Raw genomic sequence first — 47,087 nt, 5'->3', positions numbered from 1 at the left:
GCAAGTTGTAGCAGCATCTTTTATGGCTCCATAATAAATTGTTCCATTAACTAATGCTGTTGTCGGGTCTAATGATGTTCCACCTGCAGGCGCAAGATACCATACTACATTGGCCTCATTTGCCTGAAGATTAGCAACAGTTGGTACATTGCTCAAACAAAAATTCTGAGGATTACTATTAGAAGTTGGAGTCGCTGGATCATTAACTATTACAGTAGCTGCTTTAAGTTCTCCGTTTTTATTTTGACATGTATTGTCGCTTGTAACAGCTACATAATAAGTAAGAGGGCTCATCGCAGTTGTTAAACCTGATACAGTTAAAACTCCTGTAGTGCTAACCGCATAAGTAACACCACTCACAGTTCCATTTAAAATAGGCTGTGTTTTATTAGCATCTAAATACCAAAAGAAAACCGGACTGGCTAATGCTGTCGTTGGTGTTAAGACTGCAGGCATACCCAAACAAACAGAAGCGTTATTTACATCAATATCCGATTCAAGAGAACTTGGTAAGATTGTAAATGTCACTTGTTTTCTGTCCGCAGGTGCAGTTTCACAATATTCATCTGCACTCACACCTACATAATAAGTATAAGTTCCAGGAGCTAATCCATTTACTACTAATTTAGAAGTGGTTTCACCCGCTATTAACTGACTTGTCGTTCCATTGAAACTATACCAATAGTATATTGGGTTAGTAAGAGTTGGTACTCCATTTAAAACTGCATCTAAAGTTACTGTTCCTGTTTCAGAACAAATTATAGTACCAGGTCCTCCGTTTATTGTTACGTTTGCTATAGCAGTCGCAGGAGTAGTTGCTCTAACAACAACTGTTACCTCACCTCTTTCTAAAGCTGCACAACCGTAACGAATTGGCTGAATATAATATTTATAAGTACCCGCTGCCAAAGTAGCAGGAAGTGTGTACGTTTGACCAGTGGTTAAAGGAGTTCCTCCAATAGGAGTATCATACCAGGCGTAATCCGCACAAGATTTTGGCGGAACCGTGAGCGTAATTGCTGCTCCCGGACAAACTGTAATTTTATTATCCGGATCGCCTCCAATGACTTGAGTATTGGTTACACGATCAATAGTATGCACTCTAAGCTGATCTAAAACATTTGCTGCCCCGCCTAAAGTAATCACTACTCGATCATAAGGTTGTGTTTGAGGCGCAACAATTGTCATCGCCATAGTATCTCCTGCAAGCAATTTTAAGGTCAACAAACTTCCATTATCACCTTGTATTGGGGGACCAACAGCAATATTTCCTGAATAAAGCTGAATATTAAGTCCTGAAAGTACACCAAGACTTAAAAGAGTTCCGGGTTTAGAAATTGTAATTCGTAAACTATCTCCCACCATAGATGGTGTTCTAAAAGTTGCTGCTAACTCAGCATTGGCAAGTACTCCTACTCCATTAAACATTGTAGCATAAGTAGCAACATCTCCATCGGCTACATTCCAAGGGTTAGAAACTCCTACAGTAGCAGTTAACACCCCAAGTCCTGCCAATTCTTTTGCACCAGAGAAAATATCTTCGATATCGCCTTGACCACAAGCAATTTGTGTTACTTGTTTTTTATAGTAAGCATCATAAACATTAATGTTTTGTGCTACACTTAAAACAGATCCTAGCTGAACCCTGATACCATCATAATCCTGAACTCCTGAAGTATTAGAAGGAACAAATGTATATTCGAATGAATTTTGACCTGGCAATAAAGTTAATAATGATCCTGACACAGATTGTAAAGTTCCAATATCAACAGGATTGTTAGATCCATCACGTTTTGTTCCTATAACCGAAATACTTCCTCCTACCGCAAGTAAACTGTTTTGTAAACCTAGTTTAACTGTTACCGGAGTTCCTTTAGCTATAGTGGTTGGCCATTGCAGATTTTGCCATGTAGTTCCAATACCTAAAAGTCCTAAACCTGTAGTTATTGTTGAATAAGTACTTGGATCAATATCTACTGCCAAAGGTCCGTTTGTTACAGCTCCGGTAATAATTGATCCTGATAATTCACTATTAGCATATACTCTTTCTAATAATGTATCGCAAGTAGCGGGATCAATAACACTAATGGTTACTGTCTGGCTGGTAGTACAAGTTCCATTTGCATTAGTAGCGACTACTGTATAAGTAAAAATACCAACAGTATTAAGTGGCCCAACAGTATTTGAAGGCAATAAATTCCCTTGTTGATCATACCATGCAATTGTTCCGTTTGATGTTGCATTCAATGTAACTGAAGAATCTTTTATAACAGCTATTGAACTGGTTACACCTGTTAGTGTTGGTAACTGATTTATTGTTACCACTACCGGTAACTTCACAGATGGACAATCAATACCTGCTGTTTGAGCCTGAATAAAATAAGTCCCATCAGCAACAATATTTGCAGCCGCGTCATCTGTAATTGGATTATTTGAAGCATCAAAGAAAGTATAAATAGTATTTCCTGATGTATCAAAATTTGTAATAGCATCTCTTAAATTTACTTTAGCACAACCAGCAAATGGGGTTGCAACTGTTAAAGCTGAACCAGCAGGATAATTTACTACTACTTCTTTTAAAGTTCCGTTTACATTCTCGCAAGTTCCTCCGTTAAGAACAGATACATAATAAGTATAAGGTGAATTAGCGGCAGTAAGACCACTTATTGTAAATGCTCCCGTTGTAGGATCTTTTACATAAGTTACTCCCGCTGAAGTACCCGTAGTAATTTCTTGTGTTTTATTTTGATCCGTGTAATATTTAAATGTTGCTCCCACTAAAGCAGATGTTGGAGCTAATACAATTCCTCCCCCACAAGAAGCAGTTAAAGGACTTGCAATTGTAATATCTGCAGCTGTTGGTATAGATAATACATTAACCGTAACAGGCTGACGAACACTATTAATACAAGTTCCGCCTCGAGTTGCTTCTAAATAATAAATGGTAGTAGCAGTTAATGGAAGTGTTGGGCTGACAGCCACAATATTTCCTCCTGTTGGAGCATCGTACCATGTAAATGTTTGAGTTCCTGTAGACGAAGCAGCTAATGTTGCTGTTTGTCCAGCACAAATTGGCGCTGCTGCTCCGGTTATTGTAGCATTTGGAAATCTATAAGAAGCGCCATAAATGTTTACAGTAGTTAATAAACCAACTAATGCCCCTAATCTAATATCTACTCTATCGAATGCAGCAGTTGTTGGGTAACTCACTTTAAACTTGTTTCCTGACAATATTTGTAAATTTAATAAACTATTGTTTACTGCAAGTCTGCCTGGATTTTCCACTCCTCCTAAAGAAGTTCCTATACTTACAGATCCCAGCAATGCAATATCAGCAAGACCGCCTGGTAATTCTAATTCAACATCAATAATATCTCCCGCCTGACCAGGTGTTAGAAAATTTAATTGTTGTTCTATATATGAATTAAGTACTCCCGCAGTTATAGTCAAAGAAGAAAATGTATTTGGATTTCCGTCAACAGCATTAGGCCCGTTAACGCCATTACATAAAACACATAATAAACCAGGGTCAACCGTTATTGCTTGTGTGCTTGGCTGTAAACAAGTACTAACCGTATTGGTTACCATCACATTAATCACAGCTCTTGAAGTACTTTTACAATCCGATATATTTACAGCTTCAACATAAAACGTTTGATTTGCTGTCAAGATCGGAGTATTATATGTACTACTACCAGTACCTTGTAAGAGAGTTCCTCCTGTTGGAGCATCATACCAAAAATATGAAACCCCGGGGCTACTTACAACAGACAGCTGTACATTCTGGCCTGACTGAATAATAACATTCGAATTTACAGGAACAGGTGCCGAAGGTCTTGGATTTACATTAACATTGACAGGTGTACGAGTTGTACTTACACAACTTCCAATTACAGCTTCAACATGATAAGTAGTAGGAGCAGTTAAATTTGGTGTGGTGTAAGAAGTACCTGTAAATACAAGATTCCCTCCAGTAGCGGCATCATACCATCTATAAGTAGTACCTGCAACAGGTGATTGAATCGTTATTGTTGTTGACTCTTCACTACATAAATTTAAAGGAGAAGCCACAACTGTTGCTGGAGCTACAGGATTACTTACTGTAACAGCAACAGCGTTTCTTTCACTATTTACACAAGTACCACGAGTAACTTCTACATAATAAGTAGCATCAGCAGTCAAAGCTGGAGTTGTATAAGATGGCACACTGCTCAATAAATTTCCGCCTGTTAAAGCATCATACCATTTGATTGTTTCGTCCAAAGCTAAATTAGCTGTCAAAGTTGTAGTTTGTCCACCACAAATTGCAGTATTCCCTGTTATTGCAGGTGTTTTATATCTATACGTTGCCTGATAAATATCTAAACTAGTCAAAACTGTTACTACAGCCCCAAATCTAATTTCTACACGATCAAAATTTGCACCGGCAACAATACTTGCTTTAAATCTGTTTCCGGATAATAATTGCAAAGTAACCAATGGATTATTTATAAATTTTCTGTCTCCATTATAGGTCGCTCCATTATAGGTCGCTAAACTCACGCCTCCTAATAACGAAACGTCGGCAATACCTCCAGGTAATGCCAATTCTACATCTACTATGTCCCCAGTTTTTCCAGGGTTATTAAATTGAAGCGTCTGCTGAATCCATCCGTTGAGCAAACCTGCCGGAAGAGTTAATCGGGCTGATGTAGCACTATTTCCATCTACAGAATTGTTTGGCGTTGTAGAAAAACACAACAAACAAATTCCGTCTTGAGTAGTCTGCTGGCTGTTGGCTTCTAAACAACCACCTAATGCAGCAGGTATAACTGTTACAGGAACAGCAACTCTTGTTGTACTTACGCATTCTCCCGTAAGATTAACCGATTCAACATAATACGTTTTACTTGCTGTTAAAATTGGAGTTGTAAAAGTAGTAGAATTAGCTAGTAATTTTGTTCCCCCTGTTGGAGTATCATACCAATCTAAACCTCCACCTGGCTCAGTTGTCGAAGCACTTAAAGTTGCATTTTGTCCAGAAAGTATCGATACACTTTGTGTTAAAATCGTTGCAGGAGAGGGAACCGGAGTTGAAGTAACATTTACCTGAGTACGAGTCGATTTACATGTTCCAATTGACGCTTCTACATAGAAAGTAGAAATACCTGTAGGAACAGTTGGCGTATATGAACTTCCAGTACTTAGAAGTGTCCCTCCTGTCTGAGCATCATACCAGGAATAAGTTGTTCCCAATACCGGATTTATAACCGATAAATTAGTTGCCTGGGTTGCTCCAGAAGAACAAATAGTTGTGCCGGTAGCACTAATAACAGGTGCTAAAGGCTGAACGACATTAATAGTTACAGGTAATCGCTGATCACTTTCGCAAACACCGTTTCTTGAGGTACTTACATAATAAGTTGTGCTAGCCGTTAATGCTGGCGTAGTATAAGTTCCTACACTCGAAAGTGGTGCAATCGCTGTTGGCGTATCATACCAAGCAACTGTAGTACCAGCTGCAGCTGTGGCAGAGAGCGCTACTGATTGTCCAAAACATACTGATTGTGTTTCTCCGTTAGCAATAGTTGGGCTTGCAAATTGCAAGCGTACATCATAAATTCTTAAATTTGTCAACAAGCTAAGAAATCCTCCAACTTGTATTTTAATTTGATCTGCATCAGCCGTAAGTGTGTATTTAAAAGAACCTCTTGTGTCGCCGGCCAATAACGCCACATTCAACAGTGGATTATTTAATGCAATCACAGGCCCCTCAGTTACTGCAACTGAGTTTTTTGACTGAATACTAATGTTAGACAATAAGTTAACATTTAAAGTAGAATTGGAACCGTAATAAACAACTATTTGATCCCCGGCTTTTGCCATCTGACCAAGAACAAATGTTTCTTGTGCTATACAATTACCCACACCAACCGTATTGGTTAATGAGGAAAAAGTATCCAAACTTGCGTCAATAGCATTATCCGGATTAGTAACACTTGTTCCAATACACAATAAACCACCTCCGGCAGTATTTGTTTGTGAGGTTGGCCGACAAAATGTTTGAGCAAAGTTTTTATTACTCATAAGCAATAAAAACAATAAAAGCCATACGGCCAATAATCTCCTCTGAACGATGAGATCATAAAAAGTAAAAGTTTTTTTCATAATTTGGAAGATTAGAAAATGGACAATAAAATACCTCTTGCGATAAGCACGTATGCTTAGGCAATTTCAAAAAACGTTAAAAATCAACTAATTAAAATGAAATTTAAATTCGTAGTATACTAAGAATGTAAACTGCATTTTGGTAAAAAAATCATGTCATATTGCGTATACCGAAGTATACCAAAGAGCAGTTTTTATTCCTGTAGAATAAAAAATGTCCAGAAAACTTTAGGGAATATTGATCTGAATCAATCTTCCGGAAGGAGTGATTTGTTGCAGGATTAATTTTCATAAAAGAAAATTTAAGTTGAGTAGAACTGGGGGAATTCTTAATATATAGTATGATTCAATATCTATAGAAAGTTGATTAGGCAATCTGTAAATTTTGTTGATTTAGAATTAATTCTAAAAATTGAATCATTGTGTTTCTTAAGGAGCGCTTTCTGAATTTAAAAATATTTAAACACAAGAAAACACTTCACTAACAAAGTCGCCGATTGGGCTTTGAAAATAAAAACCGTGTGTAACTATAAAATTGTTGGAAAAAGTTTGCACACAATAGAAAATCGAATTTCAAAAAAAATCGAGTAATTCTAATACAGATAAAAAACAAAGTCAAAATAATAGGAATAATTAATGCAAACCTGATAAATAGAGTAAATGTCAATTCCATAAGCAAATTAATTAAGTTATTATTTAAATCTTTAGTTTTCGATGAAAGTTGTTTTTTCTATTTAAAATAACAGTACAAAAATCATTTGACTTTTTATGTATTTCAAAAAGTGCAAAACTACTTTGTTTAACTTTTGTATTCTAAAATTAGAAAAAACAAAAATGTAAAACAAGCATAAAATTCTTATTTTTTTAAATTTTAAAAAGACGAGAATCATAAAAAACAATCAAAACATCAGAAAAACCTACAGCTTTAACATAAAAACGACTGTTATAAATATCACAAAAAAAGCTAATCATTTTTTGTTAAATATACAAAAAGTAAGTTTAAGATTACTTTTAAGAATTAGAAATCGATTTAAACGCAACATAAAAAGTTAATTTGAAAAGCAAAACCTACAATTTATTTCAGAAGAAAGAATTCTTTACACTATTCAAAAAAAACAAGTATAAATACGGGGTAAAAAAAACAAAAAAGTTTAAACGAAAGTTAAAATAATAAAAAAAAGGCAAATAATTAAATATCAATCATTTACCTTTTTTTTATAATGTATAGCAACAAAAAATTACGATTCGATAATAGTATTAATTTGAGTAAATAACTGACCATCGCTTAAAAAAGCTCCTTGTTGAATCAATTCAAAAATAGAAGCATTCCTGTCTTCTGTAAATACTTTTTTACCTACCTTCATTTCTATGTTTTCTGTAAACATATTATCGCTTAACCACTGCAAACCATCTTTAGTAAGGAAATCAGTTTCAGGAACCAACGATTTTAAAACTATAGATTGTACATCTTTTTCAAAACACTTAAACAAGAAGATATGGCTTCTGGAGAAATGCTCTAAATACTCTGCTCTTGACAAGACGCCTTCCCAAATTAAATCAGAGAAAACATCCAGTTCTTGCTCAGCCACATCCGGCTTATTTATTTTAATAGAATCCCACTCTGCTTTATCAATGGTTTGTGTAGCTAAAAAATTAGCGAATTCTGCGTGCAATTCATCAAATTGCTCTTTTGTTAGTCTTGCGTATTTCATTTTCTTTTTTAGGCTTTTTATGCCTTACGCTATAAGCTTTAAGCAAGATGCTTTACGCAAATAACTTTAAGTCTGATTAATTATTATTTCCTTTAAACAAAAAAATCCCGATTTGCATCGGGATTTTTGTATAGTATATAAAACTATTACTTTTCAGCAACAATTTCGTATGGTAATTCAACGATTACATCTCTGTGTAAACGCACATTTGCAGTGTATTTACCAGTACGTTTAACAATACCGCTAGTGATGAATTTTCTATCGATTACTTGTCCACCTTTAGCTAAAGCTTCAGCGATATCAATATTCGTGATTGAACCGAATAATTTTTCACCACCTGCTTTTGCGAAAAGTTTAATTTCAATCGCTTTTAAAGTTTCAGCTAACGCTTTTGCATCAGCAACCACTTTAGCTTCTTTGTGAGCTCTTTGTTTTAGGTTTTCAGCCAATACTTTTTTAGCAGAAGGAGTTGCTAAAGAAGCAAAACCCTGAGGGATTAAAAAGTTACGCCCGTAACCAGCTTTTACAGTAACTACATCATCTTTAAATCCTAGATTCTGTACGTCTTGTTTTAAAATAAGTTCCATGTTGTTGTCCTTTATTTGAGAAGTTAGGTTCCATCTTACCGGAAACCAACAACTATTCTTTTAATATTATTTTAATAAATCGGCCACGTATGGCATTAAAGCTAAGTGACGAGCTCTTTTTACAGCTACAGAAACTTTTCTTTGGTATTTTAATGAAGTTCCAGTTAAACGACGAGGAAGAATTTTTCCTTGCTCATTAACGAATTTCAATAAGAAATCAGCATCTTTATAATCGATATATTTGATTCCTGATTTTTTGAAACGACAGTACTTTTTAGTTTTGTTAGTTTCAATGTTTAAAGGCGTTAAATATCTGATATCTCCGTCTTTTTTTCCTTTTGCAGATTGCTCTATTGTAGACATAATAATTAAGCTTTAGTAGATTTTAATTTGGCTCTTCTTCTTTCAGCCCATGAAATAGCATGTTTATCTAAACTTACAGTTAAGAAACGCATAACTCTTTCGTCACGTCTAAATTCAGTTTCAAAAGCAATTAGAACTTCTCCAGCTACTTTGAATTCGAATAGGTGGTAAAAACCACTTTTTTTGTTTTGGATTTCGTAAGCCATTTTTTTCAGACCCCAATCCTCTTTCGATACCATTTCAGCTCCTCTACTAGTAAGAAATTCTTCAAATTTCGTTACTGTTTCCTTCACCTGAACCTCAGATAAAACGGGATTTAAAATGAAAACAGTTTCATAATGATTCATAAATACAATATTTATTTGTTAAAATTGGGTGCAAAAGTAACCATTTAATTTATATATACAACACTTTTTTACTTTTATTCGTTGTAATGTAAAAAATGCAGGCTGTTTTTAGTTTTTTTTACAAAAAAATAATACATTTACTACTGCTATCCTGAATTTATTCTAAATTTTAATGTTATGAAACTAAACTGTGTTGTTGTAGATGATAGTTCTATACAAAGGACCATTATTGCAAAATTAGTTAATAATCACCCAGGTTTGCACTTAATCGGGGATTTTTCTAATGCAATAGAAGCAAAAAGCTGTATTTCTCTAAATAATATCGACTTAATATTTCTTGATATAGAAATGCCTGTTATTAATGGATTTGATTTTCTGGACGGTTTAAAATCTAAGCCGCAAATTATATTTATTACTTCTAAAGCAGAGTATGCTTTAAAAGCTTTCGATTATGACGCAACTGATTATTTGCAAAAACCTATCGCGGTAGATCGCTTTAATGCTTCTGTAAAGAGAGCAATAGATATGCATTTGCTAAAAAAAGATGTAAAAGAAGAAGAGGGCGAACATATATTCATCAAGAGTAACCTTAAAAAACTTAAAATTTTCACCGCAAAAATCAAATGGATTGAAGCTTTTGGAGATTATGTAAGAGTGGTTACCGAAGATGATAGCAATTTGGTACTGTCTACAATGAAATCTTTTGAAAACGATTTATCAAAAGACAAATTTATTCGCGTACACAAGTCTTATATTATCAACATTGATAAGGTAGAACGCTTTAATAGTAAATTTGCTGAAATTGGAATTACTAAAATTCCGCTGAGTCGAAACAAAAAAGAAGATTTAGTCAAAGCATTGTCAACGTCGTCATAATTTAATAAAAATCGACATTAGCAATCACCTTTATAGCTCTGTACTGAGCAACAGCTTCAAAACTATTCAACATTTTCTGGATAGTTTTTTTTGTTCCTATTAAAGGCATATTCTGCGGAATCTTAATCAGGATAGTTCTGATGTATTCATTTCTGATTCTACTGATTGCCGGTTCCTCTGGCCCTAAAACCGGAATTCCCAGGTTTTGACTCAAAACCTGATACAGCCACATAGAACCTTCTTTTAGCTTATCAAATTCACGGTGTTTCAATGTTAGCTTAATAATCCTGAAATAGGGCGGATATTTATAAATCTGACGATCATACAACTGTTCCTTATACATACCCATATAATTATGGTTTGTAACCTGCTGAATGGTATTATGATTTGGATTATAAGTCTGAATAACTACTTTTCCTTGTTTTTCTGACCTTCCTGCTCTTCCTGCCACTTGAGTCATCATTTGAAAGCTTCGTTCGAACGCTCTGAAATCAGGATGATGCAGCATATTATCAGCATTCATGATTCCAACCAAACTTACATTATCAAAATCCAGACCTTTGGCCAGCATTTGTGTTCCTACCAAAATATCAATCTCACGGTTTTTAAACGAATCAATAATTTTTTCGAAACCAAACTTTCCGCGAGTCGTATCCTGATCCATTCTTCCCGTTTTGGCTTTCGGAAAAAGTGATACTAACTCCTGCTCGATTTGCTCTGTACCAAAACCTTTGGTCGTTAAGTCAATACCCGAACAACTATGGCAATGCGTTGGTTTTGCAATTGAATAACCACAATAATGGCAACGCAATTGGTTTTTATGTTTATGAAAAGTCAGACTCACATCACATTGCTGACAATGCGGTACGTGTCCGCAAGTCATACATTCTATAATAGGTGAATATCCACGTCTGTTTTGAAACAAAATTACCTGCTCACCCAAACACAGCGCTTCTGCAATTTCTTCAATTAAAAGATCACTAAAATGCCCTGTCATTCGTTTTCTAAAATGTTTGTCTTTTAAATCGACCAAAACAATTTCAGGCATTCGAACATTATTATAACGTTCTGCAAGCGTAACCAGACCGTATTTATCTGTTTGCGTATTAAAGTAAGTCTCGATACTGGGAGTAGCGGATCCTAACAAAACTTTTGCATTATGAAAATTGGCCAGAACAATAGCCGCATCTCTAGCGTGATATCGCGGTGCAGGATCTGTTTGCTTAAACGTCTGCTCATGTTCTTCATCAACAATTAGCAAACCTAAATTATCAAACGGAAGAAACAAGGCCGACCTTGCTCCTATTACAATTTGAGCTTTTGATGAATTTTCCAGCGTTTGTTTCCAAACCTCAACTCGTTCGTTATTACTGTATTTAGAATGAAAAACAGCCACTTTATCTCCAAAATGAAGTCGTAAACGCGATACCAGTTGAGTAGTAAGTGCTATTTCAGGCAACAAATACAAGACTTGTTTTCCTGTCAATAAATACTCTTCAATTAACTTGATATAAATTTCTGTTTTCCCACTAGAGGTAACCCCATGAAGCAAACACACTTCTTTATCTAAAAAGCTATTTTTAATAGATTCAAAAGCAGTATTCTGAGCTTCACTTAGCAACAATTGCTTCTCAGTTGCCTGTCCTGTAAATAAAACACGATCTTGCTGCAAAAGATATTCTTCGAAAATTTCTTTATCAATTAAAGCTTTTACCGTAGCAGAAGTTGAATTCGAAATCTCAACGAGTTTTTTCACAGTAATAGGTTTCTTTTCAGAAGCCATAAGCTGAAAATAAGCCAGAACAATTTCCTTTTGTTTATTGGCACTTTTTAAAACTTCCAGCAATTCTCCGAGACCATGATCTGATTCGTATTTAGCATGCAGCTTTACGTACCGAACCAATTTTGGCTTATAACTTTCTTTTATTTCTTCCTCTAAAACAATAATATCTTTTGACATTAATTTTTGAAGAATCGGAAAAATATTCTTTTTGTTTAAAATAGAAGCAATTTCACCAACCTTAAGCGAGCTTTGATGATGCAAGGCTTCGTAAATTAAAAATTCATCATCAGAAAGCTCAGAATCATTTACTACTGTATCCGGCTTATGCGAAACTACAGTTTCACTTTCTAATAATAATCCTGTTGGAAAAGCCCCACGATACACGTCGCCAATTCCGCACATATAATAAGTTGCTACCCAAAGCCAGTGTTTGATCTGGATTTCGGTTGCAATAGGTTTTTCGTCTAATATTTGATGAATTTCTTTGGCATCATATAAGCTTGGTTCGTTTTGATGAATATCAATTACCAACGCTGTATATATTTTACTTTTACCAAAAGGTACCGCAACTCGCATTCCTTTTTTAATGAAATGAAATTCGGCCTCAGAAATACGATAAGTAAAGGTTTTAGCTAAGGAAAGCGGTAGAACAACTTCGACAAAAAACATGTGGATATTTTATTAAGATTTCAAGGATTATTTTTTATCAGAAGCTTTTGCAGCATTATATTCCTTAACTAATTTTAAAGTATGTTTTAAAGAATTTAGATCTTTCCAGCCATCATGACCGGTAATAATATATTTAGGATTTTTAAATTTTGTCTCTACTTTTTTAATCGACTTTTCCCATTCTTTTACATCGGCATCACCTAAATAACCCAAATCTTTTGCTTCGGTACTTTTAATAAAACAACCTCCGTAAAGTACTTTTTCTTTATTGAACCAAACCACAACGTTATCCTGAGCATGACCTTTACCCGGATAATAAACCTCAAAAGTGTGCTGCCCTACAGTAAAAGTCGTATCATTTGGGATTATAAATTGAGCTCTTTTTTCATTGTTTTTCTGCAGAATCTCGTCTGTCAATTTTATTGTATAGGTTTTTATTCCTTTTTGTCTGTAAAAATCCAAACCTCCTGCCCTGTCTTCATGAGAATGCGTTGCAAAATGCATCACAACCTCTTTATGATGCCTTGCCTTTATACTGTCTAACAAAGGCTGAAACTGCGTTTTGTCCCAAGGCGCGTCAAACAAGACAATACCTTTATTAGTAACAAGATACAATGCATTTGCAGAAATCAGAGTTCCTTTATAATCATGAAAGGTTTTATAAACATAAAAGTCACCTGTAAGATGACTTATTTGTAATGGCGAATTCTTAGATTGTCCGAAACTACTGGATAGTACTCCTAAGAATAAAAGTATTGATGCTAACTTTCGCATTTTATTGTAATGATATTAATTCTTCACTCTCGTCCAATATTGGGTTCTTCCCATAATAGAAATCCCAACATAACCTCGTAATTTAAGTTTATCAGCAGATTCAAGTGTTATATAACATTTGTATTTTTTGCCGCTTGTAGGATCAAAAATAGTTCCTCCGCTATATTCATCACCGTCTTTTTTAAGTCCATTAATGATGTTTAATCCTAAAATTGGTTTGTTTTTATCTGTCCCTTCACATTTTGTACAAACATCTTTTTTATGATCCGCACGAAGTATCTCTACCACCTTACCGTACACTTTTCCTGACTTTTCGTAAATCTCTACAACAGATTTTGCTTCTCCGGTTTCATCGTCAATTGTTTTCCATTTTCCAATAACACTTTGAGCCTGAATGCTCAATGCAAAGAAAAAAACACCAATCGTTAACATCCAATTTTTCATAATATTATTTGTTTTTTTTGTTTTAATTTTCTGATAGAAGCATTCAATTCGAATCCCAAAAGCAGAATCATACAGTTTATCCAAATATAAAACATTAGAATCAATAATGTACCAATTGAGCCGTAAAGTTCGTTGTATTTTGAGAATTTTATAACCCAAATCCCAAAAAAGAACGAAGATATAACAATTAATATGGTCGTAAAAACAGATCCGATGCTTATAAAAGGTACTTTATTATATTGCTTTGTACCATAACGCAATAATATTGAAGTTGTTATCAAAATCATTAAAACAACAAACAAATATCGGCCCAAAATAATCAGCGGAATACGATCACTCAGCACATCCTGAATAATTGTTTTTTGAATCAATACCTCAAAAACAACAATTGTAGCTACCGTTATAAACAATATAATGGTCATAACAAGCGAAATGGCCAGCGCTACTAAATATTGACTAAACCAACCTCGTTTATCAAAAACATGTTTCGAAGATTCAAAACCGCTTAAAATTCCGTTAATACCATTGGCCATCAAAAAAATAGAAAGCAAAAAACCTGATGATAACAATCCGGAATGACTATTGTTCAAAATATCACTAATGATTTTATTAATAGCGTCATATGTATTTGGCGGAACGCTTTGCTGCACAAACTGCAAAAAATCTCCCTGAAAATTATCTATAGGAATAAACGGAATCAAGTTCAGAATAAATAAGGCAAAAGGAAACAATGCCATAAAAAAACTAAACGAAACCGCACTCGCATGATACGAAAATGCCCCGTCGATAATACCAATCGTATACATTTCGAGCAAATCGTATAACGAGAAACCTTCCAGCCAAGGTAGTTTTATTCTCTTTAACAATCGGACAAGAGAACGCACTACAGGAATCTTTTCAATCCGATCTTCTATCTCTTGAGACATATTTTTTTTGATTTTAGATTGTTGAGTTCAGATTTTAGATTTAAAATCAAACTTAATAGTTTTTCTAACCTAACTCATAACTTATAACTCAAAACTTCACTTAAAAAGCCTTCAAACTCAAATCCATGTTGTAAACCGAATGTGTCAAAGCGCCTGATGAAATATAATTTACACCACACAGGCCATATTCGCGAATCGTTTTTTCGTTGATATTTCCCGAAGATTCTGTCTGGCATTTTGAACCAATTAACTGAACAGCCGTTTTGGTATCTTCATAATTAAAGTTATCAATCAAAATTCTGTGCACTCCGTCACTTAAAAGAATTTCACGAATTTCATCCAGATTTCTGGCTTCCACAATAATTTTAAGATCTAAATTATTGGCTTTCAAATACTCCTTTGTTTTCTTTATTGCCAAAGTAATTCCGCCGGCAAAATCAATATGATTGTCTTTTAGCATGACCATATCATACAAAGCAAAACGATGATTTTCGCCACCTCCTATTTTTACAGCCCACTTTTCAGCAACTCTAAAATTTGGAGTCGTTTTACGCGTATCTAATATTTTAGCGCCTGTACCCTCCAGAAGCTGCATAAGATAATCTGTTTTGGTAGCTATTGCAGACATACGTTGCATGGTGTTCAAAACTACTCTTTCTGACTTTAGAATAGATTGTGAACTTCCTGAAACTTCAAAAACTACATCTCCGTATTCTACATGCGTTCCGTCTTCTATATAAGTCTTAACTTTTAGCTTTGGATCTACATATTCAAATATCATTTTTGCAAGTGCAACGCCCGCAATAATTCCCTGATCTTTTACCAATAATTTAGCCTGGCCATGCGCCGTTTCAGGAATACACGCCAATGAACTATAATCGCCTGTGCCTACATCTTCGCGAATTGCATTGCTAATTAATAGTTGTAATTCGGTTTGAAATTGTACTTCGCTAATCATTTTTCTTAAATTTTATGAGATGCTAAAGTAGGACATATTTTGTGGATTTGAAAGTTTACTGTCTGTGAAAAATTTCTTAGTTGCAAAAAGACTAATCTAAATTAAAAGGAAAACGTTTATTTTTTAAACACATAGAAACATAGATCTTTAGTTCTGCTAAAAGGCGTTTCACTTACATTAATTCACATAGCTGATGCGTGCAGCTATGTGTTAAAATCTAGATTTTTTTTTAATCCCTTTTATATATAATTTAAAATTCTATGTTTCTATGTGTTTAAAATTTTACATAGAATGTTTAATATTAAATTAGAAACATTAAATATCTTTGAGGTTCATTCAAATAAAATCATGGGCTTAATTAAAGATATTTACTCGGTTACTTTTTACGAAAAATTTGGTCAGGCTGTGGCCGAAGTACATCCAACATTCGATAAACAAAAATTCATTGACGCCATTTATAAAGGCGATTTCGCCCAAAAAGAATGGAAGGATCGTATGAAACATACCACCGTTGTACTGCATCAATTTATGCCTCAAAATTTTCCTGAAGCCGTTGCTTTAATTGATAAAATCATTGAAAATTTAAAGAAAAATAATTATACAGATAGTAATCTTGCTTTCATTTTCTTTGCTGACTATATCGAAATGTATGGCTTAGATGATTTCAAAACTTCGGCGAAAGCCTTTGTTTCCATAACTCAATTTATAAGCTGCGAATTTGCCGTTCGCCCTTTCGTTTTAAAATACAAACAAGAAATGATTAACGAAATGATTAAATGGTCATTGCATGAAAATCATCACGTTCGTCGATTATCAAGTGAAGGAAGCCGACCAAGATTACCCTGGGCGATGGCGATTCCGTTCCTGAAAAAAGATCCAACTTCGATCCTGCCGATTTTAGAAAACCTAAAAAACGATCCATCGGAATATGTCCGCCGAAGCGTTGCCAATAACCTGAATGATATTGCAAAAGATAATCCGCAAATCGTATTAGAAATTGCAAAAAAATGGCGTGGAAAAAGCCCTGAAACAGACGGAATCATCAAACACGGCGCTCGTACTTTACTAAAACAAGGTCATCCTGAAATCCTGAGTCATTATGGTTTAGAAAGTACTAACATTGAACTCTCTAATTTTGAAATCAAAACGCCTGTTGTGAAAATTGGAGATTATCTGCAGTTTCAATTTGATTTAAATAATAAAAATAACGAAGCTAAAACAGTTCGTTTAGAATATGCCGTTCATTACAAAAAAGCAAAAGGACATTTGGCTAAAAAAGTCTTTAAAATCAGTGAGAAAACCTATCAACCCAATCAATTAATTAAGGTCGATCGCAATCAGTCTTTTAAGATTATTACCACTCGAGTTTTTCATACCGGAATACATCAATTGTCGATTATTATTAATGGTACTGAGAGTGAGGTTTTGGAATTTGAATTAATTAGTTAAGTTTTTTAAAGACTATTTCAACTCCGTTACAGCCTAATCTCATATATTATTATTCATTCCTATTTCGTCAATTGCCGTAACATCAATTTTATTCTTTCTAATTAATTTAATACTTAATTTCACTAAAAAATATAAAACAAGTACATATAATACAAAACAAATAAAAAATCCAATCGCATAACCTGGAGCACCTATCGCTCCACTTTCGAATTTTTTCTTGCAGTTTTCAAGTTGGATTGGAAATGCATAAAAAGCAGGAAAGCAAAGTAAAATTATTAATAGTAATATTATAATACCAGTTATTTTTTTCAATGTTTTCATCTATATTTTGAGTTCAAAGTTCTGATTGTTCGTTGCTAACTTTGCGAAAGTATAATATTATCTATTTCCATTTTTAAATTTTCTTTTCAAATGCATTTAAATTTAACCAATACAATAAAATAACTTCGGTGGTTTTTCTTATTTTTATAAAACTAAAATCTAAAAACAAATTTTCTTAATCTAAATTAAGTTACAGATCTCTATTCCTGCTGTAATTTTGCTTCAACTAAAACGAATACCATGTCAAATATCAGTTTAATTATCGAAGAACGTGCTGCCAATATTGGCAATTTTATGGTAGGCAGATTATTGCCTTTCCGCGAAAAAAGAGCTGTTGGACCATTTGTCTTTATCGATCATATGGGACCTGCACATTTAAGTGATCATGAAAATATGGATGTACCGCCACATCCGCATATCGGACTTTCTACTCTTACTTTTTTGTTTGAAGGAAGTATCATGCATCGCGACAGTTTAGGAACCGAATTAGAAATAAAACCAGGTGCCGTAAACTGGATGACGGCCGGAAAAGGAATCGTACATTCTGAAAGAACGCCTGAATATTTAAGACATTCAGACAAAATGCTTCATGGATTGCAAATTTGGGTCGCATTGCCAAAAGAACTGGAACAAATGGATCCTAATTTTACGCATGTTGAAGCAGATGATATTCCGGCTTGGGAAGAAGATGGTGTTTCGTATAAATTAATTGCCGGAGAAGCATTCGGTAAAAAATCTCCTGTTTCGGTTTATAGTCCGCTATATTTTATAGAAATCAAAAGTACCGAAGCCAAAAAAATAAATATTGGTAATCATTTATTTGGCGAAAGCGGTTTATATATTCTTGAAGGAAGTATTAAAAGCGGTGAACACGTTTATGATCCCAAACAGATTCTTATTACAAACGATAGTACTTTATGTGAGTTTGAAATTTCTGAAAATTCTACCGTTTATATTTTTGGAGGAACTCCGTTTCCTGAAGAACATTTTATCTTTTGGAATTTCGTTTCCTCAGATAAAAACCTACTCGAAAAAGCAAAAAAAGACTGGACCGAACAAACTTTCCCTAAAGTTCCCGGAGAAACCGAATTTGTGCCTTTACCAGAACCAAGAATTAAATAAATATGGACACGATATCAGCAAAAATAGATACTCGTTTGTATCGAACGGAAATAACATCCGCCAGCGAAAATGTTTTAATTTCAGATGAACCTCAGGAATTAGGAGGCAAAAATTTAGGTTTAAATCCAACCGAACTTTTAGCTGCATCATTAGCTTCTTGCACCGTAATTACTTTGAGAATGTACATTAATCGTAAACAATGGAACGTATCAGAAATAAATGTAAAAATTGATTTTGAAAGAGATTCTGAACGAAGTGTATCAGTATTCACCCGAAAAATCGAAGTAATTGGTGAAGTCGACGAAACACAAAGACAGCGACTAGAAACGATTGCCAACAGTTGCCCAATACATAAAACATTAACGCATTCAATCGAAATTAAAACCACATTAATATAACTATTCATGGAAATTCAACAAACAAACGATACAAGAAGAGGCTATTTTGAAGCCATAGAAGACGGAAAAGAAGCAGGAAAAATGACATACACTTGGGCTGGAGATTCAAAATTCATCATTGATCATACCGAAGTTAGTCCTGATTTTAATGGAAAAGGTGTTGGCAAAAAACTGGTTATGGCTGCCGTAGAATATGCCAGAGCTAACAATGTAAACATTATTCCGCTTTGTCCTTTTGCAAAAAGTGTTTTTGATAAGGTAGAAGAAATTCATGATGTGCTTTTTTCTTAAGGTACTAAGATTCTAAGGTTTTTAAACCGCAAAGCGCGCAAAGAATTACACAAAGTTCGCAAAGTTTTTTTAGACAAAGCTTTGCGAACTTTGCGTTTGTATTAAGTCTTGCATATCTAAAAACCTTGCGTTCTTTGCGGTAAAATTCACCACGCCAAAAAATCAATTTTAAAATCTCCGCAGAAACTTGTATATTTGCATGTAATTTAAACTTAGAGTATGACGAGGATAATTACACTTTTCTGTTTTTTCATAGCACAAATCGGCTTTTCTCAAACGGCTGAAAATTATTTAAATAAAAACAGAAATAACGAAGCTCTCTTAACAGCTTTTTTTCAACAAATGCCTAAGGGCGGCGATTTACACCATCATTTTTCGGGATCAGTTTACGCAGAACCTCTTTTGGAAAGAGCAATTGAAGAAGATTTTTATTTGAATTTAGAAACTATGGCGGTTTCTAAAACAAAACCTGAAAAAGGAAACTGGGAAAGATTTTCATCTCTTAAAGAAAAAGAAAAACTAGAGTATTACGAGCAGCAAATTATGCAGACTTGGTCTGTTAAGGATTATAATGGTGCTGTTCCTTCTGACGATCAGTTTTTTGATTCTTTCATGAAATTTGAATCTACTATTACAGGTCATTTTGCAGAAGGAATGCTCGAACTAAAAAAACGTGCTATTGCTGAGAATGTAAGTTATATCGAAACACAATTATCAACGATTCCGTGCGAGATGAACGTTTCTGATTTAACCGATTTCAACTCAAAATTACGTCAGGCAGCAACCCAAAGAGATGAAAAAGCAGTTCTGAAACTTTTAGACGAATTGTACAAATCGATTCAGAAGAAAGATGCTAAAAAATACGCTTTAGATTTCAATACTAATTTCATTGCCAAACTACATAAAGACTTAAAAATTGATGATGATCGTTTTACCATGCGTTATCAAAACTTTGTGTTGCGTTTTATGGATCCGGTTGATTTATTCAAGAATCTTACCATTGCTTTTATCTCTGCAAACAACAGTAAACTGGTTGCTGGCGTTAACATCGTTTCTCCGGAACATGGCGAAAATTCGATGAAAGATTATTGGTTGCACATGTTGATGTTTAAATATTGTCACTCAAAATATCCAGACGTAAAATATACGCTTCATGCCGGAGAATTGACTTTAGGATTGGTTCAACCAGAAGATTTAACCTGGCACATAAACGATGCGATTTACGTTGCCGGAGCTAACAGAATTGGTCATGGAGTTGATATTGCATACGAAGCAAACTCATACGATTTATTGCGTTATATGGCGAAAAACAATATTCCGATTGAGATCAACTTAACGAGTAATGAGTTTATCCTGAAAGTGAAAGAAAACAGACATCCGTTTACACTTTACAAAGAATTTAATGTGCCAATCGTGATTAGTACAGACGATGCCGGAATATTAAGAACCAATATGACGGAGCAATATGTTTTGCTTGCTAAAAGATATACTGATGTTTCATACGCGACTATAAAACAATATGTTTACAACAGTATCAATTATAGTTTTATTCAGGATGCATCGGTAAAAAAACAATTATTGAAAGATTTGGATGCAAGATTTAAAACTTTTGAAGCTAAATTTTCTAAGAATTAAAACGGCCAATCTGTGCGAGATTGTACACGGATTTAAACAGGTTGAAACGGATTAACGCAGATTTTTTATATCAGAATATTTAAAAAAAATCTGCCAAATCTGCCAAATCTGCGAGAAAAAATTAGCTCCCGCAGATTTAGCAGATCGAGCAGATAAAAACTCAATAATTTATGATTTTAGAAGCAGTATTTCTTTATGTTAAATCAGATTTGGCAACTCAATTCGAAGCTGATTTTGCAAAAGCAAGTCAATACATATCCTCAATTGACGGGTATTTAGGACATCGTTTAGAGAAATGTCTTGAAGTCGAAAATAAATATCTTTTGTTGGTAGACTGGAATACGCTTGAAGATCATACCGTTGGTTTTAGAACTTCTGAAGCTTATCTGGAATGGAAGAAAATTTTACATCATTATTACGAACCGTTTCCTGTTGTAGAACATTTTGAAACTGTTTTTGAAATAAAAAAATAGCCCACAGATTAAACGGATTAAACTTTGAATTAAAAAATTAAACACATAGAAACATAGATTTTTATTGTTCCTGTTTAAAATTACAAAAAAAGCAAGCTTTCACACATAGCCATGTGCATTTTTATTAGTGAAACGCCTTTATAGACAAAGTAAAACTATGTCTCTATGTGTTTAAATCTTTTTAATCTGCGGCAAAAAAAAAAATTAAAATGAATATCAAACTTATCGCCATTGGCAAAACAGATAACAAATCACTTCAAACTTTGATTGATGATTATACCAAACGTTTGTCGTTTTACATCAAATTTGATCTGGAGATTATTCCGGATATCAAAAACGTAAAGAATTTATCTGAAAGCCAGCAAAAAGAAAAAGAAGGCGAATTGATTCTGTCTAAACTTTCGCCAACAGATCAGTTGATTTTATTGGATGAAAACGGAAAAAACTTCTCCAGCGTTGGTTTCTCTGAAGAATTACAAAAGAAAATGAATTCCGGGATCAAGACTCTTGTTTTCGTAATTGGCGGTCCTTACGGATTCTCAGATACCGTTTATAGCAAGGCACAAGGAAAAATTTCACTTTCGTTAATGACGTTTTCGCACCAAATGGTTCGATTGTTTTTTATCGAGCAATTGTATAGAGGATTTACGATTTTAAGAAATGAACCTTATCATCACCAGTAAAAAAGTATTCAGTCTCAGTTCTAGTATTCAGTTTAAAAGATATACTCTTCACTAACTTCTGCAAATGATTCTAGTTTTTGCACTAAAATCTTATCCTGAATATAGGATCCGTAGGTCATATTTTTATCAAAACAGAATTGCATTTTTGGCTTAATTGCAAAATCAAGGCTTGCGATATAATTTAGTAACTCTTCTTTTTTAAGAACCTGATTATTAACTTCAACTGTTTGATTTTTCTTAAAGAAAACAACCAAACCTTCTGATTTCGGTTTCTCTGTTTTATAATACACTTTCGTGAAAGGTAAAAAGGCTAAATTCTTCCCGATAGAATCTGCGTAGGAATAGTAGTTTTGGGCATTTTCGTTTTTGTGGGCACTATCAGCACGTTTTTTCTCCTGAAGTTTTATGACTTCCGGAATAACCAATTTTAACGGCAAACGTTTGTCTATATTCAAAATCCAATTGGTCGAAATAATACTATTTTTTCTGTTTACATCAGTAATTGTATCTTTTCCTTCTGTTTTAAAGAAGATATAAATTGGCGAATGATCTTGTACATCTTTTACAATTGATACGTTTGATTTTGGAAGCAGGACGTCTTCTTTTTTTTCACATGAAAAAAGAAGGAAAGCGATAATTAGAGTAAAGTATTTCATGTTTATTATTGTTTTTTTTAGCTTTTAGTTTGTCATTCCGAGGAACGAGGAATCTCCGCAAGAAACTCCGTAAAGAAAATCGTCAATCTTTGTCGAGTTTCGAGTGTGATTCCTCGTTCCTCGGAATGACAAATCTATCGTTTACATGTTCAGTTTGTTACACAAAGTAACACATTCAACAGCTTCTTTCACATCATGAACACGAAGTATTTTTGCACCTTTTGTCAAAGCAATTGTATTCACAACCGTTGTCCCGTTTAAGGCTTCTTGTGCTGTATTGCCAAGTGTTTTATAAATCATTGATTTTCTGGAAACACCCGCTAAAACAGGCAATTCTAATAAATTAAAAAGTTCCATTTTTTGTAAAACTTCGTAATTCTGATCTGTTGTTTTGGCAAATCCGAAACCGGGATCAAGAATCAAATCGTTGATTCCGAGACTTCTTGCTTTTTTTACTTTTTCAGAAAAATAGAATAACATTTCTTTTACAATATCGTCATATTGTGTCATACTTTGCATCGTTTGCGGGTTTCCGCACATGTGCATCATAATATAAGGAACATTATAATCTGCAATAACATCAAACATTTTATCGTCTAATTCTCCTGCTGCAATGTCATTTATAATGGCTGCGCCGCTTTCTATACTCCCTTTTGCAACCTCAGCTCTAAAAGTATCAATAGACAATAAAGCTTCAGGAAAATGCTTTAAAATCAATTCTATTGCAGGAACAATTCGTTCAATCTCTTCTTGTTCTGTTACAAACTCGGCGCTTGGTTTGCTGGAATAAGCGCCAATATCAATAAATGTGGCGCCTTCAGATAACATTTTCTCTACTTGCGAGATAATTTGCTTTTCATTTTTATATTTTCCTCCGTCAAAAAAGGAGTTTGGCGTAACGTTCAAAATTCCCATTACTTTAGGAATCGATAAATCTATAAGTTGGCCTTTGCAGTTAATTTGCATCTTGTTATTTTGTTTCAAGTTTTATTTGTTTCAAGTTGATTCAGATTACGTGAGTTCCGGAACTTGAAACAAAGAAAACCTGAAACTTGAAACTTTTTACAGTTTCAAGTTGCTGGCATTAACACTTTGTTTAGAAAAAACTTGAAACAAAGAAAACCTCAAACTTGAAACTCTTTAATATTATCCTTATTTTTGAAGAAATTTTAGCAAATATACAGCAATAAATGAAGAATACTTCCCTTGAATTTGATAATGTAATTACGGTTTGCCGTACTTTATTCATCAATAAAATGAAAGATTATGGTAGTGCATGGCGCATTTTAAGATTGCCATCACTAACGGATCAGATATTCATAAAAGCACAAAGAATCAGAAGTTTACAAGAAAACGACGTGCGTAAAGTTGATGAAGATGAAAAAGGAGAATTCATCGGGATTATCAATTATTCGATTATGGCTTTGATTCAGTTAGAATTAGGTGTTGTAGATCAGCCTGATTTAAGTGTAGAACAAGCTACCGAATTATACGATACTAAAGTTAAGTTGACCAAAGAGTTAATGGAAGCCAAAAATCATGATTATGGCGAAGCCTGGCGTGATATGCGCGTAAGTTCATTGACCGATTTGATTCTGCAAAAACTACTTCGCGTAAAGCAAATTGAAGATAATAAAGGAAAAACTTTAGTTTCTGAGGGAATCGATGCCAATTATCAGGATATGATTAATTATTCTGTTTTTGCATTAATCCTTGAACCAATCAAATAAAAAATAAGCCACGAATTTCACGAATTAATTTGTAGAAATTCGTGAAATTCATGGCCAATAAAATAAGAAAACATGAAAAACATCATTACCCAATTCTCAAGATTATTTGTCGGAATATTATTTATTATTTCCGGATTAATAAAACTGAATGATCCGGTTGGATTCTCTTATAAATTAGCGGAGTATTTTAGCGAACCGGTTTTTAATATGCCATTTTTAGAGCCATTGGCTTTAGGATTAGCGATCTTTTTAGTAATTCTTGAAGTTGTTTTAGGGGTTATGTTATTGGTGGGGTACAAATCAAAACTAACGATTTGGGCTTTATTACTTTTAATTGTTTTCTTCACGTTCCTTACCTTCTACTCTGCCTATTTTGATGTAGTAAAAGATTGCGGATGTTTTGGTGATGCTTTGCACTTAACGCCTTGGCAATCATTCACAAAAGATATTGTTTTATTATTCTTTATCCTGATTTTATTCATCAATAAAAAATTAGTAAAACCTTTATTCTCAAGTCCCGTAACAAACATTATTACTTACTCAAGTGTTGTATTGTGTATTTTCATGGCCGTTTGGGTTTTAAATCATAATCCTATAAAGGATTTCCGTCCTTACAAAGTAGGAACGAATATAGAGAAAGGAATGGAAATTCCTGAAGGCGCACCAAAATCTGTAGTTGAAATGATTTTTATCTACAAAGTAAATGGCGTTGACAAAGAATTTACCGAAAAAGATTTAGCAAATATTCCTGAAGGCGCAACATTTGTTGACCGTAAAGACAAAGTAATTACAGAAGGTTATATTCCGCCAATTCACGATTTTACAATGGTAAAAGAGGATTCTGATTACAAAGAAGAATTACTTAAAGAACCTAAATTACTGGTTTTTGTAACCTATGACTTGGCTTTGTCTAATCCTGACGGAATGAAAAAATTAGAGGCTTTAAGTAAAGCTGCGAAAGCAAAAGGATACAAAGTAATTGCAATGACAGCTTCTGGAGCTGATGAAATTGCAAAAGCGAAGAAACAATATGGCTTGGATACTGATTTTTATTTCTGTGACGCTACAGCTCTAAAAACGGTAGAAAGAGCTAACCCTAGCATTGTTGTGATACAAAACGGAACTATAATTCAAAAAGTTCATTACAATGATATTCAGGATTTGAAGTTATAAAGCATCAGCTTAAAAATTCAGAAACACCAATTCTTCGTATAGTTGAATTGGTGTTTTTTTTTGATTTCAAACCAATCGATTTGAATAATAACATAATACATATTAATGACTTATACCCAGCAAAAGCGACCAAATACAATCATAATTTAAACTAAAAAATACGTTAAAATAATATTCTGCGATAAAAAATATAAATTATAAGCCGTACCTTTTGTTAATCTTAGAAATTGTTTAATTTAAATTAATAACTATGAAACAATTATCAAGCCTTGTATGTCTTTTTTTATTCATTGGATGTAATAGTAAAGCTGATATTACTGATAATCTCACAGCGCCGGAAACATTTGCTTTTCAGATTTTAGATAAAAATACCGGAGAAAATGTGTTCTCAAACAAAACATATAACCCGAAAAAAATCACTGTAAAAAACCTGGATTCTGATGATGTAATCCCACATCATTTTGTATCTGATAACGATTTGGATATAATAGTCCTTGAAAATGTAGGAAGAGAAAGTGAGGATATCAATTATTCTGTAAATGTGGGCGACAAACGTATTTTTGAACTTCATGTCGATGCCATTTTGGTAAAAAAAGGTTTAGATTTTGAATATAAAAATGTAGAGATTACCAATACCGTATTTAAACGAGATAAAACATCAGGAGTTTACAACATTCTGGCCTCTCTTGACTAACTCCAAAAAATAAAACTACAATACTATTTTCATTGTTCTTTTCTAAAAAAACACAAATTATTTCTTCCCTAAAAAAGACTTTTTTCAGCCGTTTTTTTGGTCAAAAACGAAAAGATTTGAAAATAAAACAAAACTTTTTTGCGATCTGTTTTTTAATTAAATCAAAAAATAGTTCAAAATTCGTATTTCATTGCTCTACTATTACGATTTCACTCTCAATTTTTTAACCTAATTTCTATCTTTTGTTATAAAATACGGGACTGTTCAATTTTTGTTAATCTCCATTTCTCATTCAATTTGTTTGTTTAACTTTGTTGATGATCTTTTATTACCTGAAATCATTAGGATTTTAAAACCTAATAATTAATAATATAAAGAGGATCTTCAATTAGAATTTAAAAAACAAATACTATATACGTATGAAACAATTAGCCCTTGTTGTAATTGCCTTTATTACATTTTCATGCTCACAAGCTCAGAAAACAAGTTTTTCTAAAGAAGCTTTGTCTGAAAAATTATTAGCAACTGATGAAAGTCAGGTTACTTTCAAAAATATTTTAAAAAAATACAAAGGCAAAACTTTGGTTATCGAAGTTTGGGCTTCGTGGTGTGGTGATTGTGTAAAAGCTATGCCACAATTAAAAGAACTTCAGGCAAACAATCCTGATGTTTCGTACTTATTTATCTCTGCTGATAAAACAGCTGATAAATGGAAAGCAGGAATTGAAAAACACGAATTAAAAGGCGATCATTTTATGATGAATGATGGTATGAAAGGCCTTTTTGGAAAAGCAATTGATCTGGATTGGATTCCAAGATATATCATTGTAGACAAAACAGGAAAAATTGTATTGTATCGTGCCATTGAAAAAGATTTTGATAAAATCAATGAAACTTTGAAAAGCCTGAAATAATTTTCAATTGCAATTTCAAAATTCAATGTCAATATTGGATTTAATAAAACAAGAACAAAAACAAAAAAATAAAATAAAAACTACCAAAATGAGAAAAAAGATTGTTGCAGGAAACTGGAAAATGCATAAAAACGCGGCACAAACTGAAGAATTATTAAGCGAATTAATTACTAAAATACCAGCTCAAACAACTGCTCAGGTAATTGTAGCTCCAACATTTGTAAACTTACAGGCAGCTGTTGCTAAAGTTAAAAATACAACTATTGGTGTTGCTGCTCAAAACGTTCACCAGGCTGAAGGTGGAGCTTTTACAGGAGAAATTTCTGCTGATATGTTAACTAGTATTGGTGTAAACACCGTAATTCTTGGTCACTCTGAGCGTAGAGCAATTTTTCACGAAACTGATGCTTTGATCGCTAATAAGGTAGACACTGCATTGAAACATGACTTAACAGTAATTTTCTGTTTTGGAGAAGAATTAAAAGACCGTCAGTCAGGAAATCACTTTAATATTGTTGAAAACCAATTGCGTGACGGATTATTTCAAATTGCAAAAGAATCATGGTCTAAAGTTGTCTTAGCTTACGAGCCTGTTTGGGCTATCGGAACCGGAGAAACTGCTTCACCAGAACAAGCTCAGGAAATGCACGAATTCATCAGAGAAGTTGTTCGTAAAGCTTACGGAGCTGATATCGCTGACGAAGTTTCTATTTTGTACGGTGGTTCTGTAAAACCAGATAACGCTAAAGAAATCTTTGGTAAACCAGACGTAGACGGTGGTTTAATTGGAGGTGCTGCTTTAAAAGCTGATGACTTCTTAGCTATTGTAACAGCTATCTAATTTTAGATTTTAAATTTTAAATAAAAAAACTCCATTGCTTCGCAATGGAGTTTTTTTATTATTGGAATTTGGATTTTAAAAATTGGGATTTCCTAAATTAGCTTATATCACTTATATGGTGAGAAACCTAATTTATAAACGAATGTAATAAAGGGCAATTGTATTTTTTAAACGTTGGTGTTGTTTTGTATATAGAATAGAAATTAACCAGCTCCTTCCCTGCTTTAAACGGGTTTTTTGCCTCTTCTTCGGCTGAAACCATATTGGCATAATGACCGTAATAATTACATTCAAAAATCATTAAACTGGCCATTGCTTTCTCGTTATTGTTTCTAGACATTTTGAGGGCTTTTTCGTAATACATTTTAGCCATGGTTAAACCGTAATAATTGCCTTTTTGATAGGTTTTCTCAAGTTCAGAATTATCTCCGTAAACATAATCGATATAGGATTCGCCAGATGTCCAGTCGTAGGCGACCATCATCCAGGAATTTCCTAAATACGAAACATTAAAATAAGCATGTGCCAATTGCAAATTGCTCGAAGCCGTATTTTGTTTCTTTAACTGGATAAGTTTGGCAATAAAATCTACTTTGTTAAAACGATAATCAAATTTGCGTTCTTTATCTTTTTGGAGGATTTTAGGCGTAAAAGGATTTTCGTTCAAATAATCTGTAAACGAATAATTTTTCTCCCAGAAATCTTTTGGCATAGACGAAAAGGTTTCATAAGCCAATTCTAAATCGTTGTTTCTAAAAGCAATTGTTCCTTTTAAGTCTTTGTAATAATTAATATTTGGAGCAATTGTTCCTGAACAAATGTATTTCTCAAAAGGTGTTTTATTTTCTTTTTGCTGTAAAGCGATCAATTTATCAACATCTTGTGTAGTAGCCGTTCGATCAAAATAACCTATGTAACTGTAAAAATAGGCATTATCATAAGAGGAATACACACCTTCGCTTTTGCTATCTGACTTCATCATTAATAATCCTGCTGTAACGCGATCGCCTTGTTTAGCAAAATCAGCGCTGGCAATTCGGTACAAACTATAAAGATTTTTAAATAAGCCATAATCTGTTTCTACGAGACTTTCTACAGAATCAAAGTATTTAAAAAGTTGGTTTTGCACTTTCTCACTTTTCAAATCGTCTTGTTTTAAGGATACTAAAGCCAACTGAATATTTTTCTGCATTTGCATGGATGCATTGGCTTTGTCGGAAATCATATCAGTATATTTTTTCCCTGACGCGATGTCATTATCCATAAAACAAAGCTGTGCAATTGCAGTGGCGATATAATCTTTTTGTTCTCCTGAAGTTTGCTCGCGAATAGAAATTAAGAAATATTCTAACGCTCTTAAATGCAAGATATCTTTGTTTAAATTTTCTGCTTTTGCTTTAGCATAATCTCCATACCAATCTGTACCTTCAAATGTAACCGAAGGAGCTCCGTTGTTGGTGTATTGCGGCGTAAAAATCCAGTCTTCGAGTTTATTGATTTCTCTTCCTATCAAAAAGCTCAAATTGATGCTATTAGGATTTAGTTGATAAACTTCTTCGATTGTTTTTAGATCCGGTGCTGGATTACGAAAACTTTCTATAGACAAGATAACACTTCGCTCTTCGTCGTTTTGGGCCAAAGCCAAAGTTTCCTGGGTTAATTTCCAATTATAATGCTGCAAAACAGCAAATGACTTTTCTTCACAGGTGGCAAAAACTTTACTCAATAAATAATTCTGCAAAGGAAAATTATCTATACACAAAGCTTTATAATACAAAGCCCACGGTTCTAAAATCGTGTTTTTATTTTCGGCAAAATAAGTATCATACAAACGAATCACTTCATTTTTGTCCTGGGCGTAAAAACTATATCTTAAAATTAAAAAGGCATATCGCTGTTTTAAAAAAGCATCTTTGGCTGTTTTTATTTTCTTTTCAAAGTCGCCTACATTGGCTAGTTGATGACCTTTGCTGCTATATCCTATCTGGTTCCAGGATTCCCATTTTACATCGGTATTACTATTGTATTCTAACTTTTTGGCAAACAAAATATAGTGTAAGAATGCTTTGTTTTTTGATCGTAATAAAGCTTCGATAAAAGTATTTTTTTCGAATGTCTTTTTTAATGTTTTGTTCTGATAAGCAGTTTCAAACAATTCTCCATCTGTTTGGTACAAAATGGCATGAACATCTTTAGGATCAACTTCATTGCCTAATTTCTTCTTCCATTCCCGGCAATTCATTTCCTGATCGACGCCGGAAACAGTGTTCGTCGAATAGTAATAATCTGCTGAATAATAGAACGGCGTAAGTTTAAAAAAACCTTCTCGTTGGGCTTTAAACAAAGCTAATCGACTGGTTTCTGGCGAAACGCTCCATCCACAGGCAAAAGAAACCTGAAAGCATAAAACTAAAAGTACACTACTAAAAACTCTCATAATAGCCGGATATATTTTGGATTCCATAATCGTTGATGTATTTTTTATCGAAAGAGAAAAACGTCACTTTGGTTTGATTGTCTATTTTGATTTTACGGGTAATAATCGAAATCATTTTTTCAAGTTCACTTTCAGAAATTTTCTCGATCCTGATTTCATCTCCGTTTCGCAGATAAGTTTGCCCTATTAAAACATCGTCCTGCAAGATGTATTTCGCATCTGATGTTTTCTTTAGTTTGATACTATCGTTTCTTAACTGATCGTAATCGGATAAAATCCCTTTAAACTGATTTCCTCTAAAAATAACTGCCCAACTGTACAACGGTAAAGCAATATCAAGTTTTAATTTGTATTTGTCGTGTGTAATATATTGCGCTAATTCTTCGCTTGTCGCTATCGAATTTTTGGTATTAATATCATCCGGTTTTGCCAAATTATAACACATCAATAAACCTTTATCTACTGGCGGGGTTCCTGCTTTTTCGGCATATTTATATTGCCAGAGTCGGATTGTTGCCGAAATTTTTGCTGTTGGAAAACCGCTCTTGATTTGCTTTAATAAATAAAAATAATTGTCTTTCGATTTTTCTGTCCAGTCACAATCGATCAGGATTTCTTTAAAATCAACTTTTAATTTCGCCAGTTCAATGGATTTTACCGAGTCGTAATTGATGCGTTTATAGTTTTCCTGTTTGTAATAATCCTTTGGATATACAATTGTGTTGGCAATTTTATCTGCTTTTGCTTCATTCAGTCTCACCCCAATTTGCTGTACTCGTTTCGCAATTCTTGCGGCCAGACTATCCAATTGTCTTTTATCCGATTGTAAAACAACTTCATTCGTAATAAAAATACTTGGCGTGATTTCAGGATTGCTTTCATTTAAGCTGAAATCGTTTATTGTTGCAACTGGCAGAGGCTCTTTGGCATACGGATTCCAGTCGATATCAAAAAAACGAATATACATATGCTGTATTTTCAAATCCTTTATCAAAGAATCTTCTTCTTTCTGAAAATACAAACTAGTTTTCCAATAACAAAACGATCTTACTACTTTGTGTTCTTTCTCACAAGTTGCTCCGTTAAGTAACACAAAAAGCAAAATAAAAACGATATTTCTCATATTTTAAAAATCCTTACAATTCAAATCAAAATTAACATTAATATATGTAAGGATGTCGATTATTTATGAACAACTTCTGCTTTGGATTCTTACCTTTGCAAAAAAATTATTTATGTCGAATATATATTTAGGATACCATTTTACTATTGAACCAAAAGAACCGGGTTCAGAAATTTTAATTGCTGAATTAGGCGAAAAAGCGTTTGAGACTTTTACTGAAACTGAAACTGGAATTTCGGCTTATGTAAAGAAAGATTTATGGGATGAGAATATCTTAGATGACATTTATATTTTAGAATCTGAAGAATTTAAAATTGAATATACTGTTGAAGAAATCGATCAGGTAAACTGGAACGAGGAATGGGAAAAGAATTTTGAAGCGATTGATGTAGACGGAAAATGCCATGTTCGCGCTCCTTTTCACGAAAAAACTGATGCTGAATTTGATATCGTAATCGAACCAAAAATGAGTTTTGGTACTGGTCATCACGAAACAACTCACATGATGATTCAGCATTTACTTGAAATGGATGTAAGAGGTCTTAAAACACTTGACATGGGTTGCGGAACTGCAATTTTAGCTATTCTTGCCGAAATGAAAGGTGCCCAGCCAATTGATGCGATCGATATTGACAACTGGTGTTATTTGAATTCTATCGAAAATGCTGAACGCAATAATTGCAAACATATTACCGTTTACGAAGGCGATGCTGCTTTATTAGCCGGCAAAAGTTACGACCTGATCATTGCAAATATCAATCGTAATATTTTGTTGAATGATATGCAGTCTTATGTTGATTGTTTGAATAAAGGCGGTATTATATTGTTTAGCGGTTTCTATGAAGAAGACATTCCTTTTATTGATGCTTCATGCACAGAAAAAGGATTAACATATGTTAAAAAGTTTCAAAGAAATAACTGGGTTTCATTAAAATACGTAAATTAGATAGTTGATTTTCTAAAATTTAAGTAGCCCGCAGATTAAACTGATCACACAGATTTACACAGATTTAGCTTTTAAAAAGCTGTTGAATTGTAGATCTTTGGCAAATAAAATTAGTAATTACAAAAAAGTACAAAAACCTAAAAACATGAGTACTAAAGAAAAAGTAAGAGAAAGAGTTCGCGAAAAGGAAGCGACGGTTTTCAATAACGAAATCATTGTTTATAACGACGATGTAAACACTTTTGATCACGTAATTGATACTTTAATGCGTGTTTGCAGTCACACGCCTGAACAAGCAGAACAATGTTCCTTAATTGTACATTACAACGGAAAATGCACTGTAAAAACAGGGCCACTGGATAAACTAAAACCTCAATGTACACAACTTCTGGAAGCTGGACTAAGCGCCGAAATTGTTTAAATTGCCAATAATTTCAAAACGCATTCTATTTTATTCTATAATTTGAATAAATTAGAATGCGTTTTTATTTTAGCCTAACTCAGCTCATTTTTAACCTAATAATTTACCAAAATTAAAATCATGAAATACTTCAAATTTCTTCTGTTTTTATTCCCCTTGGTTTCTTTAAGCCAGAAAAAATTCGATAATCTTCGCGAGCAATTGGTAAAAAGTAAAACATTGGGTTATGAATATGTATATGCCTACGAAAATAATTATGCCGTATTCAGAACCTTTAAAGGAAAAATGGGACTTATTGATACAACAGGAAATGTAGTTATCAAACCAACTTATGAATATATTTATAATAAGAAAGAACTTAAAAACTTGTATGAAGTTGGAAATACAGTCAATAAAAAATTCAAACGTGGCTATATTGACAGGAAAGGAAATATTAGAATTCCGCTAGAATATGACGACATTTTTCACCTTGACAAAAACCTCCTCAGGGTTTCAAAAAATAACAAAACAGGTGTTGTAGATACTTTAAACAAAATAATTTTACCTTTAAAGTTCGATTTTATAATGGATCACGGTGCTATTATTTACGCACAAAGCAATAACATTGTTGACATATTTGACTTCTCAGGAAAGCAAATAACCAATTACAAAGCAAAAGACATTGACTATTTTACAGATAATAAAAGCATTGTAACTCTGCAGAACAATGATACTTTTATAATCAACAATGAAGGGAAGTCCATTTTAGAACCCATTAAAAATCATCGATTTGAAAAAGTCATCGACTCTGATTCTTATCTTATTCTAAATAACATTACCAATAAAAAAGGTGTTATCAATTCTAAAGGAGAATATACAATCGAATGCAAATATGATGATATCAGGACAGGCGAATCAACTTATATTGCCATCGACAAACATAAATACGGGCTGATTACTAATAAAGATTCTGTCTTAAAAGCGTTTGTTTATGATGCTATTTATCCGGTAAGTCATAAAGAGGACAATCTGTTTCAAAATCAATTTTTAGCAAGAAAAGCAGATCTCGAGGGAATTATAAATCCTTTTTTAGAAAAAGAGATTATCCCTATTGAGTATAAAGATGTTCAAACTTTTTCAAATTATTATGTTGTAACTACTTTAGATAATAAAAATGGCGTGTTTTCTAAAAATGGAGATCGTATTATTAACGAAGATTACGAGTTTTACAATGCAGCTCAAAATAAAATCTTTGCTACAAAACACGATAAAAAATATCTCCTGACTCTTGTTGATAACAGCTATTCTGAAATTGAAATTCCGGTAGATGAATTTGCAAAAAAGCGACTTTTCTCTAACGGTTTCTCGAAAAGCAACTTTCAGATTTTTAAAAATGGAAATAAATTTGGCGTAATTAGTAATAAAAATGAAATCGTAGTGGCCTGTGAATATGAAGCTATTGAAAACATTTATTCTACTTCAGAATTTGTTGTAAAGAAAAATAAAAAATATGGGGTTGTAAATGCCCGAAACCAGATTACTCTTGAGATCAAATACGATTCTTTTCAAATCATAAAAGAATACATCAGGTTTGAAATTAAAAATCCAAAAATTAAAAAAGCTTACGCCGTAAACAATACTTCTGATTATTAATTTAAGAAGATTCTTATCACTTTGTAAAAACATAAATTCAATATGTTTTTACAAAGTGTTTAATTTATAAATAATTTAAAAAACATTCTATTTTATTCTATATTTGAATAAAATAGAATGTTTTTTTATGGAAGAATATGGAAAGATATTGATTATCGCTACGCCTATTTTTTTAGTATTAATTATAATCGAAAAAATATACGGCATTTATAAAAAGGACGACACCGCTCCTTTGATCGATAGCGTATCGAGTATTAGTTCTGGAATTACCAATTCTGTAAAAGATGTTCTGGGATTAAGCCTGACTTTTATTTCTTATGAATGGATGGTTTCTAAAATTGCCATTTATCATTTAGATGCCAATGTTCTCTCCTATTGTATCGCCTTTTTTGTGATCGATTTTTATGGCTACTGGAGTCATCGATGGGCACATCAAATTAATCTTTTCTGGAATAAACATGCTATTCATCACAGCAGTGAAGAATTTAACCTTGCCTGCGCTTTGCGTCAGCCAATTGCGAGTTTGGTTAATTTGTTTACTTTTTTATTGATTCCTGCTGCGTTATTGGGCGTTCCTGCTACAGTAATTGCGATCACTTTGCCGCTGCATTTGTTTTTGCAATTTTGGTATCATACCAAACACATCAAAAAAATGGGATTTCTTGAATACATTCTCGTTACTCCCTCGCATCATCGTGTGCATCACGCTATAAACCCCGAATACTTAGATAAAAACCATTCGCAGATTTTTATTTTTTGGGACAAACTTTTTGGCACTTTTCAAGCCGAATTAGATGATGTTCCGCCCGTATTTGGTATTACAAGACCTGCCAATACCTGGAACCCAATCCGGATTAATTTCCAGCATTTGACTCTGTTAATAAAAGATGCCTGGAGAGCCGACAACTGGAAAGACAAACTCACCATCTGGTTTAAACCAACAGGCTGGCGACCGGAAAATTTTGATGAAAAATATCCTGTAAATAAAATTGATAATGTTTTTGATTTTGAGAAATACGGCACACAAAACTCGCAGAAATTAATTTACTGGTCTGTAGCTCAGGTTTTAATTACGCTTTTATTTGTCACTTATTTATTTGATAATATTGCCACAATTGGGTTGCCCAATATTTTTATCTATGGTTTATTTATTTTGGTAACTATTTATAGCTACACAGAGTTAATGGACAAAAGCAAATATGCCATTTTTTGGGAAGGTTTACGCTTGGTTATTGCAGTTGCAATTATAGCGTATTGTGGAGATTGGTTTGGCTTAAATCATGCTTTTGCCATGAGTAATTACATTATTTTAGGTTATTTGAGTTTATCGTTTTTCGTTTCGGTATACTTTGTGACCATCGATTTCAGAACCCAAACAAACCAAATAATAAATTCATAAACCGCTTATGAAAAATGCTGCTTTTTTTAAAATTTACATCGCTTTTAGTATTTTATATCTCATCGTTTTGTTTTTAGGACATGAGAATTTAGATTTATATTTAAAACCTGCTCTGATCCCTTTGTTGGGTTTTGGAGTTTATTTTAATCGAAAATTCCCCTCCAGAAAGATACTGTTAACTGCTCTTTTATTTTCCTGGATTGGTGATGTTATTCTGCTTTTTGCTGATATAGCCGAAATCTATTTTATATTAGGATTGGTTGCTTTTTTAATAGCACATATTGCTTACTGTGTTCTTTTTAATAAACAAATCATAGGAGAAATTCAGATTAATAAAATCCTTTTTGGAATTGGAAGCGTTGTAATTGCTTTCTATTTAACGGCAATGATTTTAGTTTTAATGCCAAATCTGGGTGATCTCAAAATTCCTGTTATTGTCTATGCTGCTGTCATTTCGACTATGCTTTTATTTGCTTTTAATGGTTATTTAATCTGGAAAAAACCAGGGGCTTTATACATTTTTCTGGGAGCTGCATCGTTTGTCGCTTCGGACAGTATTTTGGCCTTTGATAAATTTCATGCACCAATCGAAAAAAGTTCTTTTTTTATTATGCTAACGTATCTTGTGGCACAATATCTGATTGTAGTGGGGATTATAAGACTGAATACGCAAAAATTAGATTAATATTAGCCCACTGATTTGCACGGATTTTTTTTCTTTTTTTGAATCGTGATAATTGTAACGAATTATATCGTGGATAAAACGAATTGAAAATATTTCTCATGCAGATTTTTTTAGAATCTTTTCAATCCTTTAATCTGTGGCTGAAAAAACATTTTACATTTGTATTACCAAAACTTTTAAACCATGAAAAAAATAGCCCTTTATATCCTTTTAATAATTAGTGCAACTTCTTGTGTGAGTACGAGATCGACTTTGAAAAATGTTGATGATAATGCTCCGGATTTGGTTTTAAAGAAAAACAATACATTTGAAATTAAGCTTTTTAGTACTGATAAAAAATACGGATTTGATCCTGACTATCCGGTTAATATATTTTTTAGAAATACAAAAGATGAAGCTTTGAACGAAACTCGTTTTTTAAATGCTCTGGCCGGACCAAACGGAGAAAAAATAACTTATATCCGCTTAGAAACCTGTTGTCCCTTCCCAACCAAAAGAAGTGATATGGGTGCGGGATTTTTGAATGTTTATGAATTAAAATGGGAAGGACAAAAGAAACCTGTCAAATTATATTTGAACATTTATGAAAAAGGAATTTTGATGGTTCCGATGGGATTGAGTTTGAAGAAGGAGTAAAATGAGATTGATTGTGTTTTAAAGCTTTTGAGAATAAAAATATAACCGAAAAATAAGTTAAAACTCTCCTTGTACTTATACAAACGCCTTAATTTTGATTGTATTGGAACTATTTGTAAAAGTCAAAAAAATACAATGGAAAAATTAAAAAATAATTATAAAATTGAAGCTTCAAGTTTTGATTTACAAAAATATTTAAAGAGAATCAATTTTCAGGGAGAAATTAAATTGAATTTAGATGGTATAAAAAAATTGATGCAAAGCCAGATATTTAGTGTTCCTTTTGAAAATATTGATGTTCAGGCCGGTAAAGTTATTTCTTTAATTGGTGATGATATTGTAACGCAAATTGTGGATAAAAACCGTGGTGGATATTGTTATCAAATTAATGGCATATTTTCGTTAATGCTTCAGGAAATTGGAGTTCCGCATTATTATATTGCGGTGCGCCCTTTGGTTAATCCTGGCCAGAATGCCAGAACACATTTGGCAATAATTGCTACAATCGAAAATGAAGAATATCTGATTGATTTGGGATTTGGAGGAAACAGCATCAGAGAACCTTTGAAACTGAGTGAGATCGGAACTGAAATTCAACAGGGTTATGATACTTTTACTTTGGTTAAAACGGAAGAAGATGAATATTTACTGCAAATACTTATCGAAAAAGAATGGTCTAACTTATATTCGTTTGATGTAACTCCTCAAAGGTGGATCGATTTTAAGCCTGCAAATCATTATAATTACTCACACCCTGATTCTACTTTTACTCAAAAATTAATTGTTGTTTTACAAAATCCATTAGGTAAAAAAATATTACTTAAAAATGCCATAAAATCAGTAAAAAATGGGGTTACAGAAATTATTCCTTTTGAGGACAATCAATTGAATACTACTTTAGAAACAGAATTTAACCTTAAGGTATAATTTAAGATTTTTTTTGAGGAGATATCACGTATTAAATTCCATAATTCCACTATGGTTTTAGCACCCGAAATTCCCCTATTGATTATCACTCTATTTTAGCAATAGATCTAAATTGATTTTGATTATGGGCACAAGCGGGACACTCCCGCGAGTACATATACTAATAATAATAATAAAGCTTTTAGAAATAAAAATCAATTAAAAAATAAGTACTATGCCTCTAATTTTAATTATTCTTCCATTACTGTTTCAAATTATAGCTGGCAGAAAAGCAATTGGTGAAACTATATCTTTAAAATTTGGAACAGTTTGTTTGATTAGTTTTTTTTCGCAAATAGTTTTATCGATAGTAGTTTTTTACGTTTCCTCCTATAATTTTAATAAATTTTTAGAACAAAATCCAAACTCCTTCAGATGTGGCATGGGGTTTCTTGGCCTCATTATGCTGTCTCTTCTCTTAACTTTTATTCTAATAATTGTCATAATTGTTCAGTACTACATTAAAAAATCTTATGAAAAGTAATTCTTTTTTGTAAGCTTATTACAACTATTGATTATCATATTAAAGTGTAATTGAGGAAATATTCCCTATTGAAAACGATAATTCCACTAAACTCCTAGCCGTGATAGCAGCGGAAATCATTTTTTGAGAAAGCCTGTTTTTTCTGTTTTTTGCAGAGCCACCGGAGAAAGCTCCTGCAAAGACCAAGAAAAAAAGGGTTTAGAGAAAAATATTGCATCGGATAGCGCGAGTGGCTTCTTAAAATAATCTTAAATCTTCATCTCGTATTCATAAATCATGACTACCTTTGCACTGTCAAAAAATCATATTATGAACATACAACATATTCCACAAATTAAGCATACTGAAAGCGGAAACTTCTTTTTATTGGCGGGACCTTGCGCTATTGAAGGTGAAGAAATGGCGCTAAGAATTGCTGAAAAATTAGTTGGTATTACCGACAAACTTCAGATTCCTTATGTATTCAAGGGATCGTTTAAAAAAGCCAATCGTTCGAGAATTGATAGTTTCTCTGGAATTGGTGACGAAAAAGCATTAAAAATTTTAAGAAAAGTTTCTGAAACTTTTCACGTTCCTACTGTAACAGATATTCATACTAATGAAGATGCTGATATGGCGGCGCAATACGTTGACGTTTTGCAAATTCCGGCGTTCCTTGTTCGCCAAACTGATCTTGTTGTAGCTGCGGCTAATACAGGAAAAGTGGTGAACCTGAAAAAAGGACAATTTATGAGTCCGGAAAGTATGAAACATGCGGTACAAAAAGTTCTGGACTGCCATAACGAAAATGTAATGGTTACAGATCGTGGTACTATGTTTGGTTACCAGGACATGATTGTTGATTATAGAGGTATTCCTACTATGCAACAATATGCCACTACGGTTCTTGATGTTACGCACTCATTACAACAACCTAACCAGACTGCCGGTGTTACGGGCGGAAGACCTGATATGATTGAAACTGTTGCTAAAGCGGGTATTGCTGTGGGTGTTGACGGTATTTTTATCGAAACTCATTTTGATCCTGCTAATGCAAAAAGTGATGGTGCGAACATGTTGCATTTAGACTATTTTGAAGGTTTAATGACGAAGTTGGTTGCCATTAGAAAAACAGTTAACTCATTTTAAATTTTATAATACAATTGCATTGAAAACAAATATTTTATTTTTCTTTCTGGTGTGTTTTTCACTAAACACTTTTGCTCAGGAAGAAATTGCAGTACAAAGATATACGGCTCACAATAAAGGAAAATTTTTCGTTTCGTGGGGAGGAAACAGAGACAGTTACACGAAGTCTGATGTAAATTTTAGAGGTAAGGATTACAACTTTACTGTTAATGATATGAAGGCGCATGATAAGCCAAAAGGATGGCATATTGATTATGTAAATCCGGCAAACATGACGATTCCGCAAACGAACTTTAGAATGGGATATTTCTTTAGTGATCATTACAGTGTTTCGGTTGGTTGGGATCACATGAAATATGTGATGACTCAAAATCAAATCGCTAATGTTACTGGTACTATTAATTTACCTGCTGATCAGGCTGGATCTTATTACAATGGAGATTATAATAATACTCCTGTAGATATGTCTCAGCATGGTGCTCAGGAAGGTGGTATTGCGGGTGGTACTCAGGGAAATCCTCCTGCTTTTTTAATGTACGAGCATACAGATGGTTTAAATTACATTAATACTGAGGTTTCCAGACATGATGATATTTCTAAATTGTTTGGTATCACTAATACTGATAAGGTTCAGATTAATTTAACTGAAGGTTTAGGTGCAGGACTTTTATATCCTAAAACAAATACAACTCTTTTAGGAAAAGAACGTCATGATGATTTTCATGTTTCTGGTTATGGTTTATCTGCAAAAGCGGGAATTAACTTTACTTTCTTCAAGTATTTCTACTTGCAAGGTGAGCTAAAAGGTGGTTACATCAACATGCAGGATATTAAAACTACAAGAAGTAATGATGATAGCGCTTCGCAGGACTTTTTCTTTTTTCAAAGAATTATTGCTGTGGGTGGAATCTTTAGAATCTAATATTTCTTAAAATTATATTTAAAAATAGTTATCATTTTGGTAACTATTTTTTTTTGCCTTTTATTTGTTGAGTAAGAAAAAAATCTCACAAAGCCGCGGAGTCGCAAAGTTTTTTTGTTTCACGCACATTTAGCAGATTATAGCAAATATAATTTAAAAATTTGCTATTTATAACTATCTGCGCGCATCTGCTTGAATCTTTTTAAAATCTGCGTGAAATATAATTTTACGATAAAATACCTTAAAACTAAAACATGAAAAAATCAAAATATTTATTTATTGGCATTACATTTTTATTGAGTTTTAGCTGTGCTTTGTTTGTTGCCATGAAGGTTTTTCCGAACAATCCGTTTTCTAAGACAAAAAATAATACAGAAACTTCTTTACAGAATAAAATTCAGGATGGAGATCTTATTTTTCAGACTTCGGAATCAAGTCAATGTGAAGCGGTTAGAATTGCTACGAATTCTAAATTTTCGCATTGTGGACTTATCTATAAAATAAACGGAAATTTATTTGTTTTTGAAGCTGTTCAGCCAGTAAAACTAACTCGGCTTGAAGATTGGATTCAGCACGGAAAAGGTGCTAAATATCTAATAAAAAGATTGAAAAATGCCGATGCTGTATTAACTCCCGCCACTTTGCAAAAAATGAAAGATTACAGTCAGGGTTTTATGGGAAAAGAATATGATGCTTATTTTGACTGGTCGGACACAAGGATTTATTGCTCTGAACTGATCTGGAAAATTTATAAAAATGCTGCGGGTATTGAGTTATCAAAATTAAAGCAAATGAAGGATTTTAACTTAAGCGATGCCAGAGTACAGAAAATCTTAAAGGAGAGATACGGAAACGATATTCCGCTTGATGAAAAAGTTGTGGCTCCATCTGATTTAGTAGATTCTGATTTGCTAAAAACCGTTATAGATACTTATTAATTGTGTCTTAGAAATGAAGTAAAAAACATTTATAAGATTTTACTTCTGCATTATTTAAGCTAAAAATGTTGTTCAACGAATTAAAGTGTTTTTAAACGAAAAACCCAATACAATGTTAAAAATATAACATTCGTGTAAAATTTTAATATTATTTTAGTAATGCAATTTCAAAATTAGGTTTAATCTATGAACCATAGCGCACCTAACCTTACTAAAAATACTGTTGATTTTTTCAATCAGTTTGAGGAGTTTTTTGATTCTTCGCCGGACTTATTATGTGTCGCCGGATTTGATGGTTATTTTAAAAAAATAAATCCATCTGTATCAAAATTATTAGAATATAGTGAGGAAGAATTATTATCGAAACCCATAAACGATTTTGTTTTTGAAGATGACAGGATAAACACCTCTAATGCAAGAAAAAATCTAACCCGTAAAATTGGCTTATCTAATTTTGAAAACCGCTATGTAACAAAAAGCGGTAATGTGGTGTGGTTACTGTGGACATCGTTTCCTATACAAAAAGACAAACTTGTTTTTGCAATTGCTAAAAATATTACGTTCAAAAAAGAGCTGGAACAGGAACGAAATGCTCATTTAACAGAACTTACTAAAATAAATAACGAACTAAAACAGCTTACTTATACAACCGCGCATGATTTGAGATCTCCGGTAAATAATTTATTGGCTGTTTTTGATCTTCTAGATACTTCGACTATAACTGATCCTGAAACGCTTGAACTGATTTCGATTATTGAAATCGCGACCCAAAGCTTAAAAAAAACTTTAATTGATCATGTTGCTATTCTGGATAAAAAAAATGAAGAAGACAATCAATTGGAGTTATTGAATTTTGATGCGGTTTTAAAAGAGGTTTTGTTTTCGATAAACTCTTTAATTCATAACTCAAAAGCAAGAGTTACTATTGATTTTTCTGAGGTAGAAACGGTTCTCTTTAATAAAACTTCTTTGAAAAGTATTTTTCTGAATTTAATTACAAACTCCATTAAATACTCTAAACCCGGTTCTTTGCCCATTATTAATTTTAATTCACATCGTTTTAACGGAAGTACGCAACTGACCATTACAGACAATGGAATTGGTTTTGATATGGAAAAAGTAAAGGATAAGATTTTTGGATTACATCAAAAATTTAATTCACGCAAAGACAGCAACGGTATCGGTTTGTATTTGGTTTACAATCATGTAACCAATCTTGGCGGGCATATTTGTCTGGAAAGCAAACTTAATGAGGGCGCAAAATTTACAATTACTTTTAAGGATTAAGGTTTTATAAAAAAAACCATTCACAAAACGAATGGCTTTTTTTATAAAACTGATTACCTAATATCAAAATTATCGTATATATTTTGATAAATAGGCATGTAATCTAAAAACTCTTCAGGTTTAGAACAGAATGTTAATAGGTATAAATCTCTTCCTTTTATAAAATAATATTGTAGAATTGTCGCAAAATATCCATTATCCAACATTGTCTTATAAACAATTTCTTGTCCTGTTAAACCATTTTTTAAAACTTTTCGATTTGAAATAATTTCACTGCTAACACCAAATTTTTTATCTATTATTTTTTTTAGCACTTTTGACTTAACATTCTCATAGCCAAGATCTTTAATTACTAAACCAACGTTCTCTATAAAATTATCTTGTAAGGAACTTTTTTCACTCAGCAACATAAATGAATTTTGAAGTGAATCTGTTTTTTTAAGATACCAATTTTCAGGAAACAGCAACGAATATTTTTTCTCACTAATATATAATTTTCTATAAGCCTTTTCAGAATTTTGCTGACTAAACGTAAGTGTAGCGTAAAATAAAAAGCTTATTTGAAAAACGACTTTCATTTTAAATCTAACTTTTTGTTGGCAGTATAATTCCGGTTTGGTCAATTAAATATATCAGTGAAGTCATTGTTGCGGCTCCCAGTTCCAGTTCTCTTTTATTAATGGCATCAAATTTATCGTTTGCTGCATGGTGATAATCGAAGTAACGTTGTGAATCTGGCATTAAACCTGCTTTTACAATCGTTTTAGACGTTAAATGTTCGATATCTGAACCACTATGCCCTTTTACAAAAGTATTAACGTAATAAGGTTCGAATAGAGGGGCAAATCCCTGAATTTTTTTCAGGTTAGCATCATCTGCTTCTATAGAAAAACCTCTTGGTGTAAATCCGCCCGAGTCGCTTTCAAGGGCAAAAATATGATTCTCGTTCTTTTGTTTGGCCACTTCTTCGTATTTCGCGCCGCCTTTTCCGCCGTTTTCTTCATTCATAAACAAAACTACACGAATCGTATTTTTAGGTTTGTAGTTTAAGTTTTTAAGTATGCGAACTACTTCCATACTTTGTACTACTCCTGCTCCATCGTCATGAGATCCGTCGGCGAGATCCCAGGAATCTAAATGTCCGCCCACTACCATTATGTTTTCCGGAGTTACTGTTCCTGTAAGTTCTCCAATTACGTTATGTGACAATACATCTGGCAACGTCTCACAAGATTGTTTAAAATAAAATTTTAATGCCGGATTTACTTTTAAGGATTTACTCAACAATTCAGCTCCGTTTGTACTAATTGCAGCAGCCGGGATATATTTTTCTTTTGGTAAATCACCATAAGTTTGATTTCCTGCATGCGGGAAATCGTCTAAACGTAAATTTAGTGAACGAACAATTGCTCCTACAGCTCCTAATTGCGCAGCTTCTTTTGCTCCTATTCTTCTTTGATCTCCTGCTGCTGAATAAGCATCAAAAGTTCCCACATTTTCAGGGTTCATTGGTCTATTAAAAAATACAATTTTACCTTTTACTTTATCTCCTAAAGCCCTTAATTCATCTATACTTTTTACCTCAACAATTTCTGCTGTAATACCTGTTTTTGGAGTGGCAACTGAAGCTCCCAAAGCACAAATTGGCACGTTGGTTTTTATTTTTCCATCTAAAATATAAGCTGTTTCTTTTTCGCCACGAACCCAATGCGGAACCATAACTTCCTGTAAATACACTTTATCAAGCCCTAATGTCTCAAGTTGTCTTTTTGTATACTCTACTGCTTCTTCGGCACCTTTAGAACCTGACAAACGGCTTCCGATATCGTTAGACAAATATTCTAACCAAGTATAACATTTAGCTTCTGTTAAAGCTTTTTTATAGAATAATTTAATATTCTTTTCATCATTTGACTGTGCAAAAGATGTCAATCCGTTTAAAACCAAAGCAGTTAAAAGAATCGTTTTTTTCATAGGGTTCATGCGTTTTTGGGTTGTTACACAAAGGAACAAAATTCTTTACAACTGCCGGAGTTTCTCCTGAACTATTCACATAAAAAAAACTCTAATTACAAACCTTTCAGTTTACAACTAGAGTTTTTATGGTATTAATAAAATAAAACTATTTTACTTCTATAATCTTATTTTTTGTTCCAATTCCGTTCTCATTAAAAGCTTCGATTGTAAAGTAATACTTTGTTCCTTTATCTAAGCCTCTAAAATCATACGAACTATCGCCGTACACCATGATACTGTTGTATAGTTTATCAGGTGAAATTCCGTAATAGATATTGTAACCAATGGCATCAGCTTGCTTTTTCCATGAGACCATAGCGTTTCTTGAATCTGTTTTATTTCGATCGACTTTAAGCGAATTAACCGCTTTTGGTTTTTCTAATAATCCATTACCGAATACTCTGAAATCTGAAATCGCAAACAATCCCGATGCATTGTGAATGTTTTCCATTTTGATGTATCGTGCTTTTATTGATTTTGTCAACTCAACATAGTCATGAGGAACATCTTTATCATTCTTGGATTTATCTACAACTAAAGTCCAGTTTTTAGCATCATCTGACATAAAGATTTTATATTGATAATAAATATCCATCGCCTTGTTGTATTGTGTTGCTTTATGATCTGCATAATTAATTTGCAATGCTTTAATTTCCATTTGTCTGCCTAAATCCATTTGAAGCCATTCGCCCGGATCACCCGTTTTAGCAGACCAATACGTTTGAATATCTTCATCTGTCAGGTTGTTAGGCCCATAACAAAACTTCTCAAATACTTTTTTGCCACCTGTATCCACTCTATGCGTCTGAACTTCCATACATTCTTCTGAAGAAGATACGGTTACCGGTTTTTTATACGAAAGTAACATCCATCCTGATGAAGCTCCTTTTGTCTGATCGCGTTCTTGTGTTGGCAACTCAATAGGGAAATCGCCGTAAGAAGTGATAGAATACATGACTTCATCTTTGTCAAATCCGGCCGGAAACATATCGATACGACGCTCGAAACGATCTTTAATCGAAATTTTACACGTTCCGGTATTCCAGTAATTGCCGTAATTATCCGCAAAAGTATTTCCGTGTCCTGCTCCAATTACAAATCCTCCCGGTTTATACGACATCGGGTTGTGTTTTTGATACTCAAAAGGCCCTAACGGACTATTACCTACATGAACCCCGTTTGCATATCCTTTAAATTCAGTAGCCGGAGCACCATATTGCATATAATATTTTCCGTTGTGTTTGGTCATCCAGGCACCTTCTATAAAATCACCCCAAGGTGCTGGTTCCATATCATTATTAGGTCCAAAACGTTCCCAACCGTGATTTTTAGGATCAAGACCTACTACTTCTTTAATTTGTCCGTATGGTCGTTGAATATCTTCTACTTCAGTTGCTGCATATAATTGTGCATAATCGGCCTGATTTCCTACCGGCAACCAGGTTTTATAATCTACTTCGGTTCCTACAAGAGGTAATTTTCCGCTTGAACCATAATACATATAGACTTTTTTATCCTCATCCTGAAAAATAGCAGGATCCCAGGTTGGTAACATTGCTTTGTCTACATGACGTAACCATCTTCCTGATTTAGGATCGGCAGTTTTCCAAACCGGATGATCTTTTTTCCAGGTAGAACCTACATAAAATAAAGTATCATTTACAACCCATGCAGCAGGTGCACATTGATCATCGTCGCCCGGTTGTCTTTGAAAACTTCCGTAAACGAAATTCCAGTCAGACATATCCTTACTCCAGAAAAATCCCGCCTGATTGGTCGCAAATAAATAATATTCGCCTTTGTAAGTAATAATTACCGGATCGGCACTTGAACGGCGAGATTCAGGGATTCCGTTGTGATTATGAGTTGTGTAATTGTATCCAATATTAATTGGATTACAATAGGTCGATGCAGGTTTATTAGGATCAAACCATTCTGTTTTACCAGAAATACTGGATTTTTGTGCTGAGATAGTGATATTAAATCCGATCAAAAGCAACAAAAGCGATATAGACGATACTTTATACATTTCTTTTATTTTTTGTTTTTAAAATCAGGTAATCAGAGTTTAAAAGCTATTCTTTATTCTTTATTCTTTATT

At 33.3% G+C, this 47,087-nt stretch carries 41 protein-coding genes and 1 pseudogene; 24 read left to right on the top strand and 18 right to left on the bottom strand.

What is annotated here, in order from left to right:
• From IRZ78_RS24855 to rpsF, 5 genes and pseudogenes are all read right to left on the bottom strand, one after another.
• A pseudogene (locus IRZ78_RS24855) lies at positions 1-6,147 on the bottom strand (hypothetical protein); the annotation flags it as partial.
• 1,238 nt (positions 6,148-7,385) lie between these two features.
• Positions 7,386-7,859 carry a DUF6495 family protein gene (locus IRZ78_RS24850; RefSeq protein WP_194620053.1) on the bottom strand — a complete coding sequence of 158 codons (474 nt, stop codon included), beginning with the start codon at positions 7,857-7,859 and terminating at the stop codon, positions 7,386-7,388.
• 146 nt (positions 7,860-8,005) lie between these two features.
• Entirely contained in the window at positions 8,006-8,446 is a 441-nt protein-coding gene (gene rplI / locus IRZ78_RS24845) for a 50S ribosomal protein L9 (RefSeq protein WP_194620052.1), read from the bottom strand.
• A gap of 66 nt (positions 8,447-8,512) precedes the next feature.
• The gene (rpsR, locus tag IRZ78_RS24840) at positions 8,513-8,809 is read right to left on the bottom strand and encodes a 30S ribosomal protein S18 (RefSeq protein WP_002987043.1); all 297 of its coding nucleotides are present in this window, start codon (positions 8,807-8,809) and stop codon (positions 8,513-8,515) included.
• Between the two features lie 5 nt (positions 8,810-8,814).
• Positions 8,815-9,156 carry a 30S ribosomal protein S6 gene (gene rpsF / locus IRZ78_RS24835; protein WP_007810575.1) on the bottom strand — a complete coding sequence of 114 codons (342 nt, stop codon included), beginning with the start codon at positions 9,154-9,156 and terminating at the stop codon, positions 8,815-8,817.
• A 177-nt stretch (positions 9,157-9,333) separates the two neighbouring features.
• On the opposite strand from rpsF, the gene IRZ78_RS24830 reads away from it, so the two are divergent.
• A complete protein-coding gene (locus tag IRZ78_RS24830; RefSeq protein ID WP_065449575.1) occupies positions 9,334-10,032 on the top strand; it encodes a LytTR family DNA-binding domain-containing protein in 699 nt (232 codons plus the stop codon).
• Between the two features lies 1 nt (position 10,033).
• Here IRZ78_RS24830 and priA read toward each other — a convergent pair whose 3' ends face one another.
• The 5 genes from priA to nadC form a co-directional block, all read right to left on the bottom strand.
• The gene (gene priA / locus IRZ78_RS24825; protein ID WP_194620050.1) at positions 10,034-12,484 is read right to left on the bottom strand and encodes a primosomal protein N'; all 2,451 of its coding nucleotides are present in this window, start codon (positions 12,482-12,484) and stop codon (positions 10,034-10,036) included.
• A 27-nt stretch (positions 12,485-12,511) separates the two neighbouring features.
• Positions 12,512-13,258 (bottom strand): subclass B1 metallo-beta-lactamase, encoded by a 747-nt coding sequence (gene bla-B1-FLAV, locus IRZ78_RS24820; RefSeq protein ID WP_194620048.1) that lies wholly within the window; start codon positions 13,256-13,258, stop codon positions 12,512-12,514.
• Positions 13,259-13,273: 15 nt separating this feature from the next.
• A complete protein-coding gene (locus IRZ78_RS24815; RefSeq protein WP_194620046.1) occupies positions 13,274-13,702 on the bottom strand; it encodes a DUF2147 domain-containing protein in 429 nt (142 codons plus the stop codon).
• A complete protein-coding gene (locus IRZ78_RS24810; protein WP_194620043.1) occupies positions 13,699-14,628 on the bottom strand; it encodes a YihY/virulence factor BrkB family protein in 930 nt (309 codons plus the stop codon). Before IRZ78_RS24810 ends, IRZ78_RS24815 begins: the two co-directional genes overlap by 4 nt.
• A gap of 100 nt (positions 14,629-14,728) precedes the next feature.
• On the bottom strand, positions 14,729-15,586 hold the full coding sequence (gene nadC, locus IRZ78_RS24805; protein WP_194620041.1) for a carboxylating nicotinate-nucleotide diphosphorylase: 858 nt from the start codon (positions 15,584-15,586) through the stop codon (positions 14,729-14,731).
• A 291-nt stretch (positions 15,587-15,877) separates the two neighbouring features.
• On the opposite strand from nadC, the gene IRZ78_RS24800 reads away from it, so the two are divergent.
• Complete coding sequence (locus IRZ78_RS24800) at positions 15,878-17,035, top strand: DNA alkylation repair protein (protein ID WP_228520614.1); 1,158 nt, start codon at positions 15,878-15,880, stop codon at positions 17,033-17,035.
• Between the two features lie 39 nt (positions 17,036-17,074).
• Here the strand turns inward: IRZ78_RS24800 and IRZ78_RS24795 are convergent, their stop codons facing one another.
• Complete coding sequence (locus tag IRZ78_RS24795) at positions 17,075-17,356, bottom strand: hypothetical protein (protein ID WP_194620039.1); 282 nt, start codon at positions 17,354-17,356, stop codon at positions 17,075-17,077.
• Positions 17,357-17,596: 240 nt separating this feature from the next.
• Between IRZ78_RS24795 and IRZ78_RS24790 the strand changes: the two genes are divergently transcribed.
• The 6 genes from IRZ78_RS24790 (at position 17,597) to rlmH (ending at position 21,958) form a co-directional block, all read left to right on the top strand.
• The gene (locus tag IRZ78_RS24790; RefSeq protein ID WP_194620037.1) at positions 17,597-18,478 is read left to right on the top strand and encodes a pirin family protein; all 882 of its coding nucleotides are present in this window, start codon (positions 17,597-17,599) and stop codon (positions 18,476-18,478) included.
• 2 nt (positions 18,479-18,480) lie between these two features.
• A complete protein-coding gene (locus tag IRZ78_RS24785) occupies positions 18,481-18,876 on the top strand; it encodes an OsmC family protein (protein WP_194620035.1) in 396 nt (131 codons plus the stop codon).
• 6 nt (positions 18,877-18,882) lie between these two features.
• The gene (locus tag IRZ78_RS24780) at positions 18,883-19,167 is read left to right on the top strand and encodes a GNAT family N-acetyltransferase (RefSeq protein WP_194620033.1); all 285 of its coding nucleotides are present in this window, start codon (positions 18,883-18,885) and stop codon (positions 19,165-19,167) included.
• Between the two features lie 219 nt (positions 19,168-19,386).
• Positions 19,387-20,802, top strand: a complete 1,416-nt coding sequence (locus IRZ78_RS24775) for an adenosine deaminase (protein WP_194620031.1) — start codon at positions 19,387-19,389, stop codon at positions 20,800-20,802.
• Between the two features lie 170 nt (positions 20,803-20,972).
• Positions 20,973-21,275 (top strand): antibiotic biosynthesis monooxygenase, encoded by a 303-nt coding sequence (locus IRZ78_RS24770; RefSeq protein WP_194620029.1) that lies wholly within the window; start codon positions 20,973-20,975, stop codon positions 21,273-21,275.
• Positions 21,276-21,484: 209 nt separating this feature from the next.
• Positions 21,485-21,958 carry a 23S rRNA (pseudouridine(1915)-N(3))-methyltransferase RlmH gene (gene rlmH, locus IRZ78_RS24765; RefSeq protein WP_026982293.1) on the top strand — a complete coding sequence of 158 codons (474 nt, stop codon included), beginning with the start codon at positions 21,485-21,487 and terminating at the stop codon, positions 21,956-21,958.
• A gap of 32 nt (positions 21,959-21,990) precedes the next feature.
• On the opposite strand, the gene IRZ78_RS24760 is transcribed toward rlmH, so the two are convergent.
• Positions 21,991-22,614, bottom strand: coding sequence for a hypothetical protein (locus IRZ78_RS24760; protein ID WP_194620027.1), 624 nt, complete (start codon positions 22,612-22,614; stop codon positions 21,991-21,993).
• Positions 22,615-22,755: 141 nt separating this feature from the next.
• Positions 22,756-23,580 carry a dihydropteroate synthase gene (folP, locus tag IRZ78_RS24755; RefSeq protein ID WP_194620026.1) on the bottom strand — a complete coding sequence of 275 codons (825 nt, stop codon included), beginning with the start codon at positions 23,578-23,580 and terminating at the stop codon, positions 22,756-22,758.
• 224 nt (positions 23,581-23,804) lie between these two features.
• Between folP and IRZ78_RS24750 the strand changes: the two genes are divergently transcribed.
• The 5 genes from IRZ78_RS24750 (at position 23,805) to tpiA (ending at position 27,966) form a co-directional block, all read left to right on the top strand.
• Entirely contained in the window at positions 23,805-24,344 is a 540-nt protein-coding gene (locus IRZ78_RS24750; protein WP_194620025.1) for a DUF1599 domain-containing protein, read from the top strand.
• Positions 24,345-24,416: 72 nt separating this feature from the next.
• A complete protein-coding gene (locus tag IRZ78_RS24745) occupies positions 24,417-25,517 on the top strand; it encodes a BT_3928 family protein (protein ID WP_194620024.1) in 1,101 nt (366 codons plus the stop codon).
• Between the two features lie 250 nt (positions 25,518-25,767).
• Positions 25,768-26,211, top strand: coding sequence for a hypothetical protein (locus IRZ78_RS24740; protein WP_194620023.1), 444 nt, complete (start codon positions 25,768-25,770; stop codon positions 26,209-26,211).
• A gap of 419 nt (positions 26,212-26,630) precedes the next feature.
• Positions 26,631-27,125, top strand: coding sequence for a TlpA disulfide reductase family protein (locus IRZ78_RS24735; RefSeq protein WP_173972903.1), 495 nt, complete (start codon positions 26,631-26,633; stop codon positions 27,123-27,125).
• Between the two features lie 88 nt (positions 27,126-27,213).
• A complete protein-coding gene (gene tpiA / locus IRZ78_RS24730) occupies positions 27,214-27,966 on the top strand; it encodes a triose-phosphate isomerase (RefSeq protein WP_194620022.1) in 753 nt (250 codons plus the stop codon).
• Positions 27,967-28,093: 127 nt separating this feature from the next.
• Here tpiA and IRZ78_RS24725 read toward each other — a convergent pair whose 3' ends face one another.
• On the bottom strand, positions 28,094-30,430 hold the full coding sequence (locus tag IRZ78_RS24725) for a hypothetical protein (protein WP_194620020.1): 2,337 nt from the start codon (positions 30,428-30,430) through the stop codon (positions 28,094-28,096).
• On the bottom strand, positions 30,390-31,526 hold the full coding sequence (locus IRZ78_RS24720; RefSeq protein WP_194620018.1) for a hypothetical protein: 1,137 nt from the start codon (positions 31,524-31,526) through the stop codon (positions 30,390-30,392). Before IRZ78_RS24720 ends, IRZ78_RS24725 begins: the two co-directional genes overlap by 41 nt.
• Positions 31,527-31,638: 112 nt before the next feature.
• On the opposite strand from IRZ78_RS24720, the gene prmA reads away from it, so the two are divergent.
• The 11 genes from prmA (at position 31,639) to IRZ78_RS24665 (ending at position 42,970) form a co-directional block, all read left to right on the top strand.
• Complete coding sequence (gene prmA / locus IRZ78_RS24715) at positions 31,639-32,472, top strand: 50S ribosomal protein L11 methyltransferase (protein ID WP_194620016.1); 834 nt, start codon at positions 31,639-31,641, stop codon at positions 32,470-32,472.
• Positions 32,473-32,617: 145 nt separating this feature from the next.
• Complete coding sequence (locus IRZ78_RS24710) at positions 32,618-32,893, top strand: ATP-dependent Clp protease adaptor ClpS (protein ID WP_173972908.1); 276 nt, start codon at positions 32,618-32,620, stop codon at positions 32,891-32,893.
• Between the two features lie 120 nt (positions 32,894-33,013).
• Complete coding sequence (locus IRZ78_RS24705; RefSeq protein ID WP_194620014.1) at positions 33,014-34,525, top strand: WG repeat-containing protein; 1,512 nt, start codon at positions 33,014-33,016, stop codon at positions 34,523-34,525.
• A 127-nt stretch (positions 34,526-34,652) separates the two neighbouring features.
• The gene (locus tag IRZ78_RS24700) at positions 34,653-35,924 is read left to right on the top strand and encodes a sterol desaturase family protein (RefSeq protein ID WP_194620012.1); all 1,272 of its coding nucleotides are present in this window, start codon (positions 34,653-34,655) and stop codon (positions 35,922-35,924) included.
• Between the two features lie 7 nt (positions 35,925-35,931).
• Positions 35,932-36,609 (top strand): lysoplasmalogenase, encoded by a 678-nt coding sequence (locus IRZ78_RS24695; RefSeq protein ID WP_194620010.1) that lies wholly within the window; start codon positions 35,932-35,934, stop codon positions 36,607-36,609.
• 183 nt (positions 36,610-36,792) lie between these two features.
• Positions 36,793-37,245, top strand: a complete 453-nt coding sequence (locus IRZ78_RS24690; protein WP_194620008.1) for a 2-dehydro-3-deoxyphosphooctonate aldolase — start codon at positions 36,793-36,795, stop codon at positions 37,243-37,245.
• A gap of 135 nt (positions 37,246-37,380) precedes the next feature.
• The gene (locus IRZ78_RS24685) at positions 37,381-38,172 is read left to right on the top strand and encodes an arylamine N-acetyltransferase (protein ID WP_194620006.1); all 792 of its coding nucleotides are present in this window, start codon (positions 37,381-37,383) and stop codon (positions 38,170-38,172) included.
• 832 nt (positions 38,173-39,004) lie between these two features.
• A complete protein-coding gene (gene kdsA, locus IRZ78_RS24680; RefSeq protein WP_194620004.1) occupies positions 39,005-39,823 on the top strand; it encodes a 3-deoxy-8-phosphooctulonate synthase in 819 nt (272 codons plus the stop codon).
• A gap of 19 nt (positions 39,824-39,842) precedes the next feature.
• Positions 39,843-40,745, top strand: a complete 903-nt coding sequence (locus IRZ78_RS24675) for a hypothetical protein (protein ID WP_194620002.1) — start codon at positions 39,843-39,845, stop codon at positions 40,743-40,745.
• 254 nt (positions 40,746-40,999) lie between these two features.
• Entirely contained in the window at positions 41,000-41,683 is a 684-nt protein-coding gene (locus IRZ78_RS24670) for a YiiX family permuted papain-like enzyme (RefSeq protein WP_194620000.1), read from the top strand.
• Positions 41,684-41,869: 186 nt separating this feature from the next.
• Positions 41,870-42,970: a PAS domain-containing sensor histidine kinase gene (locus IRZ78_RS24665; protein WP_194619998.1), complete on the top strand. Its 1,101-nt coding sequence runs from the start codon at positions 41,870-41,872 to the stop codon at positions 42,968-42,970.
• A 53-nt stretch (positions 42,971-43,023) separates the two neighbouring features.
• On the opposite strand, the gene IRZ78_RS24660 is transcribed toward IRZ78_RS24665, so the two are convergent.
• The 3 genes from IRZ78_RS24660 to IRZ78_RS24650 all read right to left on the bottom strand — a co-directional run bounded on the left by IRZ78_RS24660 (position 43,024) and on the right by IRZ78_RS24650 (position 47,015).
• Complete coding sequence (locus IRZ78_RS24660) at positions 43,024-43,548, bottom strand: PsbP-related protein (protein ID WP_194619996.1); 525 nt, start codon at positions 43,546-43,548, stop codon at positions 43,024-43,026.
• A gap of 7 nt (positions 43,549-43,555) precedes the next feature.
• A complete protein-coding gene (locus IRZ78_RS24655; protein ID WP_194619994.1) occupies positions 43,556-44,944 on the bottom strand; it encodes a M20/M25/M40 family metallo-hydrolase in 1,389 nt (462 codons plus the stop codon).
• A gap of 148 nt (positions 44,945-45,092) precedes the next feature.
• The gene (locus IRZ78_RS24650; RefSeq protein WP_194619992.1) at positions 45,093-47,015 is read right to left on the bottom strand and encodes a discoidin domain-containing protein; all 1,923 of its coding nucleotides are present in this window, start codon (positions 47,013-47,015) and stop codon (positions 45,093-45,095) included.
• Positions 47,016-47,087 lie beyond the last annotated feature (72 nt).

Source organism: Flavobacterium sp. CSZ, from assembly GCF_015350725.1.
GTDB lineage: Bacteria > Bacteroidota > Bacteroidia > Flavobacteriales > Flavobacteriaceae > Flavobacterium.
Note: the sequence above shows the minus strand (reverse complement) of the source record. Positions and strands in the feature narration are given on the sequence as shown.

Excerpts from the sequence above, each read along its gene's own strand:
- IRZ78_RS24670 (WP_194620000.1), top strand. The coding sequence starts at position 41,000 with ATGAAAAAATCAAAATATTTATTTATTGGCATTACATTTTTATTGAGT.
- IRZ78_RS24725 (WP_194620020.1), bottom strand. The coding sequence starts at position 30,430 with ATGGAATCCAAAATATATCCGGCTATTATGAGAGTTTTTAGTAGTGTA.
- IRZ78_RS24720 (WP_194620018.1), bottom strand. The coding sequence starts at position 31,526 with ATGAGAAATATCGTTTTTATTTTGCTTTTTGTGTTACTTAACGGAGCA.
- IRZ78_RS24695 (WP_194620010.1), top strand. The coding sequence starts at position 35,932 with ATGAAAAATGCTGCTTTTTTTAAAATTTACATCGCTTTTAGTATTTTA.
- kdsA (WP_194620004.1), top strand. The coding sequence starts at position 39,005 with ATGAACATACAACATATTCCACAAATTAAGCATACTGAAAGCGGAAAC.
- IRZ78_RS24740 (WP_194620023.1), top strand. The coding sequence starts at position 25,768 with ATGAAACAATTATCAAGCCTTGTATGTCTTTTTTTATTCATTGGATGT.
- rpsF (WP_007810575.1), bottom strand. The coding sequence starts at position 9,156 with ATGAATCATTATGAAACTGTTTTCATTTTAAATCCCGTTTTATCTGAG.
- IRZ78_RS24745 (WP_194620024.1), top strand. The coding sequence starts at position 24,417 with ATGAAAAACATCATTACCCAATTCTCAAGATTATTTGTCGGAATATTA.
- prmA (WP_194620016.1), top strand. The coding sequence starts at position 31,639 with ATGTCGAATATATATTTAGGATACCATTTTACTATTGAACCAAAAGAA.
- IRZ78_RS24700 (WP_194620012.1), top strand. The coding sequence starts at position 34,653 with ATGGAAGAATATGGAAAGATATTGATTATCGCTACGCCTATTTTTTTA.
- IRZ78_RS24830 (WP_065449575.1), top strand. The coding sequence starts at position 9,334 with ATGAAACTAAACTGTGTTGTTGTAGATGATAGTTCTATACAAAGGACC.
- priA (WP_194620050.1), bottom strand. The coding sequence starts at position 12,484 with ATGTTTTTTGTCGAAGTTGTTCTACCGCTTTCCTTAGCTAAAACCTTT.
- IRZ78_RS24795 (WP_194620039.1), bottom strand. The coding sequence starts at position 17,356 with ATGAAAACATTGAAAAAAATAACTGGTATTATAATATTACTATTAATA.
- IRZ78_RS24690 (WP_194620008.1), top strand. The coding sequence starts at position 36,793 with ATGAAAAAAATAGCCCTTTATATCCTTTTAATAATTAGTGCAACTTCT.
- IRZ78_RS24850 (WP_194620053.1), bottom strand. The coding sequence starts at position 7,859 with ATGAAATACGCAAGACTAACAAAAGAGCAATTTGATGAATTGCACGCA.
- rpsR (WP_002987043.1), bottom strand. The coding sequence starts at position 8,809 with ATGTCTACAATAGAGCAATCTGCAAAAGGAAAAAAAGACGGAGATATC.
- IRZ78_RS24790 (WP_194620037.1), top strand. The coding sequence starts at position 17,597 with ATGTCAAATATCAGTTTAATTATCGAAGAACGTGCTGCCAATATTGGC.
- IRZ78_RS24685 (WP_194620006.1), top strand. The coding sequence starts at position 37,381 with ATGGAAAAATTAAAAAATAATTATAAAATTGAAGCTTCAAGTTTTGAT.
- IRZ78_RS24710 (WP_173972908.1), top strand. The coding sequence starts at position 32,618 with ATGAGTACTAAAGAAAAAGTAAGAGAAAGAGTTCGCGAAAAGGAAGCG.
- IRZ78_RS24785 (WP_194620035.1), top strand. The coding sequence starts at position 18,481 with ATGGACACGATATCAGCAAAAATAGATACTCGTTTGTATCGAACGGAA.
- tpiA (WP_194620022.1), top strand. The coding sequence starts at position 27,214 with ATGAGAAAAAAGATTGTTGCAGGAAACTGGAAAATGCATAAAAACGCG.
- IRZ78_RS24775 (WP_194620031.1), top strand. The coding sequence starts at position 19,387 with ATGACGAGGATAATTACACTTTTCTGTTTTTTCATAGCACAAATCGGC.
- rlmH (WP_026982293.1), top strand. The coding sequence starts at position 21,485 with ATGAATATCAAACTTATCGCCATTGGCAAAACAGATAACAAATCACTT.
- rplI (WP_194620052.1), bottom strand. The coding sequence starts at position 8,446 with ATGGAACTTATTTTAAAACAAGACGTACAGAATCTAGGATTTAAAGAT.
- IRZ78_RS24660 (WP_194619996.1), bottom strand. The coding sequence starts at position 43,548 with ATGAAAGTCGTTTTTCAAATAAGCTTTTTATTTTACGCTACACTTACG.
- bla-B1-FLAV (WP_194620048.1), bottom strand. The coding sequence starts at position 13,258 with ATGCGAAAGTTAGCATCAATACTTTTATTCTTAGGAGTACTATCCAGT.
- IRZ78_RS24655 (WP_194619994.1), bottom strand. The coding sequence starts at position 44,944 with ATGAAAAAAACGATTCTTTTAACTGCTTTGGTTTTAAACGGATTGACA.
- IRZ78_RS24705 (WP_194620014.1), top strand. The coding sequence starts at position 33,014 with ATGAAATACTTCAAATTTCTTCTGTTTTTATTCCCCTTGGTTTCTTTA.
- IRZ78_RS24800 (WP_228520614.1), top strand. The coding sequence starts at position 15,878 with ATGTTTAATATTAAATTAGAAACATTAAATATCTTTGAGGTTCATTCA.
- folP (WP_194620026.1), bottom strand. The coding sequence starts at position 23,580 with ATGCAAATTAACTGCAAAGGCCAACTTATAGATTTATCGATTCCTAAA.
- IRZ78_RS24780 (WP_194620033.1), top strand. The coding sequence starts at position 18,883 with ATGGAAATTCAACAAACAAACGATACAAGAAGAGGCTATTTTGAAGCC.
- IRZ78_RS24770 (WP_194620029.1), top strand. The coding sequence starts at position 20,973 with ATGATTTTAGAAGCAGTATTTCTTTATGTTAAATCAGATTTGGCAACT.
- IRZ78_RS24665 (WP_194619998.1), top strand. The coding sequence starts at position 41,870 with ATGAACCATAGCGCACCTAACCTTACTAAAAATACTGTTGATTTTTTC.
- IRZ78_RS24650 (WP_194619992.1), bottom strand. The coding sequence starts at position 47,015 with ATGTATAAAGTATCGTCTATATCGCTTTTGTTGCTTTTGATCGGATTT.
- IRZ78_RS24810 (WP_194620043.1), bottom strand. The coding sequence starts at position 14,628 with ATGTCTCAAGAGATAGAAGATCGGATTGAAAAGATTCCTGTAGTGCGT.
- IRZ78_RS24760 (WP_194620027.1), bottom strand. The coding sequence starts at position 22,614 with ATGAAATACTTTACTCTAATTATCGCTTTCCTTCTTTTTTCATGTGAA.
- IRZ78_RS24735 (WP_173972903.1), top strand. The coding sequence starts at position 26,631 with ATGAAACAATTAGCCCTTGTTGTAATTGCCTTTATTACATTTTCATGC.
- nadC (WP_194620041.1), bottom strand. The coding sequence starts at position 15,586 with ATGATTAGCGAAGTACAATTTCAAACCGAATTACAACTATTAATTAGC.
- IRZ78_RS24815 (WP_194620046.1), bottom strand. The coding sequence starts at position 13,702 with ATGAAAAATTGGATGTTAACGATTGGTGTTTTTTTCTTTGCATTGAGC.
- IRZ78_RS24750 (WP_194620025.1), top strand. The coding sequence starts at position 23,805 with ATGAAGAATACTTCCCTTGAATTTGATAATGTAATTACGGTTTGCCGT.